Annotated in this window: 45 protein-coding genes, 1 tRNA gene and 2 rRNA genes; 44 read left to right on the plus strand and 4 right to left on the minus strand. The window is 31.5% G+C overall.

Annotated elements, in window-relative coordinates:
* The 9 genes from CLVI_RS00895 to CLVI_RS00935 all read left to right on the plus strand — a co-directional run.
* Positions 1 to 1,156, plus strand: a 23S ribosomal RNA gene (locus CLVI_RS00895); the annotation flags it as partial.
* A 63-nt stretch (positions 1,157 to 1,219) separates the two neighbouring features.
* Positions 1,220 to 1,336: ribosomal RNA gene (rrf, locus tag CLVI_RS00900) — 5S ribosomal RNA — on the plus strand.
* Positions 1,337 to 2,032: 696 nt separating this feature from the next.
* Positions 2,033 to 4,036 (plus strand): 1,4-alpha-glucan branching protein GlgB, encoded by a 2,004-nt coding sequence (glgB, locus tag CLVI_RS00905; protein WP_242980513.1) that lies wholly within the window; start codon positions 2,033 to 2,035, stop codon positions 4,034 to 4,036.
* Positions 4,037 to 4,062: 26 nt separating this feature from the next.
* On the plus strand, positions 4,063 to 5,496 hold the full coding sequence (glgA, locus tag CLVI_RS00910; protein ID WP_106058235.1) for a glycogen synthase GlgA: 1,434 nt from the start codon (positions 4,063 to 4,065) through the stop codon (positions 5,494 to 5,496).
* Positions 5,497 to 5,517: 21 nt separating this feature from the next.
* The gene (locus CLVI_RS00915) at positions 5,518 to 7,953 is read left to right on the plus strand and encodes a glycogen/starch/alpha-glucan phosphorylase (RefSeq protein ID WP_106058236.1); all 2,436 of its coding nucleotides are present in this window, start codon (positions 5,518 to 5,520) and stop codon (positions 7,951 to 7,953) included.
* Between the two features lie 16 nt (positions 7,954 to 7,969).
* Positions 7,970 to 9,787: a glycoside hydrolase family 13 protein gene (locus tag CLVI_RS00920; RefSeq protein ID WP_106058237.1), complete on the plus strand. Its 1,818-nt coding sequence runs from the start codon at positions 7,970 to 7,972 to the stop codon at positions 9,785 to 9,787.
* 102 nt (positions 9,788 to 9,889) lie between these two features.
* The gene (locus tag CLVI_RS00925; RefSeq protein ID WP_106058238.1) at positions 9,890 to 11,050 is read left to right on the plus strand and encodes a glucose-1-phosphate adenylyltransferase; all 1,161 of its coding nucleotides are present in this window, start codon (positions 9,890 to 9,892) and stop codon (positions 11,048 to 11,050) included.
* Positions 11,051 to 11,076: 26 nt separating this feature from the next.
* Positions 11,077 to 12,183: a glucose-1-phosphate adenylyltransferase subunit GlgD gene (gene glgD / locus CLVI_RS00930; RefSeq protein WP_106058239.1), complete on the plus strand. Its 1,107-nt coding sequence runs from the start codon at positions 11,077 to 11,079 to the stop codon at positions 12,181 to 12,183.
* 190 nt (positions 12,184 to 12,373) lie between these two features.
* Positions 12,374 to 13,120, plus strand: a complete 747-nt coding sequence (locus CLVI_RS00935; protein WP_106058240.1) for a peptidylprolyl isomerase — start codon at positions 12,374 to 12,376, stop codon at positions 13,118 to 13,120.
* Positions 13,121 to 13,150: 30 nt separating this feature from the next.
* Here CLVI_RS00935 and CLVI_RS00940 read toward each other — a convergent pair whose 3' ends face one another.
* Both CLVI_RS00940 and CLVI_RS00945 read right to left on the minus strand, forming a co-directional pair.
* Positions 13,151 to 13,795, minus strand: a complete 645-nt coding sequence (locus tag CLVI_RS00940; RefSeq protein WP_106058241.1) for an HAD family hydrolase — start codon at positions 13,793 to 13,795, stop codon at positions 13,151 to 13,153.
* Positions 13,796 to 13,865: 70 nt separating this feature from the next.
* Positions 13,866 to 13,941 (minus strand) — tRNA-Pro (locus tag CLVI_RS00945).
* A gap of 281 nt (positions 13,942 to 14,222) precedes the next feature.
* On the opposite strand from CLVI_RS00945, the gene CLVI_RS00950 reads away from it, so the two are divergent.
* From CLVI_RS00950 to rsmI, 3 genes are all read left to right on the plus strand, one after another.
* Positions 14,223 to 15,464: a C40 family peptidase gene (locus CLVI_RS00950; RefSeq protein ID WP_106058242.1), complete on the plus strand. Its 1,242-nt coding sequence runs from the start codon at positions 14,223 to 14,225 to the stop codon at positions 15,462 to 15,464.
* A gap of 111 nt (positions 15,465 to 15,575) precedes the next feature.
* Positions 15,576 to 16,325, plus strand: a complete 750-nt coding sequence (locus CLVI_RS00955; RefSeq protein WP_106058243.1) for a tRNA1(Val) (adenine(37)-N6)-methyltransferase — start codon at positions 15,576 to 15,578, stop codon at positions 16,323 to 16,325.
* Complete coding sequence (rsmI, locus tag CLVI_RS00960; RefSeq protein WP_106058244.1) at positions 16,325 to 17,182, plus strand: 16S rRNA (cytidine(1402)-2'-O)-methyltransferase; 858 nt, start codon at positions 16,325 to 16,327, stop codon at positions 17,180 to 17,182. Before CLVI_RS00955 ends, rsmI begins: the two co-directional genes overlap by 1 nt.
* A 155-nt stretch (positions 17,183 to 17,337) precedes the next feature.
* On the opposite strand, the gene CLVI_RS00965 is transcribed toward rsmI, so the two are convergent.
* Positions 17,338 to 17,583 carry an AbrB/MazE/SpoVT family DNA-binding domain-containing protein gene (locus CLVI_RS00965; protein WP_106058245.1) on the minus strand — a complete coding sequence of 82 codons (246 nt, stop codon included), beginning with the start codon at positions 17,581 to 17,583 and terminating at the stop codon, positions 17,338 to 17,340.
* Between the two features lie 456 nt (positions 17,584 to 18,039).
* Between CLVI_RS00965 and CLVI_RS00970 the strand changes: the two genes are divergently transcribed.
* Complete coding sequence (locus CLVI_RS00970) at positions 18,040 to 18,630, plus strand: DUF1836 domain-containing protein (RefSeq protein WP_106058246.1); 591 nt, start codon at positions 18,040 to 18,042, stop codon at positions 18,628 to 18,630.
* Positions 18,631 to 18,685: 55 nt separating this feature from the next.
* Positions 18,686 to 20,971 carry an ATP-dependent DNA helicase gene (locus tag CLVI_RS00975; RefSeq protein ID WP_242980504.1) on the plus strand — a complete coding sequence of 762 codons (2,286 nt, stop codon included), beginning with the start codon at positions 18,686 to 18,688 and terminating at the stop codon, positions 20,969 to 20,971.
* Positions 20,972 to 21,059: 88 nt separating this feature from the next.
* Here CLVI_RS00975 and CLVI_RS00980 read toward each other — a convergent pair whose 3' ends face one another.
* Positions 21,060 to 21,932: an aldose 1-epimerase family protein gene (locus CLVI_RS00980; protein WP_106058247.1), complete on the minus strand. Its 873-nt coding sequence runs from the start codon at positions 21,930 to 21,932 to the stop codon at positions 21,060 to 21,062.
* 177 nt (positions 21,933 to 22,109) lie between these two features.
* On the opposite strand from CLVI_RS00980, the gene CLVI_RS00985 reads away from it, so the two are divergent.
* From CLVI_RS00985 to CLVI_RS01130, 30 genes are all read left to right on the plus strand, one after another.
* A complete protein-coding gene (locus CLVI_RS00985; RefSeq protein ID WP_106058248.1) occupies positions 22,110 to 22,937 on the plus strand; it encodes a YihY/virulence factor BrkB family protein in 828 nt (275 codons plus the stop codon).
* Between the two features lie 74 nt (positions 22,938 to 23,011).
* Positions 23,012 to 23,374 carry a single-stranded DNA-binding protein gene (locus tag CLVI_RS00990; protein ID WP_106058249.1) on the plus strand — a complete coding sequence of 121 codons (363 nt, stop codon included), beginning with the start codon at positions 23,012 to 23,014 and terminating at the stop codon, positions 23,372 to 23,374.
* Between the two features lie 402 nt (positions 23,375 to 23,776).
* A complete protein-coding gene (locus tag CLVI_RS00995; protein WP_106058250.1) occupies positions 23,777 to 24,073 on the plus strand; it encodes a DUF6514 family protein in 297 nt (98 codons plus the stop codon).
* A 76-nt stretch (positions 24,074 to 24,149) separates the two neighbouring features.
* Complete coding sequence (acpS, locus tag CLVI_RS01000; RefSeq protein WP_106058251.1) at positions 24,150 to 24,524, plus strand: holo-ACP synthase; 375 nt, start codon at positions 24,150 to 24,152, stop codon at positions 24,522 to 24,524.
* Complete coding sequence (locus CLVI_RS01005; RefSeq protein WP_106058252.1) at positions 24,525 to 26,027, plus strand: NAD(P)H-hydrate dehydratase; 1,503 nt, start codon at positions 24,525 to 24,527, stop codon at positions 26,025 to 26,027.
* A gap of 56 nt (positions 26,028 to 26,083) precedes the next feature.
* The gene (locus CLVI_RS01010) at positions 26,084 to 26,695 is read left to right on the plus strand and encodes a germination lipoprotein GerS-related protein (protein WP_106058253.1); all 612 of its coding nucleotides are present in this window, start codon (positions 26,084 to 26,086) and stop codon (positions 26,693 to 26,695) included.
* A 260-nt stretch (positions 26,696 to 26,955) separates the two neighbouring features.
* Positions 26,956 to 27,177, plus strand: a complete 222-nt coding sequence (locus CLVI_RS01015) for a hypothetical protein (RefSeq protein ID WP_106058254.1) — start codon at positions 26,956 to 26,958, stop codon at positions 27,175 to 27,177.
* Positions 27,178 to 27,185: 8 nt separating this feature from the next.
* Complete coding sequence (locus tag CLVI_RS01020; protein WP_106058375.1) at positions 27,186 to 27,539, plus strand: type II toxin-antitoxin system PemK/MazF family toxin; 354 nt, start codon at positions 27,186 to 27,188, stop codon at positions 27,537 to 27,539.
* 206 nt (positions 27,540 to 27,745) lie between these two features.
* Complete coding sequence (locus CLVI_RS01025; protein WP_106058255.1) at positions 27,746 to 28,570, plus strand: transketolase; 825 nt, start codon at positions 27,746 to 27,748, stop codon at positions 28,568 to 28,570.
* Positions 28,570 to 29,511, plus strand: coding sequence for a transketolase family protein (locus tag CLVI_RS01030; RefSeq protein ID WP_106058256.1), 942 nt, complete (start codon positions 28,570 to 28,572; stop codon positions 29,509 to 29,511). The genes CLVI_RS01025 and CLVI_RS01030 overlap by 1 nt, the downstream gene beginning before the upstream one ends.
* A gap of 127 nt (positions 29,512 to 29,638) precedes the next feature.
* On the plus strand, positions 29,639 to 30,487 hold the full coding sequence (locus CLVI_RS01035) for a YitT family protein (protein ID WP_106058257.1): 849 nt from the start codon (positions 29,639 to 29,641) through the stop codon (positions 30,485 to 30,487).
* A 177-nt stretch (positions 30,488 to 30,664) separates the two neighbouring features.
* Positions 30,665 to 31,351 carry a cell division ATP-binding protein FtsE gene (ftsE, locus tag CLVI_RS01040; RefSeq protein ID WP_106058258.1) on the plus strand — a complete coding sequence of 229 codons (687 nt, stop codon included), beginning with the start codon at positions 30,665 to 30,667 and terminating at the stop codon, positions 31,349 to 31,351.
* Entirely contained in the window at positions 31,341 to 32,231 is an 891-nt protein-coding gene (gene ftsX / locus CLVI_RS01045; protein WP_106058259.1) for a permease-like cell division protein FtsX, read from the plus strand. Before ftsE ends, ftsX begins: the two co-directional genes overlap by 11 nt.
* Positions 32,232 to 32,300: 69 nt before the next feature.
* Positions 32,301 to 33,542, plus strand: coding sequence for a S41 family peptidase (locus tag CLVI_RS01050; RefSeq protein ID WP_170065560.1), 1,242 nt, complete (start codon positions 32,301 to 32,303; stop codon positions 33,540 to 33,542).
* Between the two features lie 14 nt (positions 33,543 to 33,556).
* Positions 33,557 to 34,846, plus strand: coding sequence for a PDZ domain-containing protein (locus tag CLVI_RS01055; RefSeq protein WP_106058261.1), 1,290 nt, complete (start codon positions 33,557 to 33,559; stop codon positions 34,844 to 34,846).
* A 137-nt stretch (positions 34,847 to 34,983) separates the two neighbouring features.
* Entirely contained in the window at positions 34,984 to 36,951 is a 1,968-nt protein-coding gene (uvrB, locus tag CLVI_RS01060; RefSeq protein ID WP_106058262.1) for an excinuclease ABC subunit UvrB, read from the plus strand.
* A gap of 98 nt (positions 36,952 to 37,049) precedes the next feature.
* Complete coding sequence (locus tag CLVI_RS01065; protein ID WP_106058263.1) at positions 37,050 to 37,427, plus strand: desulfoferrodoxin; 378 nt, start codon at positions 37,050 to 37,052, stop codon at positions 37,425 to 37,427.
* Between the two features lie 196 nt (positions 37,428 to 37,623).
* Positions 37,624 to 40,446 carry an excinuclease ABC subunit UvrA gene (gene uvrA, locus CLVI_RS01070; protein WP_106058264.1) on the plus strand — a complete coding sequence of 941 codons (2,823 nt, stop codon included), beginning with the start codon at positions 37,624 to 37,626 and terminating at the stop codon, positions 40,444 to 40,446.
* A gap of 95 nt (positions 40,447 to 40,541) precedes the next feature.
* Entirely contained in the window at positions 40,542 to 40,979 is a 438-nt protein-coding gene (locus CLVI_RS01075; protein WP_106058265.1) for an FHA domain-containing protein, read from the plus strand.
* A gap of 25 nt (positions 40,980 to 41,004) precedes the next feature.
* Entirely contained in the window at positions 41,005 to 42,225 is a 1,221-nt protein-coding gene (locus tag CLVI_RS01080; RefSeq protein WP_106058266.1) for an FtsW/RodA/SpoVE family cell cycle protein, read from the plus strand.
* Between the two features lie 5 nt (positions 42,226 to 42,230).
* Positions 42,231 to 43,700, plus strand: a complete 1,470-nt coding sequence (locus CLVI_RS01085; RefSeq protein ID WP_106058267.1) for a peptidoglycan D,D-transpeptidase FtsI family protein — start codon at positions 42,231 to 42,233, stop codon at positions 43,698 to 43,700.
* Positions 43,701 to 43,797: 97 nt separating this feature from the next.
* Complete coding sequence (gene uvrC / locus CLVI_RS01090; protein ID WP_106058376.1) at positions 43,798 to 45,660, plus strand: excinuclease ABC subunit UvrC; 1,863 nt, start codon at positions 43,798 to 43,800, stop codon at positions 45,658 to 45,660.
* 131 nt (positions 45,661 to 45,791) lie between these two features.
* A complete protein-coding gene (gene murB, locus CLVI_RS01095) occupies positions 45,792 to 46,709 on the plus strand; it encodes a UDP-N-acetylmuramate dehydrogenase (RefSeq protein ID WP_106058268.1) in 918 nt (305 codons plus the stop codon).
* Positions 46,710 to 46,849: 140 nt separating this feature from the next.
* A complete protein-coding gene (rapZ, locus tag CLVI_RS01100; RefSeq protein WP_106058269.1) occupies positions 46,850 to 47,728 on the plus strand; it encodes an RNase adapter RapZ in 879 nt (292 codons plus the stop codon).
* On the plus strand, positions 47,725 to 49,065 hold the full coding sequence (locus CLVI_RS01105; RefSeq protein WP_106058270.1) for a gluconeogenesis factor YvcK family protein: 1,341 nt from the start codon (positions 47,725 to 47,727) through the stop codon (positions 49,063 to 49,065). The genes rapZ and CLVI_RS01105 overlap by 4 nt, the downstream gene beginning before the upstream one ends.
* A gap of 142 nt (positions 49,066 to 49,207) precedes the next feature.
* Positions 49,208 to 50,155 carry a DNA-binding protein WhiA gene (whiA, locus tag CLVI_RS01110; RefSeq protein ID WP_106058271.1) on the plus strand — a complete coding sequence of 316 codons (948 nt, stop codon included), beginning with the start codon at positions 49,208 to 49,210 and terminating at the stop codon, positions 50,153 to 50,155.
* Between the two features lie 12 nt (positions 50,156 to 50,167).
* The gene (locus tag CLVI_RS01115; protein ID WP_106058272.1) at positions 50,168 to 53,746 is read left to right on the plus strand and encodes a DNA polymerase III subunit alpha; all 3,579 of its coding nucleotides are present in this window, start codon (positions 50,168 to 50,170) and stop codon (positions 53,744 to 53,746) included.
* Between the two features lie 416 nt (positions 53,747 to 54,162).
* Positions 54,163 to 55,122, plus strand: a complete 960-nt coding sequence (pfkA, locus tag CLVI_RS01120) for a 6-phosphofructokinase (RefSeq protein WP_106058273.1) — start codon at positions 54,163 to 54,165, stop codon at positions 55,120 to 55,122.
* A 66-nt stretch (positions 55,123 to 55,188) separates the two neighbouring features.
* Complete coding sequence (gene pyk, locus CLVI_RS01125) at positions 55,189 to 56,607, plus strand: pyruvate kinase (RefSeq protein ID WP_106058274.1); 1,419 nt, start codon at positions 55,189 to 55,191, stop codon at positions 56,605 to 56,607.
* A 216-nt stretch (positions 56,608 to 56,823) separates the two neighbouring features.
* Positions 56,824 to 57,531 (plus strand): GntR family transcriptional regulator, encoded by a 708-nt coding sequence (locus CLVI_RS01130; protein ID WP_106058275.1) that lies wholly within the window; start codon positions 56,824 to 56,826, stop codon positions 57,529 to 57,531.
* The last annotated feature ends 140 nt before the right edge of the window (positions 57,532 to 57,671 follow it).

A 57,671-nucleotide genomic window follows, 5' to 3' on the forward strand; every position in this document is an offset into this window, starting at 1 on the left:
AGCAGGCCGCAGAGAATAGGCCCAAGCAACTGTTTACCAAAAACACAGGTCTCTGCTAAAGCGAAAGCTGATGTATAGGGGCTGACGCCTGCCCGGTGCTGGAAGGTTAAGGGGAACACTTAGCGCAAGCGAAGGTGTGAACTTAAGCCCCAGTAAACGGCGGCCGTAACTATAACGGTCCTAAGGTAGCGAAATTCCTTGTCAGGTAAGTTCTGACCCGCACGAATGGCGTAATGACTTGGGCACTGTCTCAACTGTGAATCCGGCGAAGTTGTAGTGCGAGTGAAGATGCTCGCTACCCGCGATTGGACGGAAAGACCCCGTAGAGCTTTACTGTAGCTTAGCATTGAATTTCGGTATTGTCTGTACAGGATAGGTGGGAGACTAGGAAACTAGAGCGTCAGCTTTGGTGGAGTCAACCTTGGGATACCACCCTGATAGTACTGAGGTTCTAACTGGACACCATGAAACTGGTGACAGGACATTGTTAGGTGGGCAGTTTGACTGGGGCGGTCGCCTCCTAAAAAGTAACGGAGGCGCCCAAAGGTTCCCTCAGAACGGTCGGAAATCGTTCGAAGAGTGCAAAGGCAGAAGGGAGCCTGACTGCGACACCTACAAGTGGAGCAGGGACGAAAGTCGGGCTTAGTGATCCGGTGGTACCTCGTGGGAGGGCCATCGCTCAACGGATAAAAGCTACCTCGGGGATAACAGGCTGATCTCCCCCAAGAGTCCACATCGACGGGGAGGTTTGGCACCTCGATGTCGGCTCGTCGCATCCTGGGGCTGAAGTAGGTCCCAAGGGTTGGGCTGTTCGCCCATTAAAGCGGCACGCGAGCTGGGTTCAGAACGTCGTGAGACAGTTCGGTCCCTATCCGTCGCGGGCGTAGGAAATTTGAGAGGAGCTGTCCTTAGTACGAGAGGACCGGGATGGACTGACCTCTGGTGTACCAGTTGTTTCGCCAGAAGCATAGCTGGGTAGCTAAGTCGGGAAGGGATAAACGCTGAAAGCATCTAAGCGTGAAGCCCACCTCAAGATGAGATTTCCCATAGCGTAAGCTAGTAAGACCCCTTGAAGAACACGAGGTTGATAGGTCAGGGGTGTAAGTATGGTAACATATTAAGCTGACTGATACTAATAGGTCGAGGGCTTAACCAATAGAGAAATACAAGAATAACTTAATATATATATGTGCAATTTTCAGAGAATAATTTCTGAAGATCTGGTGATGATGGCATAGAGGAAACACTCCTTTCCATTCCGAACAGGAAAGTTAAGCTCTATTGCGCCAATGGTACTGCATGGGCAACTGTGTGGGAGAGTAGGACGTTGCCAGGTGAATAAAAAGTTTTAATAAGAAAAAAAGAAGTTCTAAAATAATTTAGGTTATTTTAGAGCTTCTTTTTGTTATTTAAAGAAATATATTCATTAAACAATGAATTTTTAAGAAATAAACTGTAAATATACCCAATAAAAATGTTTACATAAAGTTTTTTTCAAAAATATTACAATAAGTAATGAAATCTAATGAAAAATTTGATAAGATAGGAATATAGAAAATAAATCGGGTATTTTATGTAAGTTTATTTCTATGAAAATAATTAGGGTATAAGCAATGAGGGGGGATTTCTTTTGGAGAAAAACAATATCAAGAAAACAGAGCCAAATATAAGAAAAAATGTAACAGAAGAAAAAAATATAAATAATAAAAGTGGTATAGAAGTTGCTAATAAGAAAGAGATAATGGCAGAAGAATCTACTAATAAAGCTGTAATAAAAAAAGATTTAGTAGAAGTAAAAGAAGCAGAGATAAAAAAAGAAGTTGAAGCAGTTGAAGCAGTTGAAAAAGCTGTTATTAAAAAGGTGGCAAAGCCACGAGCTAAAAGAAAAACTGTGGCTGCATCAGAAGAGAAGCAAGCTTCAACAGTAAAGAAACCTGCAAAAAAGAAGGCAGTTATAAAAGAAAGTAAGTTAGAATTAGAAGTTAAAAGCAAAGAGATATCAAACAATAATGTTAATATAAAAGACGAAGGAATGGAAAAATACGGAAGAAAACTAAATAAAAATGATCTAACGAATCTTAATACTTATTTATTCCATGAAGGTAAGAATTATGAAGTGTATGAGATATTAGGAGCTCATAGCACAACTGAAAAGAGAAAAAAAGGGGTAAGATTTGCTACTTGGGCACCTAATGCAAAGGATATATATGTAGTTGGAGATTTTAATAACTTTGAAGTTAAAGAAGAATTCAAGCTTAAAAAGGTTACAGAACAAGGATTATGGAGTGAATTCATTGAGGGGCTAGAAGAAGGAAATATATACAAGTATTGCATAGTAGATCAAAATGGGATTAAAAGTGAATTTAAATCAGACCCATATGCTATAAAAACTGAACTTAGACCAAATAATGCATCTATTATTTACACTCCAGAAAAGTTTAAATGGGAAGATAAAAAATGGATTAATAAAAATATAAATGCAAATGTATATGAAAGTCCTATGAATATTTACGAAGTTCATTTAGGATCATGGAAAACAAAAGAAAATGGTGATTTTCTAAGTTATGAAGAAATTGCTGATGAATTACCTAAGTATGCAAAGGAAATGGGATATACTCATGTAGAAATTATGTCTATAGTTGAGCATCCATTAGATGCATCATGGGGATATCAAGGAACAGGATATTACTCACCAACATCTAGATATGGAAGTTTGGAAGGCGTTAAGAAGCTAGTTCAAAAATTACACCAAGAGGATATCGGCGTTATATTAGATTGGGCACCGGGACATTTTTGTAAGGATGCGAATGGTTTATATCAATTCGATGGAACACCTACGTACGAGTACCAAGAAACATGGAGAGCTGAGAATAAAGGGTGGGGGACTTGCAACTTTGATTTAGGAAGAGCAGAAGTTAAAAGTTATTTAATATCAAATGCCTTATATTGGTTAAGAGAATTCCATATGGATGGACTTAGAGTAGATGCAGTATCAAGTATGTTGTATTTAGATTATGGTAGAAATCATGGAGAATGGGCTCCTAATAAATTTGGTGGAAATGGTAATTTAGAAGGAATTGAATTTTTCAAAGAATTGAATACAGCTGTTTTTCAAGAGTTTTCAAATGCATTAATGATAGCAGAGGAATCTACAGCATGGCCTAATGTAAGTAAGCCTGTTGAAGAAGATGGATTAGGTTTCAATTTTAAATGGGATATGGGTTGGATGAATGATACCTTAGAATATATTGAATTAGATCCAATATATAGAAGACATCATCATAAAAATATAACCTTTGCAATGATGTATAATTACTCGGAAAATTTTGTGTTACCTCTTTCACATGATGAAGTAGTTCATGGTAAGAAGTCATTAATCAATAAAATGTGGGGAGATGAATGGAATAAGTTTGCAGGACTTAGATTATTTTCTTCATATATGATGTCACATCCAGGAAAAAAATTATGCTTTATGGGGAGTGAATTTGCTCAAACAGTAGAATGGAGAGAGTATGAACAATTGCAGTGGAATCTCATTGAAGAAAATGAATTAAACAAACAAACCCAAACTTTCTTTAAAGATTTTAATAAATTATATCTTGATAATAAGGCATTTTGGCAATTAGATTACAATCCTAATGGATTTGAGTGGATAGACCCAAAGAATAATGAACAAAGTATTCTTATTTTCATGAGAAAAAGTAGAGATGATGAGGATACATTAATAGTTATTAATAATTTTCAGTCAGAAGTATATTATGATTATCAAATTGGAGTACCATTCTTAGGGGAATATGAACAGGTCTTTAATACTGATGATGTTAAGTATGGTGGTTCAGGGCAAGTTATTGAAGATGTGCTTATAGCTGAAAATGAGAAATTCCATAATCAACCTTATTCATTAAAAATTATGGTGCCACCTATGGCTACGCTAGTATTGAAGATTAAAAAAATAGAGAAAGATGACAAAAAGATAATTGACATAGAAAAAAATGAAAAAAAAGAAATTATAGAAACAAAAAAAAAAGTAGTTTAATAAATTGGTGGCAAGGGAGAACGTATATGAAGGTTTTATTTGTAGCAGCAGAAGCACATCCCTTAATTAAAAGTGGTGGATTAGGAGATGTGGCTGGAGCATTACCAAAAGAACTTGCAAGAAAAGGTGTAGATGTAAGAGTAGTTATACCTAAATATAAGAATATTAACCCTGAGTTAAAAGATAAATTAAAATTTACTGGATGGTTCATGGTAAATGTTGGCTGGAGATCTCAATACTGTGGAGTATCCGAATATGAATGGGAAGGTGTAACCTACTATCTTATAGATAATGAACATTATTTTTATAGAGATGTAATGTATGGGCATTATGATGATGGGGAAAGATTTGCATTCTTTGATAGAGCAGTATTAGAGTTGATGAAGAAAATAAATTGGCAAGCAGATGTAATACATTGTAATGACTGGCAGGCAGGCATGGTTCCAGTATTACTAAATTTAGAGTATAAAAAAGATTTATTCTATACTGAAATGAAAACTGTATACTCAATACACAATATACTATTTCAAGGATGTTTTGATAGAGATATTCTGCCTGAATTATTTGGATATGATTATGAAGCCTATAATAATGACAGTATAAAGTTTGATAAAGGTATAAGTTTTATGAAGGGTGGAATTAATTATTCAGATTTAATTACTACTGTAAGTTATAGCTATGCAAATGAAATAAAGACAGAAGAGTATGGGGAAAGGCTTGATGGATTGTTAAGATGCAGAGAAGATTCTTTAAGAGGAATACTAAATGGAATAGATTATGATGAATTTAATCCCGCTGAGGATAAATATATTTCCAAAAACTATGATGTTATTAACATTAAAGATAAAGCAATCAATAAAAAAGAGCTGCAAAAAGAGTTAGGGCTTTATGTAAATGCAAATACACCTATGATAGGAATGGTAACTAGACTTACAAGTCAGAAAGGGTTGGATTTATTAGTTAATGTGGCAGAACGATTACTTCAACAGGATGTGCAGTTAGTTATTGTAGGAACTGGGGATAAACATTTTGAAGATCATTTTAATTGGTTAAGTGACAGATACAATGGTAAAGTGTCAGCAAATATAAGGTTTGATAATGGTTTAGCTCACAAGGTATATGCAGGCTGTGATATGTTTTTGATGCCTTCATTATTTGAGCCCTGCGGGTTAGGACAGCTAATATCATTAAGATATGGCACTATCCCAATAGTTAGAGAAACTGGAGGACTTAAAGATACAGTTGTTCCATATAATCAATATGATGGTTCGGGAAATGGTTTTAGCTTTGCTAACTTTGATGCGGATGAAATGTTAAAGGTAATACAATATGCTTTAGAGATTTATTATGATAAGAATCAGTGGAGTAAAATTATTACACAAGCTATGAACTCAGATAATAGTTGGGATAAATCAGCAGAACTATATTTAAATATGTATAAAGAAATAACTAATAAATAAGCAAACAATTTAGGAGGCAAAATGTTATCAATAGATAGAAAAACATTTAAAATAGCATTTATAAATAAATTTGTAGAAATACATGGAGTAGAGTTAAAAGATGGAACTAATCAACAAAAATATGAAGCGCTTGCAGGTATAGTTAGAGATTATGTATCAAGAACATGGCTTAAGACTAATAAGAGAAATAATAAATCAGGACAAAAACAAGTTTATTATTTTTCAATGGAATTCTTATTAGGAAGATTATTAGGTGATGCATTATTAAATCTAGGACTAAGAGATGTATGTAAAGCAGCTTTAGAAGAATTAAATATAAACTTAGATGAGCTAGAAAACTTTGAACATGACCAAGGACTAGGAAATGGTGGGCTAGGAAGACTAGCCGCTTGTTTTCTAGATTCAATGGCATCTTTAAACATTCCAGGAAATGGATGTGGAATAAGATACAAATATGGATTTTTCGAACAAAAAATTATCGATGGAAAACAAGTTGAAGTATCAGATGAGTGGCTAAAAGAAGGAAATGCATGGGAAACTAGAAAAGCGAATAAGAGTGAGATAGTTAAGTTTGGTGGGGAAATAAAAGTAGATTATATTAATGGAGGTATGAATTTTACCCATGTAAATTATGAACCAGTGCTTGCAGTTCCTTATGATACTCCAGTAGTTGGTTATGAAAATGATGTTGTTAATACATTAAGACTTTGGAGCGCAGAAGCTGTTTCAAATGAATTTGATTATTCATCTTTTAGCAGAGGAGAATTTCTACAAGCTATAGAATATAAAAATTCAGTAGAATCAATATCACAAGTATTATATCCAGAAGATTCCTTTTATAAAGGTAAAATATTAAGGCTAAAGCAACAATATTTCTTTGTATCAGCAGGAATTCAAAGCATACTAAGACATTTTAAAAAGCAAGATGGAGATATAAGGTTTTTAGATGAAAAGGTGGCACTTCATATTAATGATACTCATCCCACATTAGCAATACCAGAACTTATGAGGATATTAGTAGATGAGGAAGGGTTAGATTGGGATGAGGCATGGAGAATTACAACAAATACAGTATCATACACAAATCATACAATATTAGCAGAAGCCTTAGAAAAATGGCCAATTGATATGTTTAAAACTTTACTTCCTAGAATTTATATGGTAGTCGAAGAAATAAATAAAAGATTTTGTGAAGAACTTTGGAATAAGTTCCAAGGTCAATGGCAAAAAATATCTGATATGGCAATAATATCAGATGGACAAATTAAGATGGCACATTTAGCTATAGTAGGTAGTCATAGTGTTAATGGTGTTGCTAAACTTCATACAGAGATATTAAAGAAAAAAGAAATGAGTAATTTTTACTATTTGTATCCTAATAAATTTAACAATAAGACAAATGGAATTACCCATAGAAGATGGTTGTTAAAGAGTAATCCAAGACTTACTGATTTATTAAAGGAAACTATAGGTGAAAGTTTTATAAAACATCCAACAGATTTAGTTAACTTCGAGAGATTTTTAGAGGATAAATCTACCTTGGAAAAATTAGGGAAAATAAAACTAGCAAATAAGGAAGTATTAACGAACACTATACTACAAACACAAGGAATATCCGTAGATCCAAATTCTATTTTTGATGTTCATGTAAAAAGAATTCATGCATATAAAAGACAAATATTAAATTGTTTAAGGATAATGGATTTACATAATGCATTAATAGATAATCCAAACTTAGGGATTGAACCAAGAACGTTTATATTTGCAGGAAAGGCAGCTCCAGGATATTATTTAGCTAAAAACACTATAGAATTAATTAATTCTGTAGCAAAACTTATAAATAATGATTCAAGAATAAATGATAAAATAAAAGTAGTATACTTGGAAAATTATAATGTTTCTATGGCAGAAGAAATTGTGCCAGGCACAGATCTGAGTGAACAAATTTCAACAACAACAAAGGAAGCATCAGGAACTTCAAATATGAAATTCATGATGAATGGTGCAGTAACGATAGCAACATTAGATGGTGCAAATATAGAAATAAGAGATGAAGTTACAGATGATGATATAGTGATTTTTGGATTAACAGCAGATGAAGTATTTAATTACTATAAATTTGGTGGATATAATTCCATAGAAATATATAATAATGATTCAAGGATAAAGAGAGTGCTTAATGATTTGATTAATGGGAAATATCATCAGGATAAAGAAAGATTCAGGAGTATATATGAAAATCTAATTACTTATAATGATGAATTCTTTGTGTTAAAAGACTTTGATTCATATATAAGAGCTCAAGATAGAGTTAATACCCTTTTTAAAGACCCCGTTAAGTGGCAAAAGATGTGTGGACAAAATATAGCACATTCAGGTATATTTTCATCTGATAGAACTATTGAACAATATGCAACAGGTATTTGGGGATCAGAAGTAATATATAAAAACCTATAAGGAGGAGTAGTTTTATATGGATGGGTTAAAAGCAATTCACGACTCACAAAAAATTAATTATAGGAATCCCTTTGGAGCAGTGGAAATTGGGCAAAAAGTTAAGTTATCCATAGAAACAAATAAAGATATAACCGTAGCCCTAGAATTCATTCAGTGTAATGGATCTCTTACAAATATAGGAATGTCTAAGGAGTATTTGAATAATGGTGGATATAAATATTCAGTAGAAATAGATACTTCAGATTGTTTAGGTATATTAGAATATTATTTTATTCTAATAGATGGATACGGAAGAGTGTATTATGGTAACAATGATGAAAGATTAGGTGGAATAGGACAAATGTATAATTATAAGCCTATACCCTATCAAATAACTATATATGAAAAAGCAGAAGTACCTGATTGGTATAAAGAAGGGGTTATTTATCAAATATTTGTAGATAGATTTTATAATGGGAATGAAGATGGTACTATACTTTCTCCAAAAGATAATTCATTTATATATGGTACATGGTATGATAACCCAATGTACATTAAGGATTCTGAAGGTAGCGTAATAAGGTGGGATTTTTATGGTGGAAATCTTAAAGGCGTAATAAAAAAACTAGATTATATTAAATCATTAGGGATAAATATTATATATCTAAATCCTATATTTAAAGCTTCAAGTTGTCATAAATATGATACTGGAGATTATGAAAATATAGATGAAATGTTTGGAACTAATGAGGAATTTAAATTATTATGCCAGAAAGCAAAGGAAAAAGGCATAAGAATAATATTAGATGGAGTATTTAGCCATACTGGAGATGATAGTAAATATTTTAATAAGCTAGGGAAATACCAAACTGTAGGAGCATATCAATCAAAAGACTCACCATATTTTAAATGGTATAGATTTAATGAATATCCTAAGCGTTATGAATCTTGGTGGGGAGTAGATAATCAGCCTAATGTTGAGGAACTAGAACCAAGTTATCTTGATTATATAGTGAAAAGTGATAATTCAATTATAAAGAAATGGATGAAATTAGGAGCTAGTGGATGGCGATTAGATGTTGCAGATGAACTTCCAGACGAATTTATTCAAGAAGTTAAGAAGGCTATGAATCAAGTTACTAAGGACAATGTACTTATTGGAGAAGTTTGGGAAGATGCATCAAATAAGGTAAGCTATTCTCAAAAAAGAAAATATTTATATGGGAAAGAGTTAGACTCAGTTACTAATTATCCTTTGAGAGAAAACTTAATCAATTTTATTAAGGGATATATAAAGTCAGATAAGTTTTCAAAGAGAATAATGTCTGTATATGAAAATTACCCAACAGAAAATTTTCATGCAAATATGAACATTATAGGGACTCATGATACCGAAAGAATATTAAGTGTTCTTGACACTAGGATTGAATTGCTAAGGATAATGGTTGTACTACAGATGACTTTACCAGGAGTCCCCTTAGTATATTATGGTGATGAAGCTGGACTAGAGGGAGGGAAAGATCCCGATAATAGAAAAGCGTATCCATGGGATAGGGAAAATAATGAAATATTAAATTTTTATAAAAGAGTAGTGAAAATAAGAAATAAAGAAGTTAGTCTTAAACAAGGAAATCTGAAGATTTATAATACAGATGCAGATGTGTGTGTATTTGAGAGGTGCTATGATAATGAAAAAATTATAGTTGCTGTAAATATCTCTAATGAGGATAAAGATATTAATATTGAAGGTCCTTATGTAGATTTAGTGAAAAAGAACAATCAATATGAAGTGGTAGAACTAAATAATATAATAACTATACAGGGGTATGGGTATAAAATTTTAAAAAAAGTATAGTTTAAAAAGCCTATAAATAATATGCCAAAAGCATATTTTTAAAATATAAATAGGGATATATAAAATGGGAGAATTGTAGTAAAAGAGAGGAGATTGGTGTTTATGGGTAAAAATGAAATGGTAGCGATGATATTAGCAGGGGGTCAGGGATCTAGATTAGGTGTGTTAACAAAAAAATTAGCTAAACCAGCAGTTCCTTTTGGAGGCAAATATAGAATTATAGATTTTCCTTTAAGTAATTGTGCTAATTCAGGAATTAATACTGTTGGAGTATTAACTCAATACAAACCATTAGAATTAAATGCACATATTGGTATTGGGGAACCGTGGGATTTGGATAGAAAAAATGGAGGAGTAAGAATTTTACCTCCATATCAAGAAGAAAAAGGTGGCAAATGGTATAAAGGGACTGCAAATGCAATATATCAAAATATAGAATTTGTTGATGGAGCTGATCCTGAATATATATTAATATTATCAGGAGATCATATCTATAAGATGGATTATACAAAAATGTTGGATTTTCATAAAGAGAAGAAAGCTGAAGCTACTATAGCTGTAATCGAAGTACCTAAAAAAGAAGCAAGTAGATTTGGAATATTGAATACAAACGAAGATTCATCAATATATGAGTTTGAAGAAAAACCTCAAAAGCCAAAGAGTAATCTAGCATCTATGGGCGTTTATATATTCAATTGGAAAACATTAAAGAAGTATTTAAGAGATGATGAATCTAATAAGGATTCCAGTAATGATTTTGGAAAAGAAATACTTCCTAATATGCTTAATGATGGCAATAATATGGTGGCATATCCATTTAAAGGGTATTGGAAGGATGTAGGTACTATTGAGAGTCTTTGGGAAGCAAATATGGATTTATTGAAAGAAAATAATCAGCTGAACCTCCATGATGAGAACTGGAAAATTTGTTCTGTAAATCCTGTAAGGCCAGCTCAATATATAGGAGAAGCAGCAAAGATTTCTAATTCGCTTATTGTTGAAGGCTGTGTAGTTAATGGAGAAGTAGAAAACTCTGTATTATTCCAAGGAGTACATGTTGGTAAAAATAGTATTATAAGAGATTCTGTTATAATGACAAATGCCAAGATAGGAGATAATGTTATTATTGAAAAAGCGATTATTGGCTCTAATGCTATTATTCGAAAAGATTGTAAAATTGGATTAGATAATGAAATTGCTATTGTAGCCGCAAAAGAAGAAGTGAAGATGGGAACAATTATAGAGGATGTTAAGGCTGTATAAAAATACTTTAATGGAGGTGAATATAAATGAATGATTGCGTAGGTATAATAAATTTAGATGGAAATGAAAGCAAAATGGGAGAACTTGTAGCAAATAGACCACTTGCATCAATCCCAATTGCAGCAAGATACAGAATAATTGATTTTGTTTTATCAAACATGACAAATTCAGGATTAGATTGTATAGGTATATTTACTAAGAATAAATCTAGATCATTAATTGATCATTTAACAAATGGGAAGCCTTGGGATTTGAACAGAAAAAAAGATGGATTGAAGGTATTTAATTTTGGTGAATATGATCCAAGTTATGAAGATGTCCACAATTTTGCTGAAAATATTGAATTCCTTAAGCATAGTCGTAAAGAGTATATATTATTAGCATCGTCCCATATGATTTGCAACATTGACTATGAAGAGGTACTAGAGCAGCATAAAAAAAGTGGTAAAGATGTTACTATTGTATACAAGAACGTTAAAAAACCTCAAAATGCCTTTGATGATTGTAAGGTATTAAATTTTAATAGTGTAGGTGATGTCATAAGTATTGGAGATAATATTGGTAGAAATGATGAAGCTAATATTAGCATGGAAATGTATGTAATGAAGACATATGCCTTTATTGATATTGTAACTGAATGCATAAGAAGTGGTATGTTTAGAAAGGTAAAAGATTATATTAAAGAAAATTTAGACAAGCTAAGCGTTGATGGATATGAATTTAAAGGACACTTAGAATGTATCAATTCTCTTAAATCACTTTATGATGCGAATTTATCACTATTAAATAGAAAAATAAGTAAAGAGCTATTTAATGGAGATAGACCTATATATACTAAGACAAAAGATGAAGCTCCAACTCATTATACTAGAGAATGTGAAGTCGTTAATTCAATAATAGCTAATGGATGCTATATTAGAGGTAGTGTTGAAAATTGTGTTATTGGTAGAAGAGTGTATATAGGTGAAGGTGTAAAATTAAAGAACTGTGTAATTATGCAAAATAGTGTTATTGAAGATAGAGCTGTCTTGGATAATGTAATTGCTGATAAAGGAACTGAAATAAAAGCGGAAGAAAAATTAATAGGGTCACAGCTATATCCATTATTCATTAAAAAATTGAAATATATTTAAATATATCTATAGGAGTGTATCTGTATTATTATGGGTACACTCTTATTTATTAAAATGTAGTGATAAGCTGTAAAAGTGGTTTGTTATGGACTAGAAAAAAGAATACAATTAACGATCTATAAAGAGTTGGTTGTTATAAGCTATGGATACTGATAGAATATACTTATATTAAATATAAAGGAGATACATAATGGAGAATAAAATATGGGCAGTTGTAGCAGGAAATGAAATAACCGAGAAGGATTTAACTTCAATAATTATGAGATACCCAGAAGATAAGAGATCATATTTTGAAGATGAAAAAGGGAAAAAACAAATTCTAGAGCAAACTATAGCTTTTGAATTATTTAATAAGTTTGGTGAAGAAATTAAATTAGATAACACAGATGAATTTAAAGAAGCAGTAAATAATTTATCTAAAGAAATTTTAACTCAAATGACAATTAATAAGGTGTTATCAGAGGTAACTGTAACTGATGAGGATGCTAAGAAATTCTATGATGAGAATAAAGAAAAATTTGTACAAAAACCTACGGTTTCTGCAAAACATATCTTAGTTAAAACTGAAGAAGAAGCAAAGAATATAAAAAATGAAATCACAGAAGAAAAAATTTCTTTTGAAGATTCAGCTATAAAGTATTCAACTTGTCCTTCTAAGGAGCAGGGTGGAAATCTTGGATCGTTTGAAAGAGGAATGATGGTGCCAGAATTTGAAGAAGTAGCTTTCAATGCTGAAATAGGGAAATTAACTGATGGGGTTAAAACTCAATTTGGATATCACTTAATTGTAGTTGAAGATAAGAAAGAAGGGTCTGAAAAGACTTTTGATGAAGTTAAGGATATGGTAATAGGCCAACTGATTCAAGAAGGACAACAAAAGAAATATATTGATGTTGTTATGGAATTAGAAGGTAAATATGGTGTAGATAGAAAATAAAAAAAGGCTCCTTTGTAAGGAGCCTTTTTTTTATAACATTTCAGTAAAATCATATATATACTTATCCGCAATACACATTAAGTCATCTCTTTGATATTTAGAAGATTCATCATGCATAGCTACCACTTTCATATTAGCAAGTTTAGCACCTCGTACAGCTTCTAAAATATCTTCAAAAACAATACATTCTTTAGGGGTAACCCCTAGCTTATCAGCTGCTAATAAGTAGACATCAGGATTGTTTTTACCCTTGGATACTTCATCTGTAGTTGTAATAGAATCAAAATATTTATATATTCCTGTGCAATTTAATGCCGCTTCTAGTAAAGATGTATGATTGCTCGTGGCAAGACCTATCTTTATACCGGAATGCTTCAAATAATCTAAGAAAGGAATGACCCCTTTCTTTAGAGTTACATCATTAGAGTAATGACTAAAAGCCATATCATGCCATGTAGCTAAGATAGTTTCAATAGAATCATCTAAATGAAATCTATTCTTAAAGTAAACTCCAGTTTCTTGAAAGCTAAGGTGATTAATATCGTCCTTAAGATTTTTAGGTTGATCAAACCCCCTAGAACTCAAATAAGCTGTATCAATTTGATCCCATATCCACATGGAATCAATTAAAGTACCATCTAAATCAAATATTGCTGCTTTTATATTTGTTAACATAGTTCACCTCTAACAATTAGTATATTATAATAAGATAATAAAAAAGGTAGACTATTGTCTACCTTTTTTGTGGTCGGGGTGACAGGTCTCGAACCTGCGACCTCATGGTCCCAAACCATGCGCGCTACCATCTGCGCTACACCCCGTAATATGTACAAGTATATAATGGAGTGAAAAATTTGTCAAATATAACTTTATTTTAAGGCTAATACAATTAATAAGAGCAATGAAAAGATTTACAAAAAAAGAGCATAACGTAGAATAGGATAGTATGACGGAAGAAATATACAGTAATATCTTCTAATAAAACATATGGTAAGTAAATAGCGTTGTTCATTTAAAGATATGATGTTATACTCTAATAAGTGATTTTAGAAAAAAATAAGATATATAGGGAAAGGGAGGGATGGTCTAAAAGACCAGATGAATGAAGAAAAAAGTGCTATCAACAGTAATTGCAGCAATAATAATTATTACATCTATAACTTCGACAGGCTTTGTAGCGAATGCTACACCCGCAACTGAGGCAGGCCTGGAATACGATGAATTAAGTGAAAAAGTTAGAGGACTTGAAGAACAAGTACAAGCAATTGACGCTCAAATCAGTCCGTTAGTTGACAAAATAAACAGTAACAACAGCCAAGTTCAGAATATAAATACAGAAATAGAACAAACAAATGTAGATATAGTACAAGCTAAAGTAGATATTTCTGAAAAAGAAGAAGTATTAGGCAAACGGTTAAGAGAAGTATACAAAACAGGTGGACAAACTAGTTATGTATCACTTTTATTCTCAGCTGATAGTTTTGGTGATTTGATCAGTAAAGTAGATTCAGCATCAAGAATTGTAAACATAGACAAAAAAGTTGTAGTAGATCTTACAGAAAATAAGGACAAGTTAGATACTCAAGTTGCATCTTTAGAAACAAAAGCAAATGAAATAGTGAAACTTAATGAAGAAGTAGAAGCACAAAAATTAGAACTTGATAATAAGAAAGCAGAACAACAACCAATTGTAGATCAAGCTATAGCGGAAAAAGCTGAGTTTGATAAGCTTTATTTGTCTGTTGAAGAAAGAAAAATAGTTAGTGGGTATATAGACACATGTAATAATGCTGATAGTTCAGCAGAAGAACTTAGAAGTACTATAGCAACACTAAGATCAATTAGAGATAATCAACCACTTAAGAGCTTATCTGTAAGAGTTGATGTTGATGCAGCTATAGAAAATGCTAAAGTAGCAGCTAGTCTTAAAGAAGAAGCTAGTGCTCAAGCAGTAGCTAGCGCTAAAGCAGTAGAAGTTAATAGAGGTGGAACTACTGTATCTGGAGATACTTCAGGAATTGTTAACTATGCAATGCAATTCTTAGGAACACCATATGTGTATGGGGCGACTGGTCCTAGCGTGTTCGATTGTTCAGGATTCACTCAATATGTATATAGAAATGCAGGCGGAAGTGACATAAGTAGAACAACGTTCACTCAAATAAATAAAGGTAAATCAGTATCTCAATCAGAGCTTCAACCTGGAGATTTAGTATTTCCATCTACACATCATGTAGGTATATATATAGGAAATGGAAATATGATACATGCACCACAAACTGGTGATGTTGTTAAGATTAGTAAAGTATATAGTTTCTATGCAGCTAGAAGAATATTGAATTAGATTAAAAGGAGCAGCTTTGCTGCTTTTTTTTTGTACTAATTTAAGTAATAGTTTGTGAGATCAGGGTTATTAATATATAATAATATATATGATTTTGTGAGGTAAGAAAGAATGAAAAAAATTGAATTATATGAGGATGAGGAAATTGATGATTTACAGCTAAAAGGGTTATGTTTAATCCAAAAAAAAAGTGCTTTTAGGTTTGGGGTAGACGCAGTTCTACTTTCTCAATTTGCGAGGATAAAAAAGAATTTTAGAGTAATAGATTTATGTACAGGAACAGGAATTGTACCATTCCTTATTATGGGCAAATTTTCGCCACAAGAAATATATGGAATAGAAATCCAAGAGGAAATGGCTGAAATGGCACAAAGAAGTAGTAAACTTAATGATTTGCAAGATACAATAAAGTTTTTTAATAAAGATTTAAAAGATATAGATTATTTGAAATCTTTGGGAAGATTTGATGCTGTAACAGTAAATCCGCCATATAAGTTAAACAATTCTGGAATAGTAAACTCATCTGATAAGCAAGCTATTGCTAGACGTGAGATTAAGTGTAGCTTAGAAGACGTCATAGTGGCTGCTAGAACCCTTTTGAAGGATAATGGGCGTATGTATATGGTGCACAGGCCGGAACGCCTAGCTGATATTATAACTGCCATGAGAAAATATAAAATAGAACCTAAAAGAATAAGAATGGTTCATCCAAATACAAAAAAAGCAGCTAATATAGTTTTAGTTGAGGGTCAAAGGGATGGGGGTCAATTTTTAAAATGGGAACCTCCTCTATTTGTATATAAAGATGAAGGTGGATATAGTGACGAAATAAATTTAATTTATGGAAGGGGCGAGCTATAATGATACAGGGCAAAGTATATCTAGTTCCAACTCCGATAGGAAATTTAAAAGATATTACATTAAGAGCATTAGAGGTGTTGAAATCTGTTGATATTATAGCGGCAGAAGATACAAGGCAAACATTAAAATTATTAAATCATTTTGAAATAAAAAAATCTCTCATAAGCTATCACCAACATAATGAACAAAGGAAAAGTGAAGAAATTCTAGATATAGTTAATGATGGAAAGGATATAGCAATTGTTACAGATGCAGGGACTCCTGGGATCTCAGATCCTGGTGCAGTATTGGTGAGAAAATGTATAGAAAATAATATCGAATTTTATGTATTGCCAGGTGCAACAGCGATTACTACTGCTGTTGTATATTCAGGGTTAGATACAACTAAGTTTTTGTTTAGAGGGTTCATTCCAAGGGAAACTAAAGATAGAAAAATATTATTTGATGAAATTAAGGAATCAAAGGAAACTTTGGTATTTTATGAATCTCCCCATAGATTATTAAGTACACTGGAACTTTTAAAGAATACCCTAGGTAATAGAAATATTGCAGCATGTAGAGAATTAACTAAATTGCATGAAGAAATTGTAAGAGGTTCTATTCAAGAAGTTATAGATTCTTTTTCACAAAGAGGAATTAAAGGCGAGTTTGTTTTAGTTCTTGAGGGGAAGCAACAGACGGAAATAGATGAAGAAAATAAAAAAACATGGGAAGACCTAACAATAGAAGAACATATTTATAAGCTTATAAATGAAGGATTAACTAAGAAAGAAGCAATAAAAAAGGTTGCGAAAGATAGAGGAGTGCATAAGAACGTGGTGTATAAGTTGGCCATTGAATTATCAAGTGAAACTTGATTAATGTGGGGTGAGTCCTCTCTGAATATTAGTTGAACTTTATAAAATACAAAGTACCTCTAAAATATAGAGGCACTTTGTAAAAAATATGTTGGAAATATCACTCTTTATTTAAATAAAAGTAAATTATCTACTTTATTATTAATGTAAGTAGATTATCTTCCGTTTTTCATTTCTTCTAAACAGTTTTTACAGATATTTTTACCTCTGTAATTAACTACATCTCTTGCGTCTCCACAGAAAATACAAGCTGGTTGATACTTCTTTAAAATGATTTGTTCACCATCTACGTATATTTCTAATGCGTCTTTTTCTGCGATGTCTAGTGTTCTTCTTAATTCTATTGGAATAACGATTCTTCCTAGTTCATCTACTCTTCTTACGACACCTGTTGATTTCATAAAACTTCCTCCTTTTAATTGCATTCTTCGACATTTTACTATTCTATGCTACCAAATATGTAATATAAAGTCAACCAAAATTATTAATAATCTTTTGAATTTACAAATTTCTCTACAAAATAGCTATAAATAGAATATACTACCATTTTTTTATCTTGTCAATAGTTTACAGTTGAAATATAAAAAATTATTTTATACATTTAGGGTTATAATTACCTATAAAAATATAATGAAAAACATCATATATTAAAATAAAATAATAAAATTAAACAAAACATATACATATTTTTAAAAGAATGCGGTATTTGTCGAAAAAACATATCTAAGAAATAATATACTATATATGCAAAAAATTATCAATAGCAAATACGCAAATGAGTGCATTAACTTGTAATAAGTTTTTCTATACTATATAATGTATTTATTAATGATTAAAGAAATGAAGGTGACATAGAAATGGGAAAGAAGCTTGATTCAAATTATATTAAGAATTTATCTGGACGGCTTTCTGATAGTAATTTAATTTCATATGATGATTTGCCACAATATGATTTATTTCTATCACAAGTTATTGATTTTTTAAATGATCGATTTATCGAAGATAAGTATACTAATAATATAGTTCAGAATTATATAAAAAGTGGTGTTATAACTAAACCAGAGGATGGGAAAAAAAGAGGATATACTAAATTACACTTAGTTCAACTGGTTCTTTTAAGTTATATGAGGCCAGTATTAACAACAGATGAAATAAAGAAGGTATTTAGTTTAGCTTTTAATGAAATTAATGATAGAAATGATGATATAATTTCTTGGGAAACAGCATATAAGATATTTACAGAAATACAAGAAGATAGTTATAACTCTTTTTTATTGAATTCTGCTGCAGACGAAAAAAAGTTAGATAAACTAATTAATACTCTTGAATTAGATGACAAAGATGAAGAAAGAATAAGAATGTTTATACTTGTTATTTCATTAGTAGCACAAGCGAGTGCGATAAAAAAATCAGTCCAAAAAATTGCAAATGGATATAGTACAGAATAGGAGAAGTAATTTCTCCTATTTTTTTAATAAAAATATAGGTAAGATAGTGGTGAATATGAAAATAAAGAAATCTGTGAGAAAATTTGTAGAGATAGTTCTAAAAACTGGTAGCTTAGATAATAGATTCACAACGAATGCACGTGCTATAGAAGGAATAAGAGCTCATCAGAGGTTACAAAAAAGTAATGAAGAAATTTATAGAAACTACGAAAAAGAGGTTTTCTTAAAAACTGAGATCGATATGGGAGATTTTCTTTTACAATTAGAAGGTAGATGTGATGGTATTATCTCAGAGAATACTGGAGTTGTTGTTGAGGAAATAAAATCAACCTATAAGCCTTTAAATGAGATAGTAGAGGATTATAATATGATGCACTGGAGTCAGGGGAAGATTTATGCATATATGATTTGCAAAGAAAGAGGACTAGAATCCATTGATGTGCAGTTGAGTTATTATAATTTGGATCTTAATGAGGCGAAGAGTTTCATAAAAAAATATAGTCAAGATGAATTACATACATATATATTAAAGTTAGCAGAAGTATTTAAAATATATGCATTATTAGAAATTGGACATAAAGATAGTAGGGATAAGAGTATAACGGATGCTGGATTTCCTTTTAATAATTATAGAGTAGGGCAAGTGGAACTAGCGAAGGCTTGTTATGGAACAATAAAAGAAGGTAAGACTATTTTTATTCAAGCTCCTACAGGAATAGGAAAAACAATATCAACTATTTATCCTAGCGTTAAAGCTATGGGAAAAGGGTTAGCAGAAAAAATATTTTATTTGACAGCCAAAAATATTAATAAAAAAGTAGCGGAAGAAAGTATCGAACTACTAAGAGAAAAAGGTATGGATATAAATTCAATATCTATAGTGGCTAAAGAAAAAATATGCATTAATGATAAGGTAAGCTGCAATGAAGAGGACTGTATATACGCAAAAAACTATTATGAGAAGATTAGAACAGTAATACCACACATTCTTCAGCAGGAAAAACAAATTTCAACCCATGAGCTCATAGCATATGGGGAAGAATACAAAGTATGTCCCTTTGAGCTATCATTGGACTTAATACAATGGTGTGATTGCATTATATGTGACTATAACTACATATTTGATCCTAGGGTTTATCTAAGACGTGTATTAGATGAAGATGGCAAGAATAGTATACTATTAGTAGATGAGGCACATAACCTAATTAATAGAGCAAGAAGTTCCTATACGGCTACACTAAGTAAAGGTAAATTTTTAGAATTACGAAGAGAAGCAAAAGGAATTATGCCAAAATTATTTAAATATATAAATAGTATTAATAAGGTATTTATACAAGAATCTAATGCTTGTCAGGCACAGGATAAGCTGTATGAGTATTATAATGAGGTTCCAAAAGAATTGTGTGGAGCATTAAAGCTGTTTAATATAGAAGCTGAAAAGATATTATCAAAAAAGGAAAAAATAAGATTTAATGAATTATTATTAGATGTATATTTTGAGGTAAGTAATTTCTTATCAATTTCAGAATTATTTGGAGAAGAGTACGTAACATATACAGAAATAGAGAAAAATGATGTGGTAATAACTTTGTTTTGTGTTGATCCATCTAGTAAAATTAGAAATACTATAGATAAATGCAGAGCTACAATTTTATTTTCGGCTACATTTACACCCTTTGCATATTATATGAAGGTTTTAGGGGGGAACAATGAAGATTATAGGCTCAGATTAAGATCATCATTTTCTAAGGCAAACCTAGATGTATATGTATATAGAGGAAATACTAGATATAAGGCTAGAAATAGAACTCTCTCTGATATATGCAGTAAAATAATTGAGTTTATAGAAAGAGAAAAGGGCAATTATATGGTGTTTTTCCCTTCCTATGAATACATGGATAAAGCAAAAAAATATATAGAAGACACTTATAGCAATATTAATTCTATTTGGCAAAATGCAAGTATGGATGAAAAGGAAAGAATTGCTTTCCTAAGCAAATTTGAAGATGGAAAAAATATAGTGGGATTTTGTGTAATGGGAGGATTATTTTCAGAGGGGATAGATTTGCCAGGAGAAAAGCTTATTGGTGCAGTAATAGTAGGTGTTGGGTATCCTAAAATATCATTTCAAGGAGAAATAATAAAAACGCATTTCAAGCAACAAGGAGAGCGGATAGCATATATATATCCAGGGATGAATAAGGTTATGCAGGCTGCTGGAAGGGTAATTAGATCAGAGGAGGATAGAGGTAGAATCCTTCTTATTGATGATAGATATACTAATACAGAATATTACAACATGGTACCAGATGAATGGAAACCTTTAAAGAAATTTGAATAAGTCCTAATAAAATTAGGACTTATTCACAATTAAAATATATACATAGCCTCTTTGGTCTGTTATGTCTTTTCATATGCCTTATTTAATATTAAATTGTAACTGAGAAATTACATTTGAAAATATTATTTTCTTCTAGAGATAAAATGCCTTCTTTTTCAGTAAAATCTCCATTGAAGTCTTCGTAATCAGCATGACCAAACCACGGTTCAATGCACACAAAGGGTGCACCCGTTGCTGGAGCCCAAAGACCAAGGTATGGGAAATTAGAAAAATTCAAGGTAAGGGTTTTAGAGTGATTTTTAGAACAAATACTAATTTCATCTGAATTTAGATCAGAGAAAACCAAAGCATCATTTTGAAAAAGTTCTTTAGATAATGGAATAGCATCTGAATCAGTTAGAAAAGGTAACCTATCTTTAATAAAATATCCATCTTTATTTAGGCGCATTATAGAAGTTGTTTCTTTATTGTTAAATTTAAAATAGTAATCTTCTAGAGATTCATCCTTATTTAGAGGTAACATAAATGCTGGATGAGAGCCTATAGAGAAAAATATTTTTCTAGTATCTAAATTTTTAACTGAGTAGGCTATATTTAAACTATTATCAATTAGAGTATATTTTATTCTTAAAGAGAATTTAAAAGGATACACTTTAAGGCTTTCTTCAGAATAATTCAATTCAAAAATGATATTAGTTTCAGTTTTTGAAACTAATTTAAATTCTGATGTCCTTGCCAAGCCGTGCTGAGGTAAAGTATATTCATATCCATCAACTTTATATTTAAGGTTATTCACTTTACCTATAATTGGAAATAAAACAGGCGCATGATATTTCCAAAAGGTAGGATCTCCATTCCAAAGGAACTCAGTATTATCATCTTTACTTTTTAAAGAATGAAGTTCTCCACCTTTGGAGCTAGTAGTAATTTTAATATAAGAATTTTCCAAGTTATAAATCATAAAAACATCCCCTTCATACAAAAATAAGGTAATTAACATAATCCTATTATATAATAGCATAAAGATAATAAATACTAAGCAGGTGAAAATAATTTATAAATAGATACATTAAAAATTTTTTTAAAAGAAAACTAATATAGGATATAATAAAAAATTTAAGAAATGATTGGTGGAATTATGAAAGATTATAAAATTTCTAAAATGGAATTACTAGGACACTTAATAATAAAAGTTAAAAAAGATGATATTTTTGCATTAGCATCTCAACTTGCATATTATTTGATACTAGCTTTTTTCCCATTCCTTATATTTGTTATTACGTTAATAGGATTTATTAATTTAAATGAATCAGCTGTAATGGATGGGCTTAGTGGATTGTTACCTATTTCAGTTTTTGAACTAATGGAATCAATTATTATTGAGATAATAGGTTCTCAAAACACAGGGGTATTAGGAGTATCAATATTAGTAACACTTTGGACAGCTTCATCAGGGTTTAGAGCAGTAATAAAGGGAATAAATAAGGCTTATGATATAAAAGATGATAGAAATTATATCAGGAGAACAATAAGATCATTTTTTGGAACCATTGCGCTAGCATTTGCACTATTAACCGCATTAGCATTGTTGGTATTTGGAGATATAATAGGTAAGTATTTAGTAAGCATTTTGCCCTTCCCTGAAATCGCTGGAATGATATGGGGTATCCTTAGAAATGTAGTGGTTATCCTTGCACTGATAGTAGTATTTGCAATAATATATAAATATGCTCCAGCTAAAATAATAAAATGGAAAGAAGCATTCCCTGGGGCAGTTGTTAGTGCTTTAGGGTGGGTACTAATTTCAATGGCATTTTCCTTTTATATAAATAATTATAGTAATTATTCTAGAGTATATGGAAGTTTGGCAGCGGTATTTATATTAATGATATGGCTATTTTTAACATCTATGATTTTTATTTTCGGAGTAGAGATTAATTCGGTTCTTGCAGAGAATAAAAAATAAATTAAAACATTTTTTGAATATTTAACCTTATTTATGGCAAAGATTAAAATAAGAATATTTAGGAGGTGTCAATAATGAATAAAATAATTTTATTAGGAAGACTTGTAAAAGATCCTGAACTTAGGACCTTTGAAAATGGTGAAAAAGTATATACCAAGTTCACTGTGGCTGTGGATAGAAATTATAAATTAGTGGATGGGACTATAAGAGCTGATTTTATTCCTGTGACCCTTTGGGGAAAACAAGCAGAGGTGTTATGTAAATATTTAAAAAAAGGTAATTCTATAAGTCTTAGTGGAAGATTAAGTACTGGTAGCTATGAAGACAAGGATGGTAATAAGAAATATGTAGTTGACGTTATAGCTGAAGATTTTAGATTTGTTGGTGGAAAAAAAGATAATGGTAATAATGAAGAATTACAAAGTGAATTAATATAATTAAAAAAATATTGATAATTAAGAAAAATATGGTATAATAAAAATATGAGTGACAACGTATTCATATTTCGATTATGGTTTAAGATGGTTTGGAAATTTATGAGAAAATGAGTTGGAAATTATGGTAGGAAAAAAGGTAAGCAGTAGCTTACCTTTTTTTCGGTAAAATGTAAAAAATAAAAAACACATGAAATAGAGTAATCGACAAGGAGTGACAAAGTTATAATTAATATAAGCTAAGTAATATATTAATTGTAAACAAGAAAAGATAATAAGGGTTATTGTGTCAGTAAATAAAATATGATTCTTTAATAATAGAGCACGCTTTGACATTATTTTAGTTATTACTATGATACTATTTGTTTAGGTAGGACAAGCAATATGGTATAGGGAGATGGCGTAATGGTTATTGAGAAGAAAGTTACTACAAAATATATAGATGGAATTGAGAGGAGTTATATATATAAAGTGACACAACAAAAACAAGATAGTATTTTAGAATATGGGGTAAAGGTAACAAGGGAAGATATTAGCAAAGATAAAAAAGTAACTAGTGTAGAAAGTGAGGTTAAATACATTTCTACAAAAAAAGAGATGGTTACGGGAATAATTAATATATTATGTAAGAACGAAGTATCACCAATCCATTTAAGAGAAATTATATGTGATTATGTTGATACGGAGAGTATAAATTTTTAATGACTATGATATTGATAAAAATGCAGGAATGGAGTTTAATATAATATATAGAATAATATTCTAAGGTTGGTGACTAATGATAATTGGAATAGGTACAGATATAGTGAAAATTGATAGAATATCAAAGATAATGAAAAGAACTCCAAATTTTATTAAAGGTACATTTACAGAAGAAGAAATAAGTTATTTTGAAATGAAAAAGAATAATCCGGAGACAATTGCAGGAGCGTTTGCTGTTAAAGAAGCATTGAGCAAAGCATTAGGAACCGGGGTTAGAGGTTTTAGATTAAAGGATATAGAGCTAAGACATGATAACCTTGGAAAACCATATGTAGTTATTGATAATTCTATAAGGAAAGCTTTTGGACTTAATAAGTGTAAGATACATGTTAGTATTTCCCACAGTAGGGAAGATGCTGTTGCATTTGTTATAATTGAAGAGGGGGTATAAATGGAGGTTCTGTCGGTAAAAGCAGCAAGATCTATGGATGAAGATGCAATTAAAAAAGTTGGAATACCAAGTATAGTCCTTATGGAGAATGCAGCACAGGAGATATTTAATAATATTGTGAATAAGGGGAATAGTTTTATTGTTTTTTGCGGTGCAGGGAATAACGGAGGAGATGGATTAGCAATTGCAAGAAAACTTATCTTATCCAACAAAAGAGTAAAGGTTTTCCTGGTTTGTGATTTAGATAAGGCTAGTCCTGAGTTCAAGATAAATTATAATATATTAATTAATATGAAAGCTGAGTTACATAGGTTTAACATAAAAAATGATATGTTAACAAAGATGATAGAAGTAGTTAGTGAAGCTGATATAGTGGTGGATTCGATCTTTGGAATTGGATTAAACAGAGAAATTAAAGGAGATATATATTTAGTAATAGAACTGATTAATAAGTATGCTAAATATGTTGTTTCTGTTGATAGTCCTTCAGGATTAGATTGTGATTCAGGAGGAAATTTTGGAATTGCAATAGAAGCTAAAGAGACGTATTCAATAGAAACACTGAAAAAGGGATTTTTTCAAAACAAAGCAAAGAGATATTTAGGAGAAATAAAGGTTGTAGAAATTGGAATCCCTAACCTAGTTAAACAAAGAAATACAGAAAATATTTACCTATTAGGTGAAAATATGTACAAGAATTTAATACCAATAAGGTCGGACTATGGTTATAAGGGGACTTATGGAAAAGTGATAGTGTTAGCTGGAAGTAGAGGCTTAACGGGAGCCGCGTATATAACAACTGAGGCTGTAGTTCGGTCTGGGGCTGGACTTACTACTTTACTGGTAGAGGAGGAGATAAAGCCTTTGCTAGCTAATAGACTGATTGAAGCTATGACTGTGACCTATAACGAAAAGGAAAAGATAGATAACTTAATTGAGACAGCGGATGTAATAATTTGTGGCCCTGGATTAGGGAATGGTATTGCTAATAGAAATATGCTTATACATTGCATAAATAGTAGTAGATGTCCTATGGTAATAGATGCTGATGGATTAAATATTATTGCTAATGATGAAGGATGCATAAATAAACTTAAGGGGAGAGCTATATTCACTCCTCATTTAGGAGAAATGTCAAGATTAGCAAATGAAAGCGTACAAAAAATAGAATTACATAGAATAGATGTCTGTATAAATTATGCTAAAGAACATGGCATTATAGCTTTGTTAAAGGGACACAATACTATTATATCTAATGGTAAGGACGTAGTAATAAATGAAACTGGTAACAGCAAGATGGCATCAGGAGGCATGGGAGATTGTCTTACAGGAATAATAGGGTCTTTAGTCGGCCAAGGAGTAGGCTTATTTGATAGTGCTGTATTAGGTGCTTATTTGCATGGACTAGCAGCGGATAGACTTAGTAAAGACCGGTATGTTATAAATGCGAGAGATGTTATAGAAGAAATACCAAAAACAATAGAACATTTACTAAGAAAATAGAATAAATCCTCTACGTAATTAATATTATTATTAATAACAATTACTTTGGAGGTAATATGAAATTAGAATTTAGTAAATTTAAAAAATGGGCATTTTTATTATTGTTGATACCTTTTGTTTCTATAATAATTGTTATTATTTTTAGACATAGTTATTTTCCTACAAACGATGAAATACTTGAAGAAGTTAAAAATGCAGATAACTATACTTCTAAAGTTGAGTATCAAATAAAAAATTCAAGGGGAGAATACAAAGAAAACACAACTATTTATTACTCAAAAGACCAGGGCATGAGAATTGAGTTTGAAGAAAATAGAGTTAAGATTTATAATGATGGCATTATTAATGTTAATGATAATGGTTATGAATATGAACTTGAGGGCGATTTTGATCAATTTTATCCACTAGCATTCACTAATAATTTACTATTAAATGAAATTGAAGATGTAGGAGAGGGTTCAGAAGAATGGGGAGAGGGACAATATATAGAAATAAATATAGAATTGCCTTTCAAAAACAATCATATGACATCTGCGAAATTATATATCAATAAAGAAGATAAAGTTCCAATAGTTGCTAAAGTTTATGATAGTAATAAAAAAGAAAGAGTAACTATCATATATAAGGATTTTGAATATCTAAAGGAAGTTGACGATGAGTTATTTTAAAAAAATATAATGGTATAAAAAATAAAAGCTATATTAATATTAACTAGTTCAGAAAAACATGGTTTAAGTTTTCTTTGCTAAGATGTGGTAGATACTTAGCAAAATAATACAATTATTTACAAGAAATAAAAAGATATAGGTTTTAAAGGATATAATTTGTAAAAATAGGAAATGAATTATGTAAAAACCTTTGACATAGTGACGATATTTGCAATATAATTTACCTATACATAAACTCTTAACTACCAGGAGGGGTAAATATGTCACGAACAAGGGATAGTAAAGAAAAAAAAATAGAGAAAATTAAAAAAAACAGTACATTATCCTATAGTGGATTAATACAATATAGTGATGATGAAGTATATAATTTAATGAAAAATGGATACATGGAGATGGGAGAAATAAATTTAAACTTGTCTATAGATAGTGAATTTGAACTAGGAGATATTAATAAATATGAGAGATGGCTTTGCGGGGTGTGATTTTTCAAATGACGACTATGGTAGTAAAAAGAGGAGATATATTTTACGCAGACTTAAGCCCTGTGATAGGATCAGAACAGGGAGGGATTAGGCCTGTAATAATAATTCAAAATGATATAGGAAATAGGTATAGTCCAACAGTAATTGTTGCAGCAATAACATCACAAATTAATAAAGCTAAATTACCAACACATGTAGAAATATCATCTGAGGAATATGGCTTAAATAGAGATTCAGTTGTTCTTTTGGAGCAAGTAAGAACTCTAGATAAAAAGAGATTAAAAGAGAAGATCGGTCATATGACAGAGAGTGATATGCGTAAGGTTAATAAAGCATTATTAATTAGTTTGAATTTAGATTGAAATTAGTACAAGCTTCTTTAAAATAGGAGTTATCTATAAATTATAATATTAATTTATAGATAACTCCTTTTTTTTATGTTAAAATATTTTTAGAAACTTAGGGAAAAAATAAACAGTACATTTGTATTAAGCACAATTGGAGAAATAACGACATGCATTGTCTGTTATTTTGCCTCAGGTGCCTAAATTATTTAGGAGGATATAGAATGAAAAAGAATAAAGAAGAATTAATCCAAATTTCTAAGCAAATTAGAAAGGACATTGTGGAAATGCTAACTGAATCAGCTTCAGGGCATCCAGGAGGATCATTATCAGCAACTGATATTCTTACAACATTATTTTTTAATGAATTAAATATAAATCCTAAGAATCCTAAGGATGAGAATAGAGATAGATTTGTACTATCTAAGGGTCATGCAGCACCAGCTTTGTATAGTGCACTAGCTAGACGTGGATTTTTTGATCCTAAGGAATTAACAACTTTAAGAAAGATAGGGTCTAGGCTACAAGGTCATCCTAATATGAATGAAATACCGGGAATTGATATGTCTACAGGATCATTAGGACAAGGAGCTTCAGCAGCAGTTGGAATGGCACTAGCGGGAAAAGTTGATAAGAAAGACTATAGAGTTTATGCAATTTTGGGCGACGGTGAACTAGAAGAGGGGCAAATATGGGAAGCAACTATGTCAGCAGCTCATTATAAACTAGATAATTTAACATTTTTTGTTGATTTTAATGGACTTCAAATAGATGGAGATATTACAGAAGTCATGAATCCGGCACCTATAGATGAGAAGTTTGAAGCCTTTGGGTGGAATGTACTTAGTATAGATGGACATAATTATGACGAAATTTTATCTGCAATAGAAAAAGCAAAAAACCATAAGGGTAAGCCAACGGTAATAGTATGTAATACTGTTAAAGGAAAAGGGGTTTCATTTATGGAGAATCAAGCATGCTGGCATGGTGCAGCACCAAGTAAAGAACAATGTGAAATAGCTGTTAAGGAATTAGGAGGAGATAGATAATGGGTAAAAAGATAGCAACTAGAGAATCTTATGGTAAGGCGTTAGTAGAATTAGCTAAGCTTAATGAAAATGTAGTAGTTTTAGATGCTGATTTATCGAAATCTACAAAGACAGCAGAGTTTAAGTCTGTGGCTCCAGAGAGATTTTTTAATATGGGAATAGCGGAAGCAAATATGATGGGAGTAGCTGCTGGTCTTTCTACTTGTGGGAAGATTCCTTTTGTAAGCACCTTTGCGATGTTTGCAGCAGGAAGGGCCTTTGAGCAAATTAGAAATTCAATATGTTATCCTAGGCTAAATGTTAAAATATGTGCTACACATGCTGGGTTAACAGTCGGCGAAGATGGGGCATCACATCAAGCTATAGAAGATATATCTCTTATGAGAAGTATTCCAAATATGGTAGTAATTAATCCAGCTGATGATATTGAAACAAAGGCTGCAATTAAAGCAATAGCAGAATTAAATGGACCTTGTTATGTAAGGCTTGGAAGAATGCCAGTAGATACAATTAATGAAATAGGAAACTATGAATTTAAAATTGGAAAAGGTGTTACTCTTTCAGAAGGTAATGATGTGACTATAATAGGTACTGGTATTATGGTTGAAGCTGCTTTAGCGGCTAAAGAAATTCTAGCTAAGGAAGGAATAGATGCTAGGGTAATTAATATACATACAATTAAGCCGATAGATAGTGAACTGATAATTAAGGCGGCTAAAGAAACGGGAATAATTGTTACTGCTGAGGAACATAGCATAATCGGAGGATTAGGGTCAGCTGTATCAGAAGTTGTTTGCGAAGAATATCCTGTGCCTGTCTTAAAGATAGGAGTTAGGGATGTCTTTGGGGAAAGCGGACTGCCAATGGAACTACTTGAAAAATATGGATTAACGGCAATGGATATAGTAGCAAAGGTTAAGAAAGCTATTAGTATTAAGTAGGTTATATAAAGAGGAACGCTAATATAGCGTTCCTTTTTAAGTATTATCAATATTTTATAAGGATAATCTTTGCTATACAGAGGAAACATAATTATATACTATAAAAGTTAAATGGAGGGAAGTACCTATGACTAAGCATTGGGTTAAAGAGTATCTATTAATTACCTTTGGAATAATATTAGTGGCCATAGCAGTGGAATATTTTTTTATTCCTAATAATTTGGCTGCAGGAGGAGTTATTGGATTGGCAATAGTTATAAATAGTTTAATACCACAGATTGCTGTAAGTACAATTACGTTGGTTGTTAATTTAATATTATTTGTAGTAGCATTTCTATTGATTGGAAAGCAATTTGGTGGAAAGACATTATATGCTAGTGTAGGATTATCAGTAATTATGTGGATAATAGAATATTTTTTCAGCCCTTTTGCAATTACAAGAGATTTAATTATTGCAACGATTTTTGGAACATTAATAGCAGCTTTTGGTATGGCTATTGTTTTTAATAATAATTCTACAACAGGGGGAACTGATATATTAGCAAAGCTATTAAATAAGTTTTTTAATATAAATATGGGGAAGGCTCTCTTAATTGTAGATATAATAATAACTTTAGCAGCATCAGTAGTTTTTGGTCTTGATATAGGATTTTATGCCATGTTGAGCGTAATTATTTTAGGAATAACCGTAGATAGATTTATTGATGGCTTTAATACAAGTAAAGAAATTATGATTATGAGTACCAGTGTTGAAAACATTGGTGAATTTATTCTTAAAGATCTTAATCGAGGTTGCACATACTTAAATGGTGTTGGGGCTTATAGTGGAGAAGATATAAAGATAATATATGCCATTTTAAGTAGAGGAGAATTTATAAGGTTAAAATCATATATAAAGGAAATTGATGAAAAAGCATTTATAAGTGTTAGAGAATCTTATGAAGTGCTTGGTGAAGGATTTATGAAAATGGAGTAATTAAGGATATAGGTGCATTTAATGTAGAATATTAAAAAGTAATAAAAATATAATTGAATAAATGTAAGAAGAATATATAATATAGTCAAGTGTAGTCTCATATTGTTGTGTTATAATATCATCATGAGTAAAATATACTTAATTACAAAGTTATGAAAACAGCTAAGGAGTGTTAAGATGATTAGGTTTAAGAATGTTTCTAAAATATTTAATAATAATGTAAAAGCCCTTTCAGATGTGAATATAGATATAGAGAAGGGGGAGTTTGTATTTTTAGTAGGGCCATCAGGTGCAGGTAAATCCACTTTTATAAGGCTATTATTAAAAGAAGTTGAGCCAACGACTGGTAAAGTACTTGTTGGAGATACTGACTTGTCAAAATTAAACAGAAGATCAACACCTTATTTTAGAAGGAAAATTGGAATGGTTTTTCAAGACTTTAGGTTAATTCATACACTTAACGTATATGAAAATGTTGCATTTGCTATGAAGGTAGTTGAAGCATCACCAAGAGAAATAAGACGAAGAGTTCCAATTGTATTATCATTAGTTGGACTTTCTCATAAATATAAAATGTTTCCTAATGAGCTATCAGGGGGAGAACAACAAAGGGTATCTTTAGCTAGGGCGATGGTTAATAATCCATCAGTTTTAATTGCGGATGAACCTACTGGTAATTTGGATCCTGAAACAGCTAAAGAAATAATGGAATTATTGGATGATGTAAATAAGGCAGGGACAACTATTTTAATGGCGACCCATGCTAAGAACATAGTTGATGAGATGAGAAAGAGAGTTATAGCCCTTGAAAATGGGGAAATAGTTAGAGATGAGAAGAAAGGTAGGTACGAAAATGAAGTTTAATACTATTACCTATTTTATAGGAGACGCATTTAAAAGTCTTAGAAGAAATAAAACAATAAGTTTTGCATCAATAATAACTGTATTAATTACGTTTATGGTTTTAGGAATTTTTTCTCTTGTGGCTGAGAATGCTAATGTAGCCATAGTTGGAGTTGAAGAAAAAGTTGAGTTAAAGGTGTTTCTTCAAGAGGAGATAAGTCTTATAGATAAGAGAGAAATAGAAGTAAAGCTTAGAGAACAACCAGGAGTAAAAGAAATACAATATGAATCAAAGGAAGAAGCTTATACGAATTTTGAAGAGAGTATGAAGGAGAGCGAAGGTATTTTACAAGGATATACTCTTTCAAACAATCCTTTTCCAGAATCATACATAATAAAAATGGAAGACCCCAGTTATTCTGAACCTATAAGTGAGGCTATTAAGGATTTAGCTGGAATAGAGAGTGTAAATAGTCAACAAGACTTAGTTAACACGGTTCAAAAAGTAGTTAAGGCTGTAAGGTTAGTGGGAATGGTGTTATTTGCGATTCTTATAGCAGTTTCAATATTCTTAATAATGAATACAACAAAGTTAACTGTTTACTCAAGAAGAAGAGAAGTTGGAATAATGAAATTTGTTGGAGCTACTGATTGGTTTATAAGATGGCCATTTATAATTGAAGGTATGGTTATTGCCGTATTTGGAGCTGTTCTTTCAACTATTGTTCTATTTGTATTATATAAGTTAGCTTTTGCAGCCATTGTATCGAAACTTTTAATGGTAGATTTAGTGGCACCAAGTTATATATTTACAGCATTATTGTGGAAATTCGGATTAGGTTCTTTAGTTGTTGGTGGATTAGCAAGTTATACAGCATTAAGAAAATTCTTAGTGGTATAATTTCAAGAAAAAAGAATAGAATATTTAATATGTAAAGTATAATACCAACTCGGAAAGGAAGCTATGCTGATGAACTGGTTCGGTGGAAGAAGTAGTAGGAAAAGAAAAAATAATAATGTTGTTGTAATATGTACAGTAGCAGTAATAGGCACATCATTTCTTGTAGGAAATATATCTGCAAGATTTGGTCTGTTTATAGGCCCTGATAGTAATAAATATTCACAAGTTGTAAAAAATGTAGAGTATATTGATACTTATGAAGGTCTTTTTGAAGTGAGAGATCTGTTAATGAAAAATTATAATGGTGACATAAATGATGAAATGTTATTAGAGGGAGCTTTAAAAGGGATGACAGCAAGTGTACAGGATCCCTATACTGTTTATATGTCAAAAAAGGAATATGAAAAATATCTTCTTTCAAATGAAGGTATACATGTAGGCATAGGAATAACTGTTTCTTTGAAGAATGATCAAGTAGCAGTAATTAATGTGGAAAAAGATATGCCAGCAGATAAGGCTAATATAGTTGCTGGAGATGTAATATTGAAAATAAATGATGAAGAAGTTAGTAATAGTATAGCTAAAGTAGCTACCTTGTTGCAGGGTGATGAAGGAGAATCTTCTAAGCTTACAATGCAAAAGGCTGATGGTGGAACCTATGAAGTGGAATTAGCTAAAGTGCAAATTAAAGTTGATTCAGCTACGGGAGAAATGATAGAGGATAACATTGGATATATTAGGTTAAAAGATTTTAATGAAAAAGCCTCAGATAGTTTTATAAGCGCTTTATCTACCTTAAAAGATAGTGGGATGAAGGGACTAATAATTGATTTAAGAGGAAATCCAGGTGGCTTTTTAACTGAAGCAGAAAAAATAGCATCTCAGTTTATACCAGAGGGAGAGGTCATAACCACTTTAAAGGATAAGTATGGTAAGGAAAAAGTAAGTCTGTCTAAAGGTGGAATTGCTGAAAATATACCGGTTGTACTCTTGATTGATGGGAATACTGCCAGTGCTTCAGAAGTTATTACAGGAGCCTTAAGAGACTATGGTATAGCAACAACTGTTGGTACAAAAACTTATGGAAAGGGTGTTGCACAAGCCCCTTATACATTAGAAAATACAGAGGGTGCTCTTAAAATAACTGTTCAAAAATTCTATACTCCTAATGGAGAAAATATTCATAAAATAGGAATTAGTCCAGATTATGAGGTTAAAATAATTGAAGAGGATACAAATGCAACATATGACAGAAGTACGGATCCTCAATATCAGAAGGCTTTGCAGGTCATAAAGGAAAAGTCTAAGTAGGAGGGGTATTGTTTATGGATTTAGTCATGTATATATTAAGATCTGTGGCATATGTAATTGTAGAGCCCTCTTTAATGATAATGTTAGTAGTATTAGGCCTGTTATTTTATTTGAAAAACAGAAAAGTAGTATCAATGCAAAAAATGATTGTAGGTGAACAGATTAATTCTGCTCTTGAGCTTACATTATCACAAATAGTACTAGGAATATTTGCAGGAATATTAGCAAGCCTAATGCTAAGTTATTTAGGTGTAATATTTAGTGAGAATTCTGGGATAGAATTTTTATTTATGATTTCTATGCTACTTATGTTCATAAGGCCTAGACTTGTATGTTTTTCCTATTCAGGAGCTATATTGGGAATAGTGAGTATGATATTTGCCTATTTTAATATAAAAACAAGTAATGGGACGTTGCTATTTACATTAGACATAACAATGCTTATGACTTTTGTAGGAGTAATACATATCATAGAGGCTATATTAGTAATGGTTGATGGATCTAGAGGAGCTATTCCGGTGTTCTCAAATAGAAAAGGGGCAATTATAGGCGGATATGCCCTTAGTAGATATTGGGTTCTACCAGTAGCAATATTTATAGCATATTCAGTTGCGAGTCAAGGGCCCGGATTAGGAACTGATAGTATTGGAACCCCTGATTGGTGGCCATTAATAAAGCATAATAATATAATGACTATGATATCAACAATGATATTAAGTTTATTTCCTTTATTCGGAGTTCTTGGGTACTCATCATTAACCTTTACTATGAAAAAAAAAGAGAAGGCTTTATCTTCAGGAATATTCATATTTATATATGGAATAGTCTTAACATTAGTAGCACAACTAGCACAGATGGGATGGATAGGTGAAATAATAGTAATAATATTTGCACCACTTGCCCATGAAGGGATGTTGTTAATACAGCGCAAGATTGAAGAAAAGAGAAGCCCTCTATTTTCTAGCGGGGAAGATGGCTTAGCTATATTGGAGGTTGTCCCCTATTCCAAGGCCTATGAAATAGGATTAAGACCTGGTGATAAAATTGTATCTGTAAATGATAAACAAATTAATCAAGAAGCAGATATATATATTATTCTTAAAGAAAGTCTAAATAATCTTAATATGAAAATTAAAGATAGAAAAGGAAGTCTTAAAGAATTTCATCTAAAGCAAGATAATAATAAAAGACTAGGTGTTGTCCTAGTGCCTAGAGTTGTTGACATAGAAAAAGTGGTTTCCTTTGAAAATAAGAATTTCTCGGAAGTTTTGAAGGATGTTCAACATAACAAGGATAATAAATAAGAGGGTGGTTACAATGAATGTAGCCATCCTTTTTGAATATAAAGAAATAAAAATGACTATATTATTGACTATAAAGGATAGAAAAAGTAAAATAAGAATACGAATATAAGTTCGGGTATGGGAGGAAGGTGTTAATTATGGGAGTATTTAAAATACATTCAAAATATAAACCTACAGGAGATCAACCACAAGCAATTGAAGAATTAGTTGAATCTATTAATAAAAAGAATAGAGCACAAACTTTATTAGGAGTTACAGGCTCAGGTAAAACTTTCACAATGGCAAACATTATAGAAAAGCTCCAAAGACCTACTATAATACTTGCTCATAATAAAACTTTAGCAGCACAGTTGTGTTCAGAATTTAAAGAATTCTTTCCAGATAATATAGTTGAATATTTCGTATCTTACTATAATTATTATCAGCCAGAGGCCTATATCGCTCAAACGGATACCTTTATAGAAAAGGATTCATCTATTAATGATGAGATAGATAAACTAAGGCATTCTGCTACATCCGCACTTTTTGAGAGAAGAGATGTTATTATTGTAGCTTCTGTTTCTTGTATTTATGGATTAGGTAATCCTGAAGAATATAAAAAGATGACCCTTAGTTTAAGAAAGGGTATGGAGAAGGAAAGAAATGAAATTATAAGGAAATTAATAGAAATTCAGTATGAACGAAATGATATAGATTTTTCAAGAGGTACATTTAGGGTGAGAGGAGATTCTTTGGATATAATTCCTGTTTCATCTTCCAACAAAGGAATTAGAATTGAATTTTTCGGCGATGAGATAGAGAGGATTAGAGAATTTGATGTTTTAACTGGGACTATTTTAGGAGATAGAGAACATATAGCTATATTCCCCGCGTCTCATTTTGCTACTTCACCTGAAACTATAGAACGATCAATTAATAGAATTGAAGATGAGCTAGAAGGAAGACTTAGGGAACTTAATGCTCAAGATAGAATATTAGAAGCTCAGAGACTAAAACAGAGGACTAATTATGATGTGGAAATGATTAGGGAAATGGGATATTGTAATGGAATAGAAAATTATTCGAGAATTTTTGATGGAAGGGATCCAGGGACTCCTCCACATACACTTTTGGATTTCTTTCCAAAGGACTTTTTAATGTTTATTGATGAAAGTCATGTTACTTTGCCACAGCTTAGAGCAATGTATGCAGGTGATAGGTCTAGGAAAGATACATTAGTAGACTATGGATTCAGATTACCTTGTGCATATGATAATAGGCCATTAAAATTTGATGAATTTGAAAGGAAAATAAATCAAGTAGTATTCGTAAGTGCTACCCCATCTCAATATGAATTGGATAATTCTTTAGTTATTGCTGAACAAATAATTAGACCTACAGGACTACTAGACCCCGAAATAATAATAAGGCCTGTTAAGGGGCAAATTGATGACTTATATGGAGAAATTAATAAGACTACAGCGAATGGATTTAGAACATTAATTACGACCCTTACAAAGAGGATGTCTGAGGACTTAACTAAGTACTTAATTGAATTAGGGGTAAAGGCTACATACATGCATTCAGATATAGATACTATTGAAAGAATGAAGATTATAAAAGAATTTAGACTTGGAGAGTATGATGTTTTGGTTGGAATAAATCTTTTAAGAGAAGGTCTAGATATTCCAGAAGTAGCACTGGTAACTATATTGGATGCAGATAAAGAAGGATTTTTAAGATCAGCTACTTCCTTAATTCAGACTATTGGTAGAGCCGCTAGAAATTCTGAAAGTAAAGTAATAATGTATGCTGATAGAATAACAAATTCTATGGAGAAAGCTATGAGTGAAACAGATAGAAGAAGAAAGATTCAAGAAGAACATAATAACAAGTATGGAATAGTACCTACTACAATAATTAAAGAAGTCAGATCACTTATAGAAGCCACAAAGGTAGCAGAAGAGGAAGAAGTATACGGTAGTGAAGTAGGGACAAAGAAGTTAAGTGCAAAGGAAAAGAAATCAGCAATTAAGAAGTATACTGAAGAAATGATGGATGCAGCTAAAAATCTTCAATTTGAAAGGGCTGCAGAACTTAGAGATACTATAAAAAAGATAAAATAATCAAGGTAAGTACGGTATGGAAATTAATAAATTATAAAAGCGAGGATTTTTATTTAATATATGATAAGATATAAGTATCAAAAATAAGGAGTGATTTTATGAAAATTAATGTAACTTTTTACCGATGTGAAATATGTGGAAATATTGTAAGCTTAATCAATAATGGTGGAGGTCAGCTTGTTTGTTGTGGTCAGCCTATGAAAAAACTTGAAGCTAATACTACTGATGGAGCAAAAGAAAAGCATGTTCCAGTTGCAATAAGAAAAGATGATAAAATACATGTTCAGGTTGGTTCAGTAAATCATCCTATGACAGAAGAACACTATATTCAATGGATTGCAGTAGTAAGTAAAAATAGTATTGAAAGAATTAGTTTATCACCAGGAGATGAGCCTAAGGCAGTCTTTGTTGATAAAGATGATGTAGAAGTATATGAATATTGTAATTTACATGGTCTTTGGAAAATAGAAATATAATAAGGTAAAGAGATACTCTGAATATTTAGAGTATCTCTTTTTTTAGTTGCATTAAATTTTCATGAAAACATTACAGTATAATTGACAAGAATACAAAAAATAATTACAATATATACATAAGAACTAATGTTCGAGATTAAAAAGACATAATAAGAGCAAAATATAAATATCAAGATAAAAAGGGGAAAGATAAAAAATGAAAGATAAAATTATAATTAAGGGAGCTAAGGTACATAACTTAAAAAATGTTGATTTAGAAATTCCTAGAGATAAACTTATAGTGTTTACTGGCCTTTCCGGATCTGGTAAATCTTCATTAGCTTTTGATACTCTTTATGCAGAGGGAAGAAGAAGGTATGTTGAATCTTTATCTGCTTATGCACGACAATTTTTAGGACAAATAAATAAGCCGGATGTGGAATATATAGAAGGGCTATCTCCAGCTATATCAATAGATCAAAAAACGACTAGTAAAAATCCTCGATCTACAGTAGGAACTATAACAGAAATTTATGATTACCTAAGATTATTATATGCAAGAATAGGGACTCCTTATTGTCCTAAATGTGGTAAAGAAATAACTAAACAATCTGTGGATCAAATTGTGGATAACGTTATGACTCTTGGGGATAAAACTAAGATTCAAATTCTTTCACCTATAATTAGAGGAAGAAAGGGAACACATGAAAAAATATTAGACAATATAAAGAAAAATGGATTTATTCGTGCAAGGATAGATAATGAAATTTTTGATTTAACAGAAGAAGAGGTAAAGCTAGAAAAAAATATTAAACATAACATTGAAGCTGTAGTAGATAGAATAGTTATAAAGGCAGGTATACAAGGGAGATTATCAGATTCCTTAGAAACGGCTTTAAAAATGGGAGAAGGTTTAGTATTAATAAATATTATAGGTGAAAAAGATATCCTATTTAGCGAAAACTTTGCTTGCGCGGATTGTGGAATAAGCATAGATGAACTTGCACCAAGATTATTCTCTTTTAATTCCCCTTTTGGGAAATGTGATTATTGTGATGGATTAGGAAAATTAATTGAGATAGATGAAAATTTAGTTATACCTAATAAAGAATTAAGTATAATGGATGGAGCTATGGCAAACTGGGGTGATGGAAGACTAAAGGCGGAAGCTTGGACTTTTGCTATACTTCAAGCCCTAAGCAAGGAATATGATTTTTCTCTTCACACACCTATAAAAGAGCTGCCTAAAAAGATTGTAGAGATATTATTGTATGGTACTAAGGGTAAAAAAAGTAGAGTAGATTATGTAAAAGATGGCGTAAAGGTTACTTATAACTATGCCTATGATGGTGAAATAAACTCATTAAAAAGAAGATATAATGAAACTAACTCTGATATGATTAAAAGTGACATAGAGCAATATATGAGTAATAAAGCATGCCCAAAGTGTCATGGAGATAGATTGAAAAAAGAGGCTTTATCAGTAAGGGTTGGAAGTTTAAATATAAGTCAATTTACAAGGTTACCAATAAGAGAAGAATTAGAATATTTAAATAGCATAGAATTATCCGAAAAGAATAAAATTATTAGTGAACAAGTAATAAAGGAGATAAGGAGCAGATTGCAATTTTTACTTGATGTAGGATTAGACTATTTGAGTTTGTCAAGAAGCTCAGGAACTTTATCTGGGGGAGAATCTCAAAGAATAAGGCTGGCAACACAAATAGGATCATCTTTAATGGGAGTTCTTTATATTCTGGATGAGCCTAGTATAGGGCTACATCAAAGAGATAATGACAGATTAATTAAAACTCTTAAGAATCTAAGAGATGTAGGAAATACAGTGATAGTTGTAGAACATGATGAAGATACAATGAAAGAAGCTGATTATATTGTTGACTTTGGTCCAGGAGCAGGAGAACATGGGGGAAAGATAGTAGCTGTTGGAACTGTAAAAGAAATTATGGAAAATGAGAACTCTATTACTGGTCAATATTTGACTGGGAAGAAAAGAATTGAAATTCCTGAAAATAGACGAAAAGGAAATGGTCAAAAGATTACTATAAAAGGAGCCAAGGAGAACAATTTAAAGAATATTAATGTTGAAATACCATTAGGTACATTAACAATGGTAACAGGAGTATCGGGTTCAGGGAAGAGTACATTAGTAAATGAGATTCTTTATAGAGGAGTAAATAAATTAGTTAACAAAAGTAAAAATCCTGTTGGGAGTCATAAAGAAATATTGGGATATGAAAATATTGATAAAATAATAGATATAGATCAAAGTGCAATAGGAAGAACACCTCGTTCAAATCCAGCTACATATACAGGGACATTTGACATAATAAGAGAATTGTTTTCTTCAACAACAGAAGCTAAAATGAGAGGATATAAGCCTGGAAGGTTTTCCTTTAATGTTAAAGGAGGAAGGTGTGAAGCATGTTCTGGAGATGGAATAATAAAAATAGAAATGCAATTTTTATCAGATGTTTATGTTCCTTGTGAAATTTGTAAGGGGAAGAGATACAATAGGGAAACTTTAGAAGTAAAGTACAAAGGAAAAAATATAGATGATATTTTAAATATGACAGTAGAAGAAGGAACAACATTCTTTGGAAATTTAAATCGAATTAATAATAAATTGCAAACTTTACAAGATGTAGGACTAGGATATATTAGATTAGGACAACCATCTACTCAATTGTCTGGAGGAGAGGCTCAAAGAATAAAATTAGCATCTGAGTTATCAAAAAGAAGTACTGGTAAAACTTTATATATTTTAGATGAGCCAACAACAGGGCTTCATATTGATGATGTAAAGAGGCTTATAGAGATACTTCAGAGATTAGTAGATGGAGGCAATACCGTAGTTGTAATAGAGCATAACCTAGAGATGATAAAATGCGCAGATTACATTATTGATTTAGGCCCAGAGGGGGGAGATAAGGGAGGAAGTCTAGTTGCTCAAGGAACACCAAAAGAGATAGCTAAGTGTCCTATGTCGTACACTGGTAAATATTTAAAAAGAATAATTTAATATGAATAAAGTAATGCTTAATATATTTATTATAACTTTGGACACATTTTGTTGTATAATCTATTTAAACAGGAAAATATATTTGAGGTGAAGAAATGAGTTTTTCGAAATTATCGGCAGTAGTGTTTGGAGCACTTTTTATAATTTTATTATATTCAATAATAGTATATGCTCTAAAGATAATGAACAAGGATGTTAAAAGCGGTGGAAGAAGAAAGCCATCAACTGGAAAGAAAAGTTTTGGTCTTGAGGTTGTAGAGGTAACAGAGGACACCAATCTTAAAATAGGAACAGTTATTCCAATAAGAACCAGTGTTACTCTTGGAAGAAAAGAAGAAAATTCAGTGGTCTTAGTAGATCAACATGTATCTGGTAATCATGCTAGACTTATTATAAGAAATAATATTCTTTTTATTGAAGATTTAAATAGTACTAATGGTACTTATGTTAATGACAAAAGAATAGCTGGCAAGGTAAAGCTTTTTGGCAAAGATGATATAAAAATAGGTTCAACTAGCTTTAAAGTATTATGAAGAGCCAAAGGATAGAGGTGTTTATATGAAGATGCGGAGTGATGAAAAGAAGCTATTAATAATTACATATATATTTTGTATGGCTCTTTTCACTAAATTAGCAATATTAAAAAATCCAATTGATAAAACAGCTTTAACCATGGGGATAGTGCTATGTATTATAATTGGAATTTCACATTTTGTGATAAGAAGATTCTATCCAGATGGCGATAAGTTTTTGTTGATTTTTGCTTGTATTTTATCAATAGTCGGAATCGCAATGATATACAGAATAAATCCTGAAGAAGCAAATAAACAGGTGATCTGGTTTATTTTAGGCATTATTGTTTGTTTAATTACAGTTCTTTTATTACCCGACATGGACAAATTATCTAAATACAAATATGTGTATTTAGGTGCAACTTTAGTGTCAATGCCGTTAGCATTAATATTTGGTACAGAAGTTTATGGAGCGATTAATTGGATTTATATAGGAGGTTTTGGATTCCAACCATCTGAATTTGGGAAAATTGCTTTGACTATATATTTAGCATCAGCATTAAAGGATTATGATAATGAAAAAAAAGGTTTTGCCCATATTAAACAATTAATTGAACCAGCGGCTGTAGTCACTTTTTCATTAGGTTGTCTAGTTATGCAGAAGGATCTAGGATCAGCTTTAATATTTTTCGGGGTTGCTATATCTATACTTTACGTTGCAACATCGAAAAAGAAGTACGTAGTCACTTGCTTAGGCCTATTTTCAATAGGGGCTGTCATTGCTTATAAACTATTTTGGCACGTGAGACAAAGAGTTATGATATGGAGAGATCCGTGGACTTATGCATCTGGAGATGGATATCAAATTGTTGAAGGGTTATATTCAATTTCTTCAGGAGGAATGATGGGAGCTGGACTAGGTGAAGGATATCCTGGGTTTGTGCCAGTTACTACATCTGATTATATCTTTGCTGCAATTTGTGAGGAGTTTGGAATGGTATTTGGGATTGGTATATTAATCTTAATGTTCTTATTATTTTATAGAGGTATAAGAGCAGCTTTTGTTACAGAAAATAAATTTTCTCAAATTGCGGCTGTAGGATTAAGCACTATGATAGCTTGTCAGGCGTTAGTAATAATAGCAGGTATTTTCGCATTGATTCCGCTTACAGGTATAACGCTACCATTTGTTAGTTATGGTGGTAGTTCTATATTAACTACCTTCTTCGCATTAGGAATATTGCAAAAGATTTCAGAGGAGGGCTAATATATATGAATGACTTTAGAAATAGTGTAAAAAGAGTAATGGTAGTATTTTTGTTTTGTTTTATAGCACTTATTTCATACATAGCATATTTTCAGGCCTTTAGAGCCCATGATATAGCAGCACAACAAGGAAATAAAAGGTTATGGGCACAGAGAAATGAAGTTCTAAGAGGAACTATTTATGATAGAAATGGGACTGCTTTAACTACGGGAGAAAAAACTGGAGATTTAACACAATCTAGACAATACATAAATGGAGATTTATATGTTCATGCATTAGGATATGTTAATCAAAAGTATGGGCTTACTGGATTAGAAGAATCTTATGATGAAGAGCTTTCTAGTTATAGCAGTGTGCAAACTGGATTAAGATCATTTTTTCAAGATTTTACTTTAGACTCCTTGAAAGAAGATTTTAAAACAAGGGGCGTAGAAGAAAACAAAGTTGGTAATGGAGTTATTACAACTTTAGACCCTACGCTACAGAAAATTGCTTATGATGCCTTAGGAAATAATAGAGGGTCCGTTGTGGCGTTAGATCCTAAAACAGGAGAAGTTTTGGCTATGGTTTCAAAGCCTACTTATGATCCTAATAATTTGGATGCAGCCATGGCAGCTGCTAATGCAGGAACCGCTGAAAATAGTCCTTTAATAAATAGGTCTATAGGGGGATTATACCCTCCAGGATCTACATTTAAGGTAATTACTACATCAAGTGCTTTAGATAACATATCAGGAGTAACATCTAAAACTTTCCAAGATAATGGAAAGATACAATTTAATGATACTCAATCTCTTTCAAATGCTGGAGGGGCAGTCTACGGTAGCATTAATTTAAAAAAGGCGTTTATAGTTTCCAGTAATGTAGTTTTTGGTGGATTGGCTCAAGAATTAGGAAATGCAGAATTAAAAGCTACAGCAGAAAAGTTTGGATTTAATAATGCAATTCCAGCAGAAGGATTTAGTATTACAAAAAGTCGATTTCCAACTTTAGAGAGCTATGAAGCTGGAATGATTGCTCAATCAGGTATTGGACAGAGCAGTATTTTGACCACACCAATGCAAATGGCACTAGTTGCTAGTACTATTGCTAATGATGGTGTTATGATGAACCCAACCTTAGTTAAAGAGGTCATAGATATGAATGGTAATAGTGTTAAAAAAATTGCATCTAAAAAATATGGGCAGGTTATTTCAAGCTCTGATGCTGCTACAATAACGGACTATATGACCGGGATGGTAATAGACCATAACTTTCCGTCATTTAATGGATTAAACGCGGCTGCTAAGACTGGTACAGCAGATCATTTAAAAGCGGATGGAACATTAGATACACCTCATTCGTGGTTTATAAGCTTTGCACCAGCAGAAAACCCTAAGATTGCAGTAGCTGTAATTGTTGAAAATGGTGGATATGGAGCAACTGCTGCAGCACCGATTGCAGGAAAAATAATGAGTTCAGCATTAAATAGATAATGAACATTAAAGATGGACCACTGCTTAAAGGCAGTGGTCCATGCGTTTTTATAAGGATTTTTATTAAAAGCTTGTTAAACTTAAGGAGGTGGAGAAAATATTTGATTTTGAGTACCAATTAAAGATATTACCAGAGAAACCAGGAGTTTATTTAATGAAGAACTCTCTTGGAGAAATTATATATGTTGGAAAAGCAAAGATTCTTAAAAATAGAGTTAGACAGTACTTTCAAAATTCTAAAAACCATACAGAAAAAGTAAAAAGTATGGTAAAAAATATATCGGAATTTGAATATATAATAACAGATTCTGAGATGGAAGCTTTGATATTAGAAGGAAATCTAATAAAAAAGCATAGACCAAGATATAATATTGCGTTAAAGGATGATAAATTTTATCCATTTATTAAGGTGACAACCAATGAGGATTTTCCTAGAGTTTATATGACAAGAACTTTTGTGAGGGATGGGAATAAATATTTTGGACCCTATACAAATGTGGCAGCAGTTTACGAGACTATGAATATTATTAGAAAAATATTTCCTATAAGAACGTGTAGAATGAGTATTACAGAGCAAATGAAGCCTATAAGACCGTGTTTAAATTATCATATCAAGAAATGTAACGCTCCTTGTGGAGGATATATTTCTAAAGAGGAATATAGGAAGATAACTGATGAGATTATAGATATATTAAATGGTAAAGATAATAGTGTTATTAATGGATTAAAGGAAGAAATGAAAAATGCTTCTGCTGAATTAGCATTTGAAAAAGCAGCTATTTTAAGAGACAAAATATTAGCTGTAAACAATTTATCTGAAAAGCAGAAGGTATTTAAAGTTGTGGAGGGAGATGAAGACTTTATAAACCTTCATAAAGATGAAAAGGATACATGTATACAGCTATTTTTCATGAGGGAAGGAAAGATTACAGGAACTGAACATTTCATTGTTGAAAATAGTGCAGAAGAATTAGATGGCGAAATAATATCACAATTTATTAGTAGTTTTTATTCTGGAATAGGAAAAATTTCGAAAAATATTTATGTCCCATCTGTAGAAGATAAAGAACTCTTAGAAGAGTTCCTGACAATTAAAAGCGGGACTAAGGTATGGCTGAAAATACCTCAAAAAGGAGAAAAAAAGAGTTTACTTGAACTTGTTAAGAGTAATGCAAAACTTGCTTTAGAGCAGTTTAAAAATAAGATTCTTAAAGAAAAAGAGGGGAATTTAATAGCATTACAAGAATTACAGGATAAATTAAAACTTGAAGAAGCTCCCTATAGAATAGAAGCTTATGATATTTCAAATACTCAAGGAGTAGATTCTGTAGGATCAATGATAGTTTTTGAAGAAGGAAAGGCTAAAAATAGTGATTACAGAAAATTCAAGATAAAAACTGTGAAAGGTTCTGATGATTATAGTAGCATGAGAGAGATACTTACAAGAAGATTTCAGCATGGTTTAAGAGAAATTGAAGAAATTAAGTCGAGAAACCTGCAATTTTCTAAAGGGAAATTTTCTAGCTTTCCTGATTTAATAATGATGGATGGCGGAAAAGGGCAGGTAAACGTTGCATTAGAAGTGTTAAGTTTGCTAGAAATCCATATAGATGTTTGTGGGCTCGTTAAGGATGATAAACATCAAACTAGAGGGATAATTTTTAATAATGAAGAAATAATAATTAATAGAACCTCAAATTTAATGCAACTTATTAGAAGAATTCAAGATGAAGTACATAGATTTGCAATAACCTATCATAGGGCTATTAGAGATAAAAGAACCTTAAAATCTATTCTTGATGATATACCAAATGTTGGTGAAAAAAGAAGGATCTCCTTGCTTAAAAAGTTTGGAAGTGTAGATAATATTAAGAAGGCTTCTATGGAGGAATTATTAGACACATTATCTATAGACAGGAAAAGTGCAGATAGTATTTTTAGGTACTTTAAAGAAAAGTAACTTTTTTTTAAATTGTGTAATATTATAGTAGAAGATAGAAAAATTTGTGGCTTGTTTAATACATAGTTTTAATTTATACTATGTAAATGGACTTTTTTGAAAAAGTTATAAAAAGATTTGAGGAGTTAATTATGAATAAATATTTAAAATATAAAGATTTATTTAAAGGAATATATAACGAAGAAGATATAAAGATAGATGAAGAAATGAGTGAACATATATATTTTAAAGTTGGAGGCCCAACAGATATATTAGTAACCCCAACTGATATTGAGCAGCTTAGAAAAACTTTGAAAATATGCAAAGAGAATTATATACCTTACTATATAATTGGGAATGGATCCAATTTACTAGTTAAAGATGGAGGCATTAGGGGTGTCGTTATCAAGTTAGTTAAGTTAAATAAGTTAGAGAAAACTAAAAACTCAATTAAGGCAGAGACCGGAGTGTTGTTAAAAGATGTATCCAATATAGCTTTAGAAGAATCATTAACAGGCTTTGAATTTGCGTGTGGAATACCTGGTTCTGTAGGTGGAGCTGTATTTATGAATGCAGGAGCTTATAATGGTGAAATAAGAGATGTAATTAAAGAGGCAGAAGTTATAAACAATGAGGGAGAAATCATAGTATTTTCGAAGGAAGAGCTAGAACTTGGATATAGAACCTCTAAGGTCATGGAAGAAGATTTTGTAGTTGTAAGTGCTGTATTTGATTTATCATATGGAGATAAAGAAAAAATTCAAGCTAGAATAGATCTTCTTACAAATAAAAGAGAAGACAGACAGCCTTTAGAATACCCATCAGCAGGGAGTACGTTTAAGAGGCCAGAAGGTTATTTTGCTGGAAAGCTAATTCAAGATGCAGGATTAAAGGGATTTACTATAGGTGGGGCAATGGTTTCAGAGAAACATTCTGGATTTGTTATTAATAAGGGAGGGGCTACCGCTAAGGATATTCTAGATTTAATAGACCATATCAAAGAAAGTGTAAAGTCTCAATTTGGAGTGGATCTCTATCCAGAAGTAAGGGTATTAGGAGAAGATCAATAGAAGGCATGTGGAAGCATGCTTTTTTTAATGTATAAATAAACATGTATAGTAGAACAAAATATCTATTCATGGTTAATAAAAACTAATATATGTTATAATATAGTTATAGATTAAAAAGGGAGCATAAGGAGGAAGGTTTAGTGAGATTCGTCATAGTAACAGGATTATCAGGAGCTGGGAAAACAGAAGCGACTAAAAGCTTAGAAGATATAGGATATTTTTGCGTAGATAATTTACCCCCAAAGCTTATTCCTAAATTTTCAGAAGCTTGCAACGGAGGCAATATAGAAAAGGCTGCATTGGTAATGGATATAAGAGGTGGAATATTCTTTGATGATTTATTTGAGTCATTACTATACTTAAAAGAGAATGCTTTTCAATATGAAATACTATTCCTTGATTCATCAGATGAAGTATTAGTAAAAAGATTCAAGGAAAGTAGAAGAAGCCATCCATTATCACCAAATGGAAGGGTATTAACTGGAATAGATTCTGAAAGGAAAAAGCTAAGGGAAATAAAGGATAGAGCAGATATCATTATTGATACATCTAAGTATGCAATAAAGGATTTAAGAGCAAAGATAAATGGATATTATGGAGACGATATAGTTCCTGAAAAACAATTATCTGTTACAGTGTTAAGCTTCGGATTTAAGTATGGAATTCCTGTTGATTCAGACTTAGTATTTGATGTAAGATTCATCCCAAATCCTTTTTATATACCTGAATTAAAAAAATATTGCGGTAATGATGAGCCAGTTAAGAAGTATGTTATGGAACAAGAGGAGACAATAGCATTTATTTATAGATTTAATGATATGTTGAAATTCCTAATTCCTAATTACATAAAAGAAGGAAAGAGGCAACTAATAGTATCTATAGGCTGTACAGGGGGAAGGCATCGATCGGTTGCAATTGCCAATCAAATTAATGACACGTTGTTGAAAGAAGGTTTTAGTTCGAAAATAGAACATAGAGACATAAATGAAGACCTTAATAAAGGAGCTAAAAAGCTATGAAGTTTAGGGATTGGCTAAAAGCAGGTATTAAGGTTAAAAGATGGATTCTATTTGGAATACTAGGAGTTTTACTTATAGCTTTTGGATTCACTGAATTAGTAACTCGTAGGGTTTACGATATATATTATAAAATATTTTATGTGTTTCTAAATATAACAGGAATATTTGTAATTTATATTTCAGTAACAGAAGCAATGAAGTCCATAATAGTCATGATAAACAAGGGATATTTAAAGATATCTTTTGATAGTAAAAAGATAGAGAGCCTTATTTATGAAAAAAGACTTTTAGTTAAAGGTCCTAAAATAGTTGTAATTGGAGGCGGGACTGGCCTCTCTACGATGCTTAGAGGATTGAAATATTATACTTCTAACATTACTGCTGTTGTTACGGTTGGTGATGATGGCGGAGGCTCAGGCGACTTGAGGGAAGATCTAGGGATATTACCTCCCGGTGATATAAGAAACTGTATATTGGCATTAGCAGATACAGAACCTTTGATGCAAGATTTGCTTCAGTATAGATTTCAGGATGGAAGATTAAAAAATCAAAGCTTTGGGAATTTATTCTTAGCAGCTATGGCAGGAATATCAGATAACTTTGAGGATGCCGTACAAAAAATGAGTTCTGTATTAGCTGTAACAGGTATGGTTCTACCTGTTACTCTAGATGATATGCAGCTTGTTGCCATGCTTGAAAATGGTAATAAGGTCTATGGTGAATCGCAGATACCAGAAGAAGTAATTAAACAAAATTCAATAATTAGCAATTTATCAATTGAACCTGAAGATGCCCAGCCTTTAAAAGAAGCACTGCAAGCAATAAAGGAAGCAGATGCTATTGTAATGGGACCGGGAAGTCTTTATACAAGTGTTATTTCTAATTTGCTTGTGAAGAGAATAAGTTTAGCTGTCAGGAAAAGCGATGCGTTGAAAATTTATGTGTGTAATGTAATGACTCAGCCAGGTGAAACTGATAATTTTACTACCACAGATCACTTAAAGATTTTAAAAAAATATGGTGGAAAAGATATAGTGGATTGCGTTATATCAAATTCAGGAGACATTTCAGATGAACTTAAGGACAAGTATTTAAAGAATAATTGTATTTTAGTTACTAGTGATGAAAAAGAAATTAAGGACCTAGGAGTTGACTTAGTTCAAGAAAATATTGTTAAGGTAGAGAATGAAATTGTTAAACATGATTCAGAACGTCTGGCAGAGGTGTTAATTGATACCATAATGAAGAAAAAATTATTATATGATAAAAAGAAGATTATTGAATACATGTACTTATCCCAAAGAATAAAGGGAAGAGAAAAGAAAGAAAAAAAATAGAAATTACGTGGCATTATCTATAGAGATAGTGCCACTTTTGATACATGCGCTAATTCGTTATATTAATGGTTTTATGATATAATAAAATATTATATTAAGGGAAATTCAATTTAGATAATTTATAGATTAAAGGAGAGTCCTTATGTCGTTTTCAGCTAAAGTAAAAGGAGAAATAGGTAGATATACAGATATGAGCAGGTCTGAAGCTCTGGCAGAGATTTCAGCAATAATGAAGGTTAGTGGAACAATTGGATTTAGTGGTAAGGGGTTATCGTTTAGAATTACAACAGAGAATCCAGCAAGTGCAAGATTAATATTTACCTTGTTGAAAAAACAATTTAATATTCATTCCAAATTGATGGTAAAGAAAAGTAATTCATTAAAGAAAAACAATATATACATGGTTGTTATAGATGAAGAAATGGGAGTTAGGGGATTACTCCAAGAAACTGGCATATTTACTGAAGTAGATGGAGTAATGGGGTTAGATTATGGAATTCATGATGAAATGGTAAAGAGCGAAGGCGAAAGACGGGCTTATGTAAGAGGAGCGTTTTTAGGTGGAGGAAGCATTAGTAATCCGGAAAAGACATATCATCTTGAATTTGTTACCCACAGTGAAGACTATGCAGTAGAGTTATGTAAACTTATAAATAGCTTTGGCTTAAATTCAAAGGTCATTCAAAGAAAGAATTCCTTTATTATCTACATAAAAGAAGGAGAGCAAATAGTTGATTTATTAAACATTATTGGAGCTCATTCAGCATTATTACAACTAGAAAATATAAGAATAATAAAGGAAATGAGAAATAATGTTAACAGAATTGTTAATTGTGAAACTGCTAACCTTTCAAAAACAGTAAATGCTTCCGTCAGGCAAGTTGAGAGCATTAAACTTATTCGAAGCCAAATAGGACTTCAAAGGCTACCTAAAAATCTTAGAGAAATCGCAGAGCTTAGATTAAATTATCCTGATGAATCCCTAAAGGAGCTTGGAGAAATGTTAGACCCATTAATAGGTAAATCAGGAGTTAACCATAGATTAAGGAAAATTGAAAAGATAGCAGAAGAATTAAGATCTAGTGAGTAGGAGGAAAGAAGTATGGAAGAAAAAAAATTCTGTCATCTTCATCTTCATACAGAGTACAGTCTACTAGATGGATCAGGCAAAATTCCGAAGATTATAAAAAGGGCCAAGGAACTTGGAATGGAAAGCATAGCTATTACAGATCATGGAATTATGTATGGATGTGTGGATTTTTATAAAGCAGCTAAGGAAAATGGAATTAAGCCTATATTAGGTTGTGAAGTTTATGTTGCAGGTAAGTCTATGGATATAAAGCAACCAGATAAGGAAAATCAAACCTACCATTTAGTGCTTTTAGTGAAGAACGAAGTTGGATATCAAAATTTAATGAAAATTGTTTCACAGGCTTCAATCAGAGGATTTTATTATAAACCAAGAGTTGATCATGAATATTTAAGAGCTCATAGTGAAGGCATTATAGCCTTAAGTGCTTGCCTGGGTGGAGAAGTGCAAAAATATCAACTAAAAGGTGACTATGAGAAGGCTAAGGAAATATCCTTATTGTATAAGGATATTTTTAAGGATGGATTTTACATAGAGATTCAAAATCATGGCATGGAGGAACAAAGAAAGGTAAATGAAGGTAATATAAAGTTGTCTAGAGAGACTGGAATACCTTTAGTTGCAACAAATGATGTGCATTATATAGTTCAGGAGGACTCAAAAGCACATGATATTTTAATGTGCATCCAAACAGGGAAGAATATAGAGGATGAAAATAGAAGAAGATACCCATCAGATCAGTTTTACTTAAAGTCTCCAGAGGAAATGTGGGATATGTTTTCCTATTTACCGGAAGCTCTAGAAAATACGATAAAAATTGCTGATGAGTGTAATTTTGATTATAAATTTCATGAATCAAAGCTTCCTAAATTCCCATTAGAAGAGAATGTTGACCCTTTTAAGTACTTACAGGATATTTGTTATAGTGGGCTAATTAAAAGATATGATGTATTTGAAGAATTCTTGAATAAGGAATTTAAAATAGAAGAAATTGAAATATTTGCGAAAACTGATAGCAAGGCTAAGGAATATGTGGATAGGCTTGAATATGAGCTAGGGGTAATCAAACAAATGGGATTTGTAGATTATTTCTTAATAACTTGGGATTTTATTAGATTTTCGAATGAAAATGGCATTCCAACAGGACCGGGGAGAGGCTCAGCAGCGGGGTCAATAGTTGCATTTACTTTAGGGATAACTAAAATAGATCCAATAAAGTATAGTTTGATTTTTGAGAGGTTTTTAAATCCTGAAAGGGTCAGTATGCCAGATATAGATTCTGACTTTTGTTATGAAAGAAGACAAGAAGTTATTGATTATGTTGTAGAAAAATATGGTGCAGATAATGTTTCACAGATTATAACCTTTGGTACAATGGCACCAAGGATGTGTATTAGAGATGTAGGTAGAGCTATGAACTATAGTTATGCAGAGGTGGATAGAATTTCTAAGATGATACCTACTGTCCTTGGAATAACTATAGATAAGGCATTAGAACTTAATCCTGAGTTGAAGCTTGCCTATGATAGTGATGTAAGAGTTAAAGCCCTTATAGAAATTTGTAAAAGTTTAGAGGGACTACCAAGACATGCATCAACTCACGCAGCTGGTGTTGTTATAGCATCAACACCCTTAGTTGAGTACGTACCGCTTCAAAAGAATGATGAAATGATAGTAACTCAATTTGGAATGACAACTCTAGAGGAACTTGGACTTTTAAAAATGGATTTCCTTGGACTTAGAACCCTTACTGTCATGAATGATGCAGTCAAGATGGTTAAGGTGAATAGGGGCATAGATATAGATTTAGATAAAATAGATATTGATGACAAAAAGGTTTATAAAATGATCGGAGAAGGTAAAACAGCAGGGGTATTCCAATTAGAATCAGCTGGAATGACCTCCTTTATGAAGGAACTAAAGCCTGATAATATTGAGGATATCATTGCAGGAATATCATTATATAGACCGGGCCCTATGGCTGAAATTCCTAAGTATGTGGAGTGTAAAAGAAATCCTAGCAAAGTTCAATATATTGCGCCACAGCTTGAGAGCATATTAGATGTAACATATGGAGTTATGGTATATCAAGAGCAGGTTATGGAAATAGTTATGAAGCTTGGTGGATACTCACTAGGCCGAAGTGATTTAGTTAGAAGAGCCATGTCCAAGAAAAAACATAAGGTTATGGAAGAGGAAAGAAAAAATTTCATACATGGAATAGTAGATGAAAATGGAAAGGTTGAGGTTCCAGGATGTATTAGGAATGGAATTAGTGAAGAGGCAGCAAATAAGATATTTGATTCCATGATGGATTTTGCATCCTATGCCTTTAATAAGAGTCATGCTGCAGCATATGCAGTAGTAGGCTATCAGACTGCATATTTAATGAAATATTATCCTGTGGAGACCATAGCAGCAATGCTTAATTCAGTTATGGGAATTAATGAAAAAGTATCTAATTACATAAAGTTTGCAGAATCTGAAGGAATTCAAGTGTTACCACCTGATATAAATGAGAGCTATTCTAGATTTACTGTAAAAGGAAATAGCATAAGGTTTGGATTAGCAGCTATAAAAAATGTTGGAGCAAATGCTGTAGAAAGCATAGTTACTGCTAGAGAAAAAAAAGAAGACTTTAATTCATTAGAAGATTTTATTGATAAAATAGATGTTTCAGCTGTAAATAAGAGAGCAGTTGAAAGTCTAATTAAAGCTGGGGCTTTAGACAAGTTTAATATATTTAGGTCGAAATTGTTAGCGGTCTTTGAAAAATTAATAGATGGAATATCCAATGATAGAAAGAGGAACATAGATGGTCAGATAAGTCTTTTTGGATTAGCTGAAGATTCTGCAGATTTACCTAAAATTGGGTTTCCTAACATTAAAGAATTTTCAAAAAAGAATCTATTAGCAATGGAAAAAGAAATGACTGGATTATATTTATCTGGCCATCCTTTAGATGAATATAAAAGAAGTCTAGAACTTCAAACATCAACTACTGTCCAGATTATTTATAAATCTTACAATATGCTACTAGAAAGTATTTCCTCAGAGATGGAAGAGGATATTTTAGCAGAAGGGGCACCTTTAAATGATAATGATACTGTAATTCTGGGAGGAATCCTTACAGATGTAAAGCAAAAGGTCACTAGAAACAATACAATGATGGCATTTTTAGTATTAGAAGACTTAACAGGATCCATTGAGGTTATTGTTTTTCCAAGGACTTTAGATAAATTAAGAAATTTAATTGAGCCAGATTCTTTAGTGAAAATAAGAGGCCGGGTTAGCATTAAGGAGGATGAACTTCCAAAACTTATTTGTGAGAGTATAGAAGGTCTTGAAAAGATAAATGGAGATAAGATTTATATTAGAGTTGAAAATGAAATAGAAGCTAAAAAAGCAAATTTAGAACTTAAAAATCTCATAATAGGTCATGAAGGGAATACCCCAATCTATCTATTTGCAGGTGATAAGAAACAAAACTATAGATTGCAAAAAGATAGATGGATTACTGTAGATGAAGAAATTGTGGATATTTTTAAGAATAAATATGGAAAAGATAATATAAAATTAGTTGAAGGATGAAAATTTATAGTGAGAGGGAATAATGAATATTAGCTCTCACTGAAAATCTAATTTTAAAAAATATATAATTAAATATAAGATTAATTGATAATTTTTCAGTTAAGAGGGGTATTTAAAAATAATTCAATATTTTATATGTGGTAAAAATGATAAATAGGCAAATGAAAATTATTACAATAATCAAATTGTGAAAGATTTAATAATTATCTATATAATTATTAATGCTAGGGTATAATAAAGGTAGAGAAAAATCTACAAATTAATACATTGCAGTACAAAAAAGTTGTTAAGGATATGTAAATTTCATTGATAATTCTTTGTAATTTTTGTACAATGGTAGAAGGCAATGAATAGTAGTACAGGTTTAACATGCGTGGGACGTTAAGAGTCCCGGAGGTGCATAAGGAGGAATAATAATGAAAAAAATAGCTATTTTAACAAGTGGAGGAGACGCTCCAGGGATGAATGCTGCAATTAGAGCAATAACAAGAACAGCAATAAATAGTGGATTAGAAGTCATGGGAATAAAAAGAGGATATAGTGGATTAATCAACGGTGAGATATTTCCAATGGATAAAGAATATGTAGCTGATATAATTCAAAAAGGTGGAACTGTTTTAATGACAGCTAGATGCCTTGAATTCAAACAAGAAGAAGTTAGAAAAAGAGCCGTTAAAATCCTTAAGGCTTATGGAATAGATGCTTTAATAGTTATAGGCGGAGACGGATCATTTATGGGAGCAAAACTATTATCTGACCTAGGAGTTATGACTGTAGGTATTCCAGGAACAATTGATAATGATTTAGCCTACACAGATTATACAATAGGATTTGATACAGCTTTAAACACTGCAGTTGAGGCAATTAATAAAATTAAAGATACGTCAACTTCTCATGAAAGAGTTTCTGTAGTAGAAGTTATGGGAAGAAATTGTGGAGATATAGCACTATATGCAGGTATTTCAGGTGCAGCTGAAGCTATATTATTACCAGAATTAGAATTTGATAAAAATGCATTATACAGGACTATACTTGATGGAAAATCACAAGGTAGAATGCATAACTTAGTTGTTTTAGCTGAGGGTATTGGTGGAGCTATTGAACTTGCAAAGGAAATAGAAGAAGTTACAGGGATAGAAACGAGAGCAACAATATTAGGTCATATTCAAAGAGGTGGTAGCCCAAGTGGTTCGGATAGAGTATTAGCATCTAAATTAGGAGCAAAGGCTGTTGAAGTTTTACTTGAAGGAAAGACGTCAAGAGTTATAGGAATTAGAGAAAATAAGATGGTTGATGATGACATAGATGAAGCATTAGCAGTTGAAAGAAAATTTGATCAAAAACTATATGACATCGCAGTAGTATTATCAAAATAATTAGTTATAATTTTAATTTATTATAAATTTAAGTTAATAAAACAAATAAGAGGAGTGTATTTTTTAATGAGAAAAACTAAAATGATTTGTACAGTTGGACCAGCTAGTGAAACTGATGAGATTTTATCAAAGATTATTGAGGCAGGAATGAATGCTTCAAGACATAATTTTTCACATGGTGACCATGAAGAACATAGAGGAAGAATAGAATCAGTTAAGAGATTATCTAAGAAATTAAATAAACAAGTAGCTATAATTCTTGATACTAAGGGACCAGAAATAAGAACAGGAGATTTTGAACCAAGCAAGCTTGAATTACAAATTGGAGCAGATTTTACAATCTATGCTGGTGAAGAAGTTATGGGAGATAAAACTAAATGTTCAGTAACTTATGCAGACCTTGCAAAGGATGTTAAGACTGGAGATACTATATTAATAGATGATGGTCTAGTTGGTTTATCAGTTAAATCAGTAGAAGGAAATAAAGTTCACTGTGTAGTTAACAATACAGGATTTGTAGGAAGCCATAAGGGCGTTAATGTTCCAGGAGTGTCAATAAATCTTCCAGCTTTAACTCCTAAGGATGAATCAGATCTTGTATTTGGTTGTGAAATGGGTGTTAATATGATAGCGGCTTCTTTCATAAGAAAAGCTGAGGATGTTTTCTCAATAAGAAAGTTATTAAAAGCAAATGGTGGAGAAGAGATACTTATTTGTTCAAAGATAGAAAATCAAGAAGGTGTAGATAATTTAGATTCTATATTAGAAGCATCAGATTCAATAATGGTTGCAAGAGGAGATCTTGGAGTTGAAATTCCAATAGAAAATGTACCAGCAGTACAAAAAATGATCATAGAAAAATGTAATGCTGCAGGAAAGCCAGTTGTTACTGCAACACAAATGCTTGACTCAATGATAAGAAATCCAAGACCAACAAGAGCTGAAGTTTCAGACGTTGCAAATGCTATATTAGATGGTACAGATGCAATAATGTTATCTGGAGAAAGTGCTAACGGTACATATCCTGTAGAAGCTGTTCAAACAATGGCTAAAATTGCTACAGAAACTGAAAAAAGATTACATTATAAATTAGCAGTTTCATCAGCTAAAAGTCATACACCAGCTAAATCAGGAGTTATTGCAAGAGCTACATGTAATTCAGCTGCTGAATTACAAGCAACAGCAATAATTTCATCAACTCAAAGTGGTGCAACTGCTAAGAGATTATCTCAATGTAGACCAGATTGTCCAATTATAGCTATAACTCCATCTGAAAATGTAGCTAAGAAGTTATGTTTCTCATGGGGAGTATATCCATTAGTTGCTAAGAGAATGGAATCTACTGATGAAATGATGGAAAAATCAGTTAAAATAGCAAAAGAAAACGGATTTGTTCAAAATGGAGATGTAGTAGTTATAGCTGCTGGAGTTCCAGTTGATAAAATCGGATCAACTAACTTAATGAAGTTTAGTATAGTTGAATAATATAACATAACATAATTTAAGTCCTTCTGAGAAATCAGGAGGACTTTTTTTAATTCTAAAAAATATTAAGAAATTCAAGTTCAAGAGTGGTATACATGGACCTAATGTTATCAAGAATATTTGGATTCTCTGTTTAATTGATATTATATGTTATAATAGCAATTATGTAGAGAGTCTAAATATATTTACAAGTTAATTAGAAGGAGTACAACATAGATGGAAGTAAAGTATAAAATTATTGCAAAAAAAATTGAAGAAAATATAATTGAAGGAAAGTATGATAATACTAAAAAACTCCCAACCGTTGAGGAATTAATGGAGATATATAAGGTAAGCCGAAGTACAATACGACAGGCTATTAATACATTAGTGGATAAAGGAGAAGTTTATCAAGTCCAAGGTAGTGGGATTTTCATTAGAGAAACTAAAAAAGACGGATTCATAAATATACAGTATATGAGAGGGTTAAGTGGAGATTTTATAAAGAATAAAATCAAAACAAAGGTACTCGAATTAAAAGTTATTAAGTCTGACAGAGAAATATCTGAAAAAATGAAGTGCAATGAAGGAACAGACTTATATTTTATAAAGCGATTAAGGTATCTAGATAATGATGCCTATACTGTGGAATATTCATATTATAATAAAGAAATAATACCATATTTAAACACAGAAATAGTTGAAGAATCAATATACTCATATATTTCTGAAAGCTTGAAGTTAAATATAGGGTTTGCAGATAAAATAATATATTGTGAACCGTTAACGCTTGAACATAGTAAGCTGTTAGGATTAAAAGAGGGAGACGGATCTCTTGTAATAGAAGATACAGTTTTCTTAACAAATGGACTAGTTTTCGATACGTCTAAGGTTATATATAATTATAAATTTGCAAAATTATTAAGTTTATCTAACTATAAGTGAGAAAAAAATTATTAAAGATGTTATACTGATAACACTTTTAACAGAGTACGAGATGCTTTTATATAGCAATCTCGTACTTTTTTTATTTTATAGATAACTATTTTTTAAATATGCGAAAATTATAAGAATAATGTCTAAAA

The organism is Clostridium vincentii (assembly GCF_002995745.1).
In the GTDB taxonomy this organism is placed as follows: domain Bacteria; phylum Bacillota; class Clostridia; order Clostridiales; family Clostridiaceae; genus Clostridium; species Clostridium vincentii.

Coding starts and splice junctions, on each gene's coding strand:
- CLVI_RS01050 (WP_170065560.1), top strand. CDS start 32,301: ATGAACTGGTTCGGTGGAAGAAGTAGTAGGAAAAGAAAAAATAATAAT.
- uvrB (WP_106058262.1), top strand. CDS start 34,984: ATGGGAGTATTTAAAATACATTCAAAATATAAACCTACAGGAGATCAA.
- CLVI_RS01105 (WP_106058270.1), top strand. CDS start 47,725: ATGAAGTTTAGGGATTGGCTAAAAGCAGGTATTAAGGTTAAAAGATGG.
- whiA (WP_106058271.1), top strand. CDS start 49,208: ATGTCGTTTTCAGCTAAAGTAAAAGGAGAAATAGGTAGATATACAGAT.
- CLVI_RS00940 (WP_106058241.1), bottom strand. CDS start 13,795: ATGTTAACAAATATAAAAGCAGCAATATTTGATTTAGATGGTACTTTA.
- acpS (WP_106058251.1), top strand. CDS start 24,150: ATGATAATTGGAATAGGTACAGATATAGTGAAAATTGATAGAATATCA.
- CLVI_RS01030 (WP_106058256.1), top strand. CDS start 28,570: ATGGGTAAAAAGATAGCAACTAGAGAATCTTATGGTAAGGCGTTAGTA.
- CLVI_RS00995 (WP_106058250.1), top strand. CDS start 23,777: ATGGTTATTGAGAAGAAAGTTACTACAAAATATATAGATGGAATTGAG.
- glgB (WP_242980513.1), top strand. CDS start 2,033: ATGGAAAAATACGGAAGAAAACTAAATAAAAATGATCTAACGAATCTT.
- uvrA (WP_106058264.1), top strand. CDS start 37,624: ATGAAAGATAAAATTATAATTAAGGGAGCTAAGGTACATAACTTAAAA.
- ftsE (WP_106058258.1), top strand. CDS start 30,665: ATGATTAGGTTTAAGAATGTTTCTAAAATATTTAATAATAATGTAAAA.
- CLVI_RS00980 (WP_106058247.1), bottom strand. CDS start 21,932: ATGATTTATAACTTGGAAAATTCTTATATTAAAATTACTACTAGCTCC.
- CLVI_RS01130 (WP_106058275.1), top strand. CDS start 56,824: ATGGAAGTAAAGTATAAAATTATTGCAAAAAAAATTGAAGAAAATATA.
- CLVI_RS01115 (WP_106058272.1), top strand. CDS start 50,168: ATGGAAGAAAAAAAATTCTGTCATCTTCATCTTCATACAGAGTACAGT.
- CLVI_RS01035 (WP_106058257.1), top strand. CDS start 29,639: ATGACTAAGCATTGGGTTAAAGAGTATCTATTAATTACCTTTGGAATA.
- CLVI_RS00935 (WP_106058240.1), top strand. CDS start 12,374: ATGGAGAATAAAATATGGGCAGTTGTAGCAGGAAATGAAATAACCGAG.
- CLVI_RS01055 (WP_106058261.1), top strand. CDS start 33,557: ATGGATTTAGTCATGTATATATTAAGATCTGTGGCATATGTAATTGTA.
- pfkA (WP_106058273.1), top strand. CDS start 54,163: ATGAAAAAAATAGCTATTTTAACAAGTGGAGGAGACGCTCCAGGGATG.
- CLVI_RS00955 (WP_106058243.1), top strand. CDS start 15,576: ATGAAAAAAATTGAATTATATGAGGATGAGGAAATTGATGATTTACAG.
- ftsX (WP_106058259.1), top strand. CDS start 31,341: ATGAAGTTTAATACTATTACCTATTTTATAGGAGACGCATTTAAAAGT.
- glgA (WP_106058235.1), top strand. CDS start 4,063: ATGAAGGTTTTATTTGTAGCAGCAGAAGCACATCCCTTAATTAAAAGT.
- rsmI (WP_106058244.1), top strand. CDS start 16,325: ATGATACAGGGCAAAGTATATCTAGTTCCAACTCCGATAGGAAATTTA.
- CLVI_RS01015 (WP_106058254.1), top strand. CDS start 26,956: ATGTCACGAACAAGGGATAGTAAAGAAAAAAAAATAGAGAAAATTAAA.
- CLVI_RS01065 (WP_106058263.1), top strand. CDS start 37,050: ATGAAAATTAATGTAACTTTTTACCGATGTGAAATATGTGGAAATATT.
- CLVI_RS00970 (WP_106058246.1), top strand. CDS start 18,040: ATGGGAAAGAAGCTTGATTCAAATTATATTAAGAATTTATCTGGACGG.
- CLVI_RS00965 (WP_106058245.1), bottom strand. CDS start 17,583: ATGAAATCAACAGGTGTCGTAAGAAGAGTAGATGAACTAGGAAGAATC.
- murB (WP_106058268.1), top strand. CDS start 45,792: ATGAATAAATATTTAAAATATAAAGATTTATTTAAAGGAATATATAAC.
- CLVI_RS00985 (WP_106058248.1), top strand. CDS start 22,110: ATGAAAGATTATAAAATTTCTAAAATGGAATTACTAGGACACTTAATA.
- CLVI_RS01085 (WP_106058267.1), top strand. CDS start 42,231: ATGAATGACTTTAGAAATAGTGTAAAAAGAGTAATGGTAGTATTTTTG.
- CLVI_RS01075 (WP_106058265.1), top strand. CDS start 40,542: ATGAGTTTTTCGAAATTATCGGCAGTAGTGTTTGGAGCACTTTTTATA.
- CLVI_RS00920 (WP_106058237.1), top strand. CDS start 7,970: ATGGATGGGTTAAAAGCAATTCACGACTCACAAAAAATTAATTATAGG.
- CLVI_RS01005 (WP_106058252.1), top strand. CDS start 24,525: ATGGAGGTTCTGTCGGTAAAAGCAGCAAGATCTATGGATGAAGATGCA.
- CLVI_RS01025 (WP_106058255.1), top strand. CDS start 27,746: ATGAAAAAGAATAAAGAAGAATTAATCCAAATTTCTAAGCAAATTAGA.
- CLVI_RS00915 (WP_106058236.1), top strand. CDS start 5,518: ATGTTATCAATAGATAGAAAAACATTTAAAATAGCATTTATAAATAAA.
- CLVI_RS00925 (WP_106058238.1), top strand. CDS start 9,890: ATGGGTAAAAATGAAATGGTAGCGATGATATTAGCAGGGGGTCAGGGA.
- CLVI_RS01080 (WP_106058266.1), top strand. CDS start 41,005: ATGAAGATGCGGAGTGATGAAAAGAAGCTATTAATAATTACATATATA.
- CLVI_RS00975 (WP_242980504.1), top strand. CDS start 18,686: ATGAAAATAAAGAAATCTGTGAGAAAATTTGTAGAGATAGTTCTAAAA.
- CLVI_RS01020 (WP_106058375.1), top strand. CDS start 27,186: ATGACGACTATGGTAGTAAAAAGAGGAGATATATTTTACGCAGACTTA.
- CLVI_RS00950 (WP_106058242.1), top strand. CDS start 14,223: ATGAAGAAAAAAGTGCTATCAACAGTAATTGCAGCAATAATAATTATT.
- glgD (WP_106058239.1), top strand. CDS start 11,077: ATGAATGATTGCGTAGGTATAATAAATTTAGATGGAAATGAAAGCAAA.
- CLVI_RS00990 (WP_106058249.1), top strand. CDS start 23,012: ATGAATAAAATAATTTTATTAGGAAGACTTGTAAAAGATCCTGAACTT.
- CLVI_RS01010 (WP_106058253.1), top strand. CDS start 26,084: ATGAAATTAGAATTTAGTAAATTTAAAAAATGGGCATTTTTATTATTG.
- pyk (WP_106058274.1), top strand. CDS start 55,189: ATGAGAAAAACTAAAATGATTTGTACAGTTGGACCAGCTAGTGAAACT.